The sequence below is a fragment of the Acinetobacter sp. TY1 genome (genome assembly GCF_048551395.1).
GTDB lineage: Bacteria > Pseudomonadota > Gammaproteobacteria > Pseudomonadales > Moraxellaceae > Acinetobacter.
Genome location: NZ_JBLYZK010000002.1, coordinates 115,343 through 173,013 on the forward strand (window position 1 = coordinate 115,343; position 57,671 = coordinate 173,013).

General features: G+C 37.4%; 49 protein-coding genes, 2 tRNA genes and 3 pseudogenes (2 of these 54 running past the window's edge). 27 read left to right on the forward strand and 27 right to left on the reverse strand.

Translation table 11 applies throughout. From position 1 onward, the window contains the following. On the reverse strand, positions 1-277 hold the 5' portion of the coding sequence (gene pyrC, locus ACK2M2_RS01965; RefSeq protein WP_409512177.1) for a dihydroorotase. Its footprint begins 758 nt before the window's first position; only the first 277 of its 1,035 coding nucleotides appear in the window; its start codon is at positions 275-277; the stop codon falls past the left edge of the window. A 601-nt stretch (positions 278-878) separates the two neighbouring features. Between pyrC and ACK2M2_RS01970 the strand changes: the two genes are divergently transcribed. Continuing rightward, the gene (locus tag ACK2M2_RS01970; RefSeq protein ID WP_409512178.1) at positions 879-1,889 is read left to right on the forward strand and encodes a L,D-transpeptidase family protein; all 1,011 of its coding nucleotides are present in this window, start codon (positions 879-881) and stop codon (positions 1,887-1,889) included. Between the two features lie 360 nt (positions 1,890-2,249). Here ACK2M2_RS01970 and argG read toward each other — a convergent pair whose 3' ends face one another. The 9 genes from argG to lipA form a co-directional block, all read right to left on the reverse strand. Then, positions 2,250-3,590: an argininosuccinate synthase gene (gene argG, locus ACK2M2_RS01975; RefSeq protein WP_409512142.1), complete on the reverse strand. Its 1,341-nt coding sequence runs from the start codon at positions 3,588-3,590 to the stop codon at positions 2,250-2,252. A 256-nt stretch (positions 3,591-3,846) separates the two neighbouring features. Beyond that, positions 3,847-4,200, reverse strand: coding sequence for a hypothetical protein (locus ACK2M2_RS01980; protein ID WP_409512143.1), 354 nt, complete (start codon positions 4,198-4,200; stop codon positions 3,847-3,849). A 358-nt stretch (positions 4,201-4,558) separates the two neighbouring features. Beyond that, positions 4,559-5,074, reverse strand: coding sequence for a tetratricopeptide repeat protein (locus ACK2M2_RS01985; RefSeq protein ID WP_409512144.1), 516 nt, complete (start codon positions 5,072-5,074; stop codon positions 4,559-4,561). 122 nt (positions 5,075-5,196) lie between these two features. After that, positions 5,197-5,550, reverse strand: coding sequence for a DUF3325 domain-containing protein (locus tag ACK2M2_RS01990; RefSeq protein WP_409512145.1), 354 nt, complete (start codon positions 5,548-5,550; stop codon positions 5,197-5,199). Next, a complete protein-coding gene (locus tag ACK2M2_RS01995) occupies positions 5,547-7,259 on the reverse strand; it encodes a PepSY-associated TM helix domain-containing protein (protein ID WP_419345949.1) in 1,713 nt (570 codons plus the stop codon). Before ACK2M2_RS01995 ends, ACK2M2_RS01990 begins: the two co-directional genes overlap by 4 nt. Before the next feature lies 1 nt (position 7,260). Then, positions 7,261-7,599, reverse strand: a complete 339-nt coding sequence (locus tag ACK2M2_RS02000) for a hypothetical protein (RefSeq protein WP_419345950.1) — start codon at positions 7,597-7,599, stop codon at positions 7,261-7,263. Between the two features lie 220 nt (positions 7,600-7,819). Continuing rightward, entirely contained in the window at positions 7,820-9,070 is a 1,251-nt protein-coding gene (locus ACK2M2_RS02005; protein WP_419345951.1) for an acetamidase/formamidase family protein, read from the reverse strand. Between the two features lie 273 nt (positions 9,071-9,343). Continuing rightward, entirely contained in the window at positions 9,344-9,730 is a 387-nt protein-coding gene (locus tag ACK2M2_RS02010) for a carboxymuconolactone decarboxylase family protein (RefSeq protein ID WP_419345952.1), read from the reverse strand. Positions 9,731-9,925: 195 nt separating this feature from the next. Then, entirely contained in the window at positions 9,926-10,939 is a 1,014-nt protein-coding gene (lipA, locus tag ACK2M2_RS02015; RefSeq protein WP_409512150.1) for a lipoyl synthase, read from the reverse strand. Positions 10,940-11,139: 200 nt separating this feature from the next. Between lipA and sthA the strand changes: the two genes are divergently transcribed. Beyond that, on the forward strand, positions 11,140-12,555 hold the full coding sequence (gene sthA, locus ACK2M2_RS02020; RefSeq protein ID WP_409512151.1) for a Si-specific NAD(P)(+) transhydrogenase: 1,416 nt from the start codon (positions 11,140-11,142) through the stop codon (positions 12,553-12,555). 112 nt (positions 12,556-12,667) lie between these two features. Here the strand turns inward: sthA and ACK2M2_RS02025 are convergent, their stop codons facing one another. The 3 genes from ACK2M2_RS02025 to map form a co-directional block, all read right to left on the reverse strand. Continuing rightward, entirely contained in the window at positions 12,668-12,802 is a 135-nt protein-coding gene (locus ACK2M2_RS02025; RefSeq protein ID WP_419345953.1) for a hypothetical protein, read from the reverse strand. After that, positions 12,795-14,021 carry an MFS transporter gene (locus tag ACK2M2_RS02030; RefSeq protein WP_419345954.1) on the reverse strand — a complete coding sequence of 409 codons (1,227 nt, stop codon included), beginning with the start codon at positions 14,019-14,021 and terminating at the stop codon, positions 12,795-12,797. Before ACK2M2_RS02030 ends, ACK2M2_RS02025 begins: the two co-directional genes overlap by 8 nt. Before the next feature lie 237 nt (positions 14,022-14,258). Next, positions 14,259-15,086, reverse strand: coding sequence for a type I methionyl aminopeptidase (map, locus tag ACK2M2_RS02035; protein WP_409512154.1), 828 nt, complete (start codon positions 15,084-15,086; stop codon positions 14,259-14,261). Positions 15,087-15,309: 223 nt separating this feature from the next. Between map and rpsB the strand changes: the two genes are divergently transcribed. The 6 genes from rpsB to ACK2M2_RS02065 all read left to right on the forward strand — a co-directional run bounded on the left by rpsB (position 15,310) and on the right by ACK2M2_RS02065 (position 20,027). Beyond that, the gene (gene rpsB / locus ACK2M2_RS02040; protein WP_409512155.1) at positions 15,310-16,062 is read left to right on the forward strand and encodes a 30S ribosomal protein S2; all 753 of its coding nucleotides are present in this window, start codon (positions 15,310-15,312) and stop codon (positions 16,060-16,062) included. A 142-nt stretch (positions 16,063-16,204) separates the two neighbouring features. Continuing rightward, a complete protein-coding gene (gene tsf, locus ACK2M2_RS02045) occupies positions 16,205-17,083 on the forward strand; it encodes a translation elongation factor Ts (protein ID WP_409512156.1) in 879 nt (292 codons plus the stop codon). 149 nt (positions 17,084-17,232) lie between these two features. Beyond that, entirely contained in the window at positions 17,233-17,832 is a 600-nt protein-coding gene (locus ACK2M2_RS02050; protein ID WP_419345955.1) for a DUF3465 domain-containing protein, read from the forward strand. Between the two features lie 118 nt (positions 17,833-17,950). Next, complete coding sequence (locus ACK2M2_RS02055) at positions 17,951-18,781, forward strand: helix-turn-helix domain-containing protein (RefSeq protein WP_419345956.1); 831 nt, start codon at positions 17,951-17,953, stop codon at positions 18,779-18,781. A gap of 149 nt (positions 18,782-18,930) precedes the next feature. After that, on the forward strand, positions 18,931-19,719 hold the full coding sequence (locus tag ACK2M2_RS02060) for an AzlC family ABC transporter permease (RefSeq protein WP_419345957.1): 789 nt from the start codon (positions 18,931-18,933) through the stop codon (positions 19,717-19,719). Then, positions 19,716-20,027 carry an AzlD domain-containing protein gene (locus ACK2M2_RS02065; RefSeq protein ID WP_419345958.1) on the forward strand — a complete coding sequence of 104 codons (312 nt, stop codon included), beginning with the start codon at positions 19,716-19,718 and terminating at the stop codon, positions 20,025-20,027. The genes ACK2M2_RS02060 and ACK2M2_RS02065 overlap by 4 nt, the downstream gene beginning before the upstream one ends. 53 nt (positions 20,028-20,080) lie before the next feature. Here ACK2M2_RS02065 and ACK2M2_RS02070 read toward each other — a convergent pair whose 3' ends face one another. The 10 genes and pseudogenes from ACK2M2_RS02070 to ACK2M2_RS02115 all read right to left on the reverse strand — a co-directional run bounded on the left by ACK2M2_RS02070 (position 20,081) and on the right by ACK2M2_RS02115 (position 29,019). After that, the gene (locus tag ACK2M2_RS02070) at positions 20,081-20,527 is read right to left on the reverse strand and encodes a DUF962 domain-containing protein (protein WP_409512161.1); all 447 of its coding nucleotides are present in this window, start codon (positions 20,525-20,527) and stop codon (positions 20,081-20,083) included. A gap of 99 nt (positions 20,528-20,626) precedes the next feature. Continuing rightward, a complete protein-coding gene (locus ACK2M2_RS02075) occupies positions 20,627-22,432 on the reverse strand; it encodes an amidohydrolase (RefSeq protein WP_419345959.1) in 1,806 nt (601 codons plus the stop codon). A 149-nt stretch (positions 22,433-22,581) separates the two neighbouring features. Then, positions 22,582-22,785 (reverse strand): hypothetical protein, encoded by a 204-nt coding sequence (locus ACK2M2_RS02080; protein WP_419345960.1) that lies wholly within the window; start codon positions 22,783-22,785, stop codon positions 22,582-22,584. 489 nt (positions 22,786-23,274) lie between these two features. Further along, on the reverse strand, positions 23,275-23,886 hold the full coding sequence (locus ACK2M2_RS02085) for a septal ring lytic transglycosylase RlpA family protein (RefSeq protein ID WP_409512163.1): 612 nt from the start codon (positions 23,884-23,886) through the stop codon (positions 23,275-23,277). Between the two features lie 284 nt (positions 23,887-24,170). Further along, positions 24,171-25,172: a lytic murein transglycosylase B gene (gene mltB, locus ACK2M2_RS02090; protein ID WP_419345961.1), complete on the reverse strand. Its 1,002-nt coding sequence runs from the start codon at positions 25,170-25,172 to the stop codon at positions 24,171-24,173. A gap of 65 nt (positions 25,173-25,237) precedes the next feature. After that, positions 25,238-25,475: pseudogene (locus ACK2M2_RS02095) on the reverse strand (FtsW/RodA/SpoVE family cell cycle protein); the annotation flags it as partial. Positions 25,476-25,814: 339 nt separating this feature from the next. Beyond that, positions 25,815-26,465 (reverse strand): hypothetical protein, encoded by a 651-nt coding sequence (locus ACK2M2_RS02100; protein ID WP_409512165.1) that lies wholly within the window; start codon positions 26,463-26,465, stop codon positions 25,815-25,817. Positions 26,466-26,483: 18 nt separating this feature from the next. Then, the gene (gene queF, locus ACK2M2_RS02105) at positions 26,484-27,314 is read right to left on the reverse strand and encodes an NADPH-dependent 7-cyano-7-deazaguanine reductase QueF (RefSeq protein WP_419345962.1); all 831 of its coding nucleotides are present in this window, start codon (positions 27,312-27,314) and stop codon (positions 26,484-26,486) included. Next, on the reverse strand, positions 27,314-28,087 hold the full coding sequence (locus tag ACK2M2_RS02110) for an ABC transporter permease (protein WP_419345963.1): 774 nt from the start codon (positions 28,085-28,087) through the stop codon (positions 27,314-27,316). The genes queF and ACK2M2_RS02110 overlap by 1 nt, the downstream gene beginning before the upstream one ends. Next, on the reverse strand, positions 28,084-29,019 hold the full coding sequence (locus tag ACK2M2_RS02115) for an ABC transporter ATP-binding protein (RefSeq protein ID WP_409512168.1): 936 nt from the start codon (positions 29,017-29,019) through the stop codon (positions 28,084-28,086). The genes ACK2M2_RS02110 and ACK2M2_RS02115 overlap by 4 nt, the downstream gene beginning before the upstream one ends. 197 nt (positions 29,020-29,216) lie before the next feature. Here ACK2M2_RS02115 and ACK2M2_RS02120 point away from each other — a divergent pair. Together ACK2M2_RS02120 and ACK2M2_RS02125 are read left to right on the forward strand one after the other, a co-directional pair. Further along, a tRNA-Arg gene (locus ACK2M2_RS02120) sits at positions 29,217-29,292 on the forward strand. A 199-nt stretch (positions 29,293-29,491) separates the two neighbouring features. After that, entirely contained in the window at positions 29,492-29,614 is a 123-nt protein-coding gene (locus ACK2M2_RS02125) for a hypothetical protein (protein ID WP_419345964.1), read from the forward strand. A gap of 846 nt (positions 29,615-30,460) precedes the next feature. On the opposite strand, the gene ACK2M2_RS02130 is transcribed toward ACK2M2_RS02125, so the two are convergent. After that, positions 30,461-31,942 (reverse strand): MFS transporter, encoded by a 1,482-nt coding sequence (locus ACK2M2_RS02130; RefSeq protein ID WP_419345965.1) that lies wholly within the window; start codon positions 31,940-31,942, stop codon positions 30,461-30,463. Positions 31,943-32,054: 112 nt separating this feature from the next. On the opposite strand from ACK2M2_RS02130, the gene ACK2M2_RS02135 reads away from it, so the two are divergent. The 9 genes from ACK2M2_RS02135 (at position 32,055) to ACK2M2_RS02175 (ending at position 43,536) form a co-directional block, all read left to right on the forward strand. Continuing rightward, positions 32,055-32,633, forward strand: a complete 579-nt coding sequence (locus tag ACK2M2_RS02135) for a TetR family transcriptional regulator (protein WP_419345966.1) — start codon at positions 32,055-32,057, stop codon at positions 32,631-32,633. A gap of 74 nt (positions 32,634-32,707) precedes the next feature. Beyond that, on the forward strand, positions 32,708-34,027 hold the full coding sequence (locus tag ACK2M2_RS02140; protein ID WP_419345967.1) for an NAD(P)/FAD-dependent oxidoreductase: 1,320 nt from the start codon (positions 32,708-32,710) through the stop codon (positions 34,025-34,027). Between the two features lie 115 nt (positions 34,028-34,142). Then, positions 34,143-34,604, forward strand: a complete 462-nt coding sequence (locus ACK2M2_RS02145) for a hypothetical protein (RefSeq protein ID WP_419345968.1) — start codon at positions 34,143-34,145, stop codon at positions 34,602-34,604. A 648-nt stretch (positions 34,605-35,252) separates the two neighbouring features. Further along, positions 35,253-36,923, forward strand: a complete 1,671-nt coding sequence (gene lldP, locus ACK2M2_RS02150; RefSeq protein WP_419345969.1) for an L-lactate permease — start codon at positions 35,253-35,255, stop codon at positions 36,921-36,923. A 59-nt stretch (positions 36,924-36,982) separates the two neighbouring features. Continuing rightward, positions 36,983-37,726: a transcriptional regulator LldR gene (lldR, locus tag ACK2M2_RS02155; protein ID WP_409511688.1), complete on the forward strand. Its 744-nt coding sequence runs from the start codon at positions 36,983-36,985 to the stop codon at positions 37,724-37,726. 3 nt (positions 37,727-37,729) lie between these two features. Then, complete coding sequence (gene lldD / locus ACK2M2_RS02160) at positions 37,730-38,884, forward strand: FMN-dependent L-lactate dehydrogenase LldD (protein ID WP_409511689.1); 1,155 nt, start codon at positions 37,730-37,732, stop codon at positions 38,882-38,884. Between the two features lie 209 nt (positions 38,885-39,093). Further along, a complete protein-coding gene (gene dld, locus ACK2M2_RS02165) occupies positions 39,094-40,785 on the forward strand; it encodes a D-lactate dehydrogenase (protein WP_419345970.1) in 1,692 nt (563 codons plus the stop codon). Positions 40,786-41,313: 528 nt separating this feature from the next. Then, positions 41,314-43,350 (forward strand): FAD-dependent oxidoreductase, encoded by a 2,037-nt coding sequence (locus ACK2M2_RS02170; protein WP_419345971.1) that lies wholly within the window; start codon positions 41,314-41,316, stop codon positions 43,348-43,350. 96 nt (positions 43,351-43,446) lie between these two features. Beyond that, positions 43,447-43,536: transfer RNA gene (locus tag ACK2M2_RS02175), tRNA-Ser, on the forward strand. Positions 43,537-44,300: 764 nt separating this feature from the next. Here ACK2M2_RS02175 and ACK2M2_RS02180 read toward each other — a convergent pair. Continuing rightward, a pseudogene (locus ACK2M2_RS02180) lies at positions 44,301-44,544 on the reverse strand (IS1 family transposase); the annotation flags it as partial. A gap of 16 nt (positions 44,545-44,560) precedes the next feature. Here ACK2M2_RS02180 and ACK2M2_RS02185 point away from each other — a divergent pair. After that, a pseudogene (locus ACK2M2_RS02185) lies at positions 44,561-44,737 on the forward strand (IS5/IS1182 family transposase); the annotation flags it as partial. An 83-nt stretch (positions 44,738-44,820) separates the two neighbouring features. Here ACK2M2_RS02185 and ACK2M2_RS02190 read toward each other — a convergent pair. Together ACK2M2_RS02190 and ACK2M2_RS02195 are read right to left on the reverse strand one after the other, a co-directional pair. Continuing rightward, entirely contained in the window at positions 44,821-45,819 is a 999-nt protein-coding gene (locus ACK2M2_RS02190; protein WP_419345972.1) for an ABC transporter substrate-binding protein, read from the reverse strand. 3 nt (positions 45,820-45,822) lie between these two features. Beyond that, positions 45,823-46,410 (reverse strand): ANTAR domain-containing response regulator, encoded by a 588-nt coding sequence (locus ACK2M2_RS02195; RefSeq protein ID WP_419345973.1) that lies wholly within the window; start codon positions 46,408-46,410, stop codon positions 45,823-45,825. Positions 46,411-46,932: 522 nt separating this feature from the next. Between ACK2M2_RS02195 and ACK2M2_RS02200 the strand changes: the two genes are divergently transcribed. The 7 genes from ACK2M2_RS02200 to ACK2M2_RS02230 form a co-directional block, all read left to right on the forward strand. After that, positions 46,933-48,312, forward strand: a complete 1,380-nt coding sequence (locus ACK2M2_RS02200; protein WP_419345974.1) for an MFS transporter — start codon at positions 46,933-46,935, stop codon at positions 48,310-48,312. Positions 48,313-48,349: 37 nt separating this feature from the next. Then, entirely contained in the window at positions 48,350-50,896 is a 2,547-nt protein-coding gene (nirB, locus tag ACK2M2_RS02205; RefSeq protein WP_419345975.1) for a nitrite reductase large subunit NirB, read from the forward strand. A gap of 50 nt (positions 50,897-50,946) precedes the next feature. Next, positions 50,947-52,581 carry a nitrite reductase small subunit NirD gene (gene nirD / locus ACK2M2_RS02210; RefSeq protein ID WP_419345976.1) on the forward strand — a complete coding sequence of 545 codons (1,635 nt, stop codon included), beginning with the start codon at positions 50,947-50,949 and terminating at the stop codon, positions 52,579-52,581. Positions 52,582-52,854: 273 nt separating this feature from the next. Continuing rightward, a complete protein-coding gene (locus ACK2M2_RS02215) occupies positions 52,855-55,647 on the forward strand; it encodes a molybdopterin-dependent oxidoreductase (protein WP_419345977.1) in 2,793 nt (930 codons plus the stop codon). A gap of 47 nt (positions 55,648-55,694) precedes the next feature. Continuing rightward, the gene (gene mobA, locus ACK2M2_RS02220; protein WP_419345978.1) at positions 55,695-56,375 is read left to right on the forward strand and encodes a molybdenum cofactor guanylyltransferase; all 681 of its coding nucleotides are present in this window, start codon (positions 55,695-55,697) and stop codon (positions 56,373-56,375) included. A gap of 146 nt (positions 56,376-56,521) precedes the next feature. Then, positions 56,522-57,619, forward strand: a complete 1,098-nt coding sequence (gene moaA / locus ACK2M2_RS02225; RefSeq protein ID WP_419345979.1) for a GTP 3',8-cyclase MoaA — start codon at positions 56,522-56,524, stop codon at positions 57,617-57,619. A 2-nt stretch (positions 57,620-57,621) separates the two neighbouring features. Continuing rightward, on the forward strand, positions 57,622-57,671 hold the 5' end (the start) of the coding sequence (locus tag ACK2M2_RS02230; RefSeq protein WP_409511700.1) for a MoaD/ThiS family protein. The gene runs 202 nt beyond the window's last position; 50 of the gene's 252 nt are visible here — the first part of the coding sequence; it begins with the start codon at positions 57,622-57,624; the stop codon falls past the right edge of the window.

Below are 57,671 nucleotides of genomic sequence, written 5' to 3' on the forward strand. Positions count from 1 at the left end.
CAGACTCTTTGATTTTTTTGACTTCATCAGGTGTTGTGTGGTCTGTAAAATACAACACCATACGTGGGTCAAAGTGAACGCCTTCAGGGACATGCGCCATGATTCGTTCACGATAGGCATTTGCTTCTTCAACAGTTTTTACAGGAGGAACTGTATTTGGCATACAGATAGCACGGGAGAATTGACGCGCTAAGTCAGGAACAGTACGTTGCAAAGCAAGTCCATCACGGAGGTGAGCATGCCAGTCATCTGGCTGAAGCAGAGTAATCGTGTTCAAGGCAATTATTACATCAAAAAATAAAATAGATAATAATCGATTCAACACAAAAAGATAACCGCAATTTGTATTATTCGAGCCGTTTTTTTAATTTTAACCAACTGTTTTATTATGGATAATGCTTCTAATATTTATTTAGATATAAAGTATTTTATGGTTGGAAAAATTTCATATTAAAGTACGAATAATATTTGTAAAATCAATGAAATTCAGGCAGATTGAGCAAAATGTGAGTTTTATAGGATAAAAACCACTAATTATCTAAAATAATATTAAAAAAGTGTGAAATTATTCATGTTTGTGACTATAATTTTGTCAAAGGACAAGGAATGTTCTCTTGTTTAATATAAATAGCCAGCTGAAATAATATCAGCCTATTCATGTGTTTTGGTATTTGAAATGCTGAATTTCTATGTTTGAGGAAAATCATCTTCTGTATAGGTGAGACAGATTTTTGAAGTCATATTGAATAAATTGTGAATGTAGGTATTTAATTTTTTAAAATTTAATTTAAGAGATACGTATTCTTTTAAATCATTAGAGAAGTTTTATGGGTATTTTTGAGTCAAAGATTAAACGATTAACAATGTGCATTATTTTTATGGCATTGCCTGTACATTCTTTTGCAAGTGTGAAAAATGAAGTAACGAAAACAGTTGTGCAAAGTATAACAACACAAAGTGCTGAAAAAGTTGCTCCGCCTGTTGCAAAGGTCAATTGGACGTTAGAGAGTATAAATAACGCTACTTGGGGTAATTTGGGGCGTGGTCAATTTCCAACCTATGCACGTGCACAAGTAATGTTGAATAATTTACATGCTTCACCTGGTGCAATCGATGCAAAAAGCGGTAAGAATTTTCTAAAAGCACTTTCAGCTTATCAGCAGATGAATGGTTTTCCTGTAACGGGCGAGTTAACTAAACAAACATGGGATAGTTTAGTTTCAAAACAAAAGACTGCGGCGTATGGAACATACACGATTACAGCACAGGATTTGAAAGGCCCTTATGCGAAAAGTATTCCACGTAATTATGCATTACAAGCCAAAATGCCAGGTTTGTATTACACCCGTGTCACCGAAATGTTAGGTGAAAAATTTCATATTGATGAAGAGTTTTTACGTCATTTAAACCCGAAAGTAAGTTTTAAAACTGTCGGTGAAAAAATTATTGTCCCGAATGTACGCAATGATTTACCTGCCGATGTGAGCCTCATTGTTGCGCATAAAGGGGCAAGACAACTTTATTTATTTAATACTCAAAACCATTTGATCGCATCATTTCCAGCGACCATTGGTGGATCAGATACGCCATCGCCAAAAGGAACGCATAAAGTCGTAAAAGTTGCACCGAATCCTTATTATGGTTATTCGCCGAAAAACTTTGTGCAAGGTGGCAATAAAAAACCGCTGACTTTACCACCGGGACCAAATGGACCTGTTGGAAATATTTGGATTGCACTGAGCAAACCCTCTTTTGGTATTCATGGTACTCCCAATCCATCATTAATTTCAAAAACAGCATCGCATGGTTGTATTCGCTTGACCAATTGGGATGCAAATGATCTTGGTCGTAAAGTACAGTCGGGCGTTGTGGTTAAATTTCTTGAGTAATTCATATGTAAAGGCATCTTCTGTTGCGGCACCCTTGATATGGTGGAACATACTTGTTTTTAAAAGATTTTAAAATAATTGGAAATATCTGATACAGAATCCTAAATGAGTCATATTTATTTTTGATATTTAAAAAAAACAGCACCAGAATTATGAGGGTGTTTTAAATCAGATTCTCATCTTGATTAGAACGATCAGTCTGAGTTACTTGTATTTTGGAAAAATAAGTTAGTCAAAGGTTATGGAGTGCACGAGTTTGATGATGTGGCTTAATTAATTTTTAACGTATTATTATAAAAATGAGACATCAAAAAACCGCCATTTTGGCGGTTTTTTGTTTAATCAATTAGATTAAATGTATTAGTTTTTATCTTTAAGTTGTGGTACAGCAGAACCTGAACCAACAGCCAATAGACCAGTATTTGTATAAATACCTAATTTTGCACGAGTATCTGTAATATCCAAGTTGCGCATAGTCAATTGACCAATACGATCCATAGGAGAGAACATAGAATCGCCTTTTTCCATCGTCAAACGCTCAGCTTCATAAGTAAGGTTTTCAGACTCAGTGTTCATAATCGTATAGTCATTACCACGACGAAGTTCTAAAGTCACAGTACCAGAGATTGCTTTTGCAACCCAACGCTGTGCAGTTTCACGAAGCATAAGCGCTTGAGAATCGAACCAACGACCTTGATAAAGTAGGCGACCTAAACGTAAACCGTTGATACGGTATTGTTCAATAGTATCTTCGTTATGAATACCTGTTACAAGACGTTCATAAGCAATATGAAGAAGCGCCATACCTGGAGCTTCATAAATACCACGAGATTTTGCTTCGATGATACGGTTTTCGATTTGATCCGACATACCTAGACCATGACGGCCACCAATACGGTTGGCTTCAAGAATGAATTCAACTGGATCTTCAATGCGTTTGCCATTTAATGCAACAGGGAAGCCTTCTTCGAAAGTGATTGAAACTTCTTCAGCTTCAATTTTTACATCTTCTTTCCAAAATGCAACGCCCATGATTGGATCAACGATTTTGATACCAGCATCGAGGTATTCTAGATCTTTTGCTTCATGTGTTGCACCCAACATGTTTGAATCTGTTGAGTAGGCTTTTTCTTTTGACATTTTATAGTCAAAGCCATTATCGATAAGGAATTGTGACATTTCCGCACGACCGCCAAGCTCATCAATAAAGGTCTGGTCTAACCAAGGCTTATAGATTTTAAGCGCAGGGTTGGTCAATAAACCGTAACGGTAGAAACGCTCAATATCGTTACCTTTATAAGTAGAACCGTCACCCCAAATGTTAACGTCATCTTCTTTCATTGCAGTTACAAGCATAGTACCTGTAACAGCACGACCCAATGGAGTCGTATTGAAATAAGGTACGCCACCTGTAGAGATGTGGAATGCGCCACATTGAATTGCAGCAATACCTTCTAATGCAAGTTGTAAACGGCAATCGACTAAACGTGCAAGAACAGCACCATAAGCCTCTGCTTTACGTGGAATTGCATCATAGTCATCTTCATCAGGTTGACCTAAATTTGCTGTATAAGCATAAGGTTCTGCGCCTTTTTGTTTCATCCACAATAAAGCTGCTGAAGTATCTAGACCACCAGAAAAGGCGATACCGACTTTTTTGCCTACTGGTACATTCTGCAAAATCGTTGCATTATCAGTCATTGCTAATCCTAACTATTTCGAAATAGGCACCACACATGGGAGCCGGAGAGAATTTTATATATTCGGTATTGTAGCACTTTTAAAAGTAGATGTTTTCTTAAAAAGCTAGCGAAAACTTAAAAAATGATATTTTTGACGACCGATAAAAACGATAAATCGTGTTTTTTTGATAGCTCATCGGAGAATCTAAGATATAAAAAAACCACCGAGGCGGGTAAGGCGCTTGAACAATTTATTTTTTTAAAAATGCTATGTTTTAACTCAGTAGTTGAATATCAACATCGTAGCGTTTGAATTCGGCGATTATTGTTTCTACAATTTTCAGCATCATGTCGTGTTGGAATTTAATTGTATGAAATTGCTGATTATGACTATTAAAAAAAGCTGCATTTTCAACATGCCATATGTTTTCATCGTTTGATTGATAGATTTCAATAGAGCGTGGTTGAATACTATCTGAGAGTTGAATAGGCAATACTGAGCGAATGCTTAATCGGATGGGTTGAGTTGTATTTTGTTCGACTGAATTTAAAAAAGTGATCACCCAATTGCCGACTTTTTTCAGGTACATAGGGTTGTCAAAAGTATCAAATTGAAGAGACAAAGACATAGCTTTCAGATGAGTAAAAGAGGTATAGAGATAGATATAAAGTGTTCTTTGTCTCTTGTGGATACATCCAAAGTCGCAAAAGATTTTTAGGTAAATCAAACTTGATTTAGAATAAAATTGTAAGATTTTGAATTTTAATTAATTTTTACTTTATGATTGATTTGATCATGCGTTCTTTAAGTTTTTAAAACGCTAAAAACCAATAAAATTACTCTAAATTTGGCAGCATATTTTAGAAAGTCAGTTAGGGATATTTACATCAGGATCAACTTTTTTACGATTTTAAATCAGCCTTTTGTCTCACGGTAGTGCTTTGAGATAGATTTGGAGAGAGAAGGCTGATTGTATTAGGCAGAATTTATTGCAGATCAGCTTGTTGAGCTTGGTCTGCCCAAAAATCAGCTTTTTCATCATCAATATCGACACCTAAACCATGTTCATAAATCGCAACAAGATCACGCATGGCTTGCACTTCACCGAGTTTTGCAGCTTGTTCGAGCATTTCGATTGATTTAGCAATGTCTTTTTCAACCACATCACCACGACGGTAAAAATTGGCTAGCTCAAAAATTGCAGCAGGGTGTTGCTGTTTGACTGCTTGCTCTAGCCAGCGATGTGCATGTTCAAAATAAGTTTTTGCTTCAGCAGGATCTTCTTCTAATAGATCTTTGGCATAGGCTGTATAGCCTTCGCCTAACCAATACATTGCCTCAACATGTCCCAATTGTGCAGCTTTTAGTGCCCATTCTTCAGCTAATTCTATGTGGTCATCATTTTCACTTTGCATATAAATTTCTGCGAGTTCAAATTGAGCTTCACGGTTGCCCGCCATTGCACGGTTATAAAGCTCGGGAGAAATTGGAAGATCAGACATAATAAAATCACAACAATAGAATCGCTATAGCGTAATGCTTTGTATAAAAAAAGCCAATCCGAAGATTGGCTTTAATGCGTAAAAATAAAAATACTTAAAATTTAAGTATTAAAGTTTAAGTATTAAAATAAGGCTGAAATCAGGCAAGCATTGGCGAGTAGAAGGGTAAATAAGCCAATTTTTTTACAAAACTGAGGGTAATAACTCAAACACAAACCACTAAAGAGCGCTGCAAAAGTGAGAGTCCCAATCCAATAACTGATATACGTACTCCAATGTCCTTGTGTCGTACATAAGACAAGGGTAAGAATAAGTAAGACCCAACCTGCAATTTTAAAAATACGAGTATGTAATGGTTTGAGTTCATGGCCAAAAATCTGTTTTTGATGTTTAGACATGCTTGCAGCAATAGAAAGTAAGCCTGCACTATTGATCGACCAAATAAATAGAAACCAAATGAAAGTTGAGTCAATCATGCTGTTCTACTCTCCTGAGTTTGGCGAGTGGGAGCTTTTACTTTTTTTGGTAGTCCTTGATGCTTTTTGACTTTATAAAAGCTAAATGCAAATAATATTGCCAATAATAAACACATCAAATCAAAAGTCGCAATCATCCATTGTTCATGAGCAATGCTGTTCCATAAAGCCTGACCACCTGTCATAACGTTAATTATTGGTAATAATAGGTAGGCAAGTGTTGCCAGTCCCAATAACTCCAACCAAGCCTGACGATGCGGTCGTAACATGGCATAAATGAGAGTAAGTAACCAAACGATAAAGAAAGTGCGAATTTCCCAATTGAGACGTAGTTCTAAATCGGCAGGAATAAAGCGATTCGCATAAAAATAGGCAGAACACGCAATCGGTAAACCAATAATGGCTGCAATATTAGTGACTTCAACTACGCGATAGCCAAACGATTTATAACCTTGTTTTTGTTGTTGTGGTGCGCGTTTTACACACCATAAGATGAGTCCTGTTGCAATCATTAATGTCCCCAGAATACCTGAGAAAAATAATAACCAACGTAATGCCAAGTCTACACCACGTGCTTCATGAAGTACTGTAATGACATTGTATATACCTGTTGGAATAGATGGATTTTTCAGTTGAGCATCATCATTGGAGATATCTTTACCTGTCACACCATTGTATTTTAAGCTTGCATACACATTACGATGAGCCACACTTTCGCCGTGTAAAGCACGTAGTTCAATCGTGGCTTTATTCGTGTTGGGTGCAACAATATTAATCGATGCAATTGGATTATTTCTCCACTTTGCTTGTGTTGCAGTAATAATGGGTTCTAGTGCTGTTAAAGGTGCAGATTGCTTTTGTTGTTGACCTTTTCCACGCCTTTCACCTCGACCTTGCTGATTTTCATTGTCAGAACGCATGTTCTGAGCATTTTGTGCACGATCAGACGGTGCTTTATTTGAACCTTGTTGAATTAGCCCGGCACGTTGATCTTTTAAAAAGTCTTGGCGACTCTCATAAACTTGATTCACCCCCCAAGGCATAAGTGTAAACATTAGTAATAATAAACCACTTAAGGTGATCATTAAGTGGAAGGGAAGTGCAAATACTGCTGTGGCATTGTGTGCATCGAGCCATGAACGTTGCCCTTTGCCTGAGCGGAAAGTAAAGAAATCTTTAAAGATTTTTTTATGTGTGATGATACCACTGACAATAGCGACTAACATCAGCATGGTTGCAAGACCAACAATCCAGCGTGCCCAAATACGAGGCAACCCATATAATTCAAAGTGGAAGCGATATAAAAAATTTCCACCACGAGTATCACGTGTATCAATTTCAGTACCTGTTGCACTGTCAATTGTCACTCGTTCACCGCCCCGTCTTGCTTGTAAGTCTTCACCTTGTTTTCGAATATTTAGTTCAGTTGTGGTTTGACGATGATTTGGAAGTTGAATAGACCAACTGCCAGCATCTGGATAGTTTTTTTGCAAAAAAGCTAAAGCCACTTCTGTTTGCTTAACTTGGGATGTGTCTGGTACAGATTGATGTGTTTCTGGTTTCATCCAAACAGAGATTTCAGATTGGAAAAAACTCAACGTCCCTGTCAGGAAAATTGCATAGAGTAACCAACCTAAAATTAGACTTGCCCATGTATGTAGCCATGACATTGATTGGCGCGGTCCTTCAACTTTGTCATCTATCCGCATATTAGTTCCCTACAAATATCGTTGTTGCCCATAAAATAAGCGTAGGGAGAACAATGCCTAAAGTTGCTTTTAGTGTTTTTTTCACCATAAACACCCAAATAAATGCAGCACAATAAATACAAAAAGCGAGTAAGGTTGCACTAAGTACAGCATCGGCGCGCTGTTCTGCAAATATTTTTGCAATGACGATTGCAGAATAACTTGCTAAGGCGTAACCACCGACAATAGCGAGTAGAAAACGATAACTGATCATTAGACGATAAGTCAGTAATGGGGAAAGATACTTAAAGCGATCTGTATTAAGTACTGTACCTGCATTTAATTCGGGCTGGCTTTGCATAATGCTATGTAAATTTGTGTAAGTATTAAGGCAAATGATAACAATTATCTTTTAGATTTTAAATAGCACATTGATGTTATTAGAAAAGTAATCAAAAAATATTTAAACATATAGTCTTAAGATTCTGAAAAAAATGAACTTTAAATATTAGGATATAAAGAGTGGGATACAACATAACCAAAAACAAGTGATGTTGTATCTTACAATCTGGATATCGTAATTATTTTAAGATGGATGACTCATTTGCAAACTCTTTAAAATCAGCTTTTCTAATTTTGGCATGAATTCCTTTTGTTTTATCAACAACTTGTGAAACCTCAAAATCAGTGGCAGCGCTGAGGTAAGCATAGGCGATTGCTTCATCAATACCATATTCTTTATTTAAGAAACGGATTGCTTCTCGTGTTGATTTTTTCATGGCTTCATCTAAGTCTTCATCTAAACCAGGTGTGATCCAAAATTCAGCATTTTCTGCCAAAGGTTGTTTAATCTCTTTACCTGGAATTTTATCTTTTCCTGCTTTTAATAAAGTGAATTTAAGCGTTGCACGGGCTGAGGCTTCTAATGCAGTCAATGCAACTTCACCATCACCTTGAGCAAAATGACTATCACCCGTATAAAATAATGCACCTTTGACTTGAATTGGATAATAGGCTGTTGAACCTGCACCGAGTTCATTTATATCAATATTACCACCATACATTGCAGGTGGAACTGAGTGAACTGGTTCAGATGTGTTTGCAGCTACCCCCATGATCCCCATAAATGGATACAGCGGAAACCGAATGGCTTTACCATTTTCAGTTTTTAAAACCCCTTCATATTCACCTTGGGTATTTTTTTCAATCGGTGTAAAAATTGAGACATTACCGAAACGTTCAGGATGTTCAGCGGATGCATTTGCTTGTTGCACTTGTTTCGGAAATTCACCAACTAAAGCTCCTTTGCCGTGCCGGTTGGAAATAACACCATAGGGAACACGTGGTTCTACTTTAATGACTTCTACTTTTAAAATATCACCAGGTTCAGCGCCCGTAATTGCAAGAGGGCCAGTGACAATATGTGGGCCATCTTTGTGAAAGTCATGTTTAAGATCCGATGCGGTAATTTTTTGAGCATCGCTGAGAATTTGCTCAGAATTTACACCCTTTGATTTAAAATATTTTTCTACATTTCGCCCTTGGTCTTCAAGTAATCCCTCATGTGAAATGGTATCAAAGGTCACCGTGCTACCCGACGCGACAGTCAGTACTGGTTTTGCATCACGGTTGGGTAAATATCCCCATTGAATTGTTTTGAGTGTAGAAGGAACATAATAATTTCCTTTATATTCACCATCTTTTAATAAGGTCGGCTGATCAGTAATTTGATTTAAAACTTTAAAATTATCATGAGTGACATTTTTAGCATGTGTAACTGATAAACAGAGTAAAGATAAAATTGAAGCTGAAAAGAGTTTAATTTGAGACATAAAAAAGAACCTGTAAAAAAGTAAATACACTGAGCGGTAATCTTTTTAAGCAATCCTTATGCCAAGATAATTTTTTTTTGAATATTATTTAAAAATAACTCAATGAATTTGTATGGTTAATTTTTAAAAATGTATTTTATATTTTTAATTGAGTGCCTGTTGTTATAAGGCGTATAGTTGAATTGTTCAGTGTTTTAATTCAAAAAATCAGCTATTAAGAAAAGGAAGTAAATAAAGTTTTACTTCCTCGTAAATTTAAAAATAATAACTATTTTATTTAGTTTTTTGATATTCATTAATTACTTCAAGTGCAGCTCGAAAAGCTTCTTGTGTTGCAGGTGCACCACAATACGGCAGGCTGTGTAGCAACACTTCCTGAATTTCTTCAACGGTTGCGCCATTATTTAAAGCACCACGAACATGACCTTTCAGCTCAGTTGGACTTTTTTGCGCAGTTAAGAACGCGATAGTTATGAGTGAGCGATATTTACGAGGAAGTACACCTTCACGTTGCCAAGTTGAACCCCACGCATGCTCATTAATCCAATCTTGTAAAGGTTGTGTGAATGGAACGGTATTATCTTGTGCACGTTTCACAAAACTTTCACCCATGACTTCAGTGCGGACTTTTAAACCATTTTCATAATCTTGTTGTGACATTATTTTTGCTCATTGGAAAATGCTCTAAGCATAAAACGATCATCATTCAAATCCATTGGCGAATGGTCGTACATTTTTAGACGGTAAAGTACATAATTTCAGTTATATTTATTTGGAAAAATAGATTTAAAAAGTAAGAACAAAGCCCTCAACAGGTGAGGGCTTTGTTCTTCAATGTTTGAGGCTTATTGACAATTAAGCTTCAATCGTTTGTACCGCAATTTTTTTAGCAGGATCAACTTTACGACGTACCGCAGGAACAGGTTCACCATAATATTGACGATCTGCAAAGTAACTTGAACGTACCATTGGTGCAGCCCAAATATTACGAAAACCAAGTTTTTGACCATGAGCGGTATAACGCTCAAATTCTTCAGGTGTGACAAAACGATCGATTGGCGCATGTTCTTTCGATGGCTGTAAATATTGACCAATAGTCACATAATCTACGCCGTGTGCATGTAAATCATCCAATAAAGAAATGACTTCTTCTTCAGTTTCACCAATACCGACCATCAAACCGCACTTGGTTGGCACATCAGGGCAGTATTCTTTAAACATTTTTAACAAAGTTAAAGAGTGCTGATAGTCTGAACCTGGACGCATGGCTTTATACAAACGAGGTACAGTTTCAATGTTGTGGTTAAACACATCAGGCGGGCATTCCGTCATTATACGTAAAGCTACATCCATACGACCACGGAAGTCAGGTACCAAAATTTCAAGTAAAGTTTTTGGACTTAAGCTACGAGCTTCTTTAATACAGTCAACGAAATGCTGCGCACCACCATCAAGTAGATCATCACGGTCTACAGAAGTAATGACCGCATATTTCAAACCTAAATTTGAAATGGTTTCGGCCATGTGACGTGGTTCATCTGCATCTAAAGCATTTGGGCGACCATGTGCCACATCGCAGAATGGACAACGACGCGTACAGATATCGCCCATAATCATAAAGGTTGCAGTACCACCACCAAAACATTCAGGAAGGTTCGGGCAAGCTGCTTCTTCACAAACGGTATGAAGTTTTTGCGCGCGCAGTGTTGTTTTAATGCGTTGAACTTCATCAGGCGCAGCCATTTTGACACGAATCCAATCGGGCTTTCGAGGCGTTTCAACCGTTGGAATAACTTTTACAGGTATACGGGAAACTTTTTCGGCACCACGCAGTTTGACACCCTGTTCAGGTCTACGGTTCTCTGACATATTCAACTTTTCCACTGTTTTTGACGGACGGGGGATATTTATTGATATTATAGCTGAATTGAAAAATGATAGGGTAAAAACACTATTCATTTACGAAATGTGGTCATCACATAATATATGCAGGGTAAATACAGCAAAATACATAAACTTAGGTCATAATACTGAAGATATATAGACAGAGTTGTGATAAGGAGCTTTGAATGCCACGTAAGAAAGAAATCGTCAGTGGAAGTTTTGTGAAATACGATGCGGTCGTACTTGGCTCAGGACCTGCTGGTGAAGGCGCGGCAATGAAGCTGGCTAAATCGGGCAAACGTGTTGCTATTATTGATGTACGCGAACAGTTAGGTGGTAACTGTACGCATGTGGGTACAATCCCGAGTAAAGCATTGCGTCAAACGGTATCGAGTATTATTCGCTATCAACGTGATCCGATGTTTAAAAAAGTGGGCGACTGGAAACAGTTCACCATGAAACAAGTGTTACACAATGCACATAAAGTGATTCAGCAACAGGTCAATACGCATTCGCGTTTTTATGATCGTAATAATATAGATGTGTATCATGGTCGTGCTTATATTCAAGATCAGAACACTGTTATTATTTTTAGTGAAGATGGTATTGAAGAAACGATCGTATTTAAACAATTGGTGATTGCGACAGGTAGTCGTCCATATCATCCACAAGGTCTTGATTTTAAACATCCTCGTGTATTTGATTCAGACAAAATTTTGGATCTAGATTTTCCTATACATAAAATCATCATTTATGGTGCGGGTGTTATTGGTTGTGAATATGCCTCTATTTTCATTGGTTTAGATCATAAAGTTGACTTAATAAATACACAACATCAGCTTTTAAGCTATTTAGATGATGAAATTGCCGATGCCTTATCTTATCACTTACGTGAACAAGGCGTATTGATTCGTAACAATGAGCAAATTGATTTCCTTGAAACTTTTGATGATCACGTGGTGATGCATTTACAAAGTGGTAAGAAGATTAAAGCCGATGCAATTTTATGGTGTAATGGTCGTTCAGGAAATACAGATGGTTTAGGTCTTGAAAATGTAGGGATTAAACCGAATAGTCGTGGTCAAATTGCTGTCAATGAAAAATATCAAACCGAAGTAGAGCATATTTATGCTGCAGGTGATGTCATTGGTTGGCCATCATTAGCTTCTGCTGCATATGACCAAGGTCGTTGCGCAGGTGCGAACATGAGCGGTGAGGAAGATGTTAAACCTGTAACGGATATTCCAACAGGGATTTATACCATTCCTGAAATTTCATTCTTTGGTAAAACTGAAAGTCAGTTGACTGAAGAAAAAATTCCGTATGAAGTAGGGCAGGCATCTTTCCGTCATTTGGCACGTGCGCAAATTACTGGTGATACAGTGGGCGAGCTTAAAATCTTGTTCCATCGTGATACTTTAGAATTATTAGGTGTACATTGTTTTGGTAACAATGCCGCTGAAATTATTCACATTGGTCAAGCAGTAATGCAAAGTGGTAACAATACCATTAAGTATTTTGTTGAAACTACATTTAACTATCCAACGATGGCAGAAGCGTATCGTGTAGCGACATTAAATGGTATGAATCGTTTATTTTAATTCTAATTAGTTAATTTGATTTTCTAAGTTATATTACTTAGGTGATTAAAACAAAAACCCATAAGCAAATACTTATGGGTTTTTTAATATTTAAAATTTTATAAAAAATAAATTAATGTGCACAAAAAGCATTATTAAAATATTCAAACAGTTCAGGTGTGTTGAGCCATAAGCCAATAGCCAGACTAAATAAGACTATGATGCCAAACACAATACTTGTTTTTAGCCAAAGTAGTGAATCAGTCATTGACGATCGCCTCCTCATTGACAAAGAAATGTACCATGACACCTAGAGCACTTAATACAATTGAACACATCCAAATCAGGTTATAGTTTCCTGTTATATCGTGGTTTAAGCCACCTAACCATCCACCAAAAAATGATCCAATCTGATGAGTGAAAAATACGATGCCGCTGAGCATAGTGAGATATTTCACACCGAACATATTGGCAACAATACCGTTTGTAAGTGGAACAGTAGATAACCATAATAGTCCCATAATAATACCAAAAGCATAAACTGTATAAAGGCTTAACGGTAATGCAAGAAATGAAATAATGGTAATGCCACGTAAACCATAAAGCCACATAAGTAAATGTGGTTTTGAGTATTTATCACCGAGCCAACCTGCGCTATAGGTACCAATAATATTAAATAGTCCAACTAAAGCTAAAAAGACCGTACCTGTCGAGGCATCAAAACCATGATCAATTAAATAACCTGGTAAATGAATCCCTAGGAAAACGACCTGAAAACCACAGACTAAAAAGCCTAAAGCCAGCCATAAAAATGGTTTGTGATTAAACGCAATTTTTAAAATTTGTTTAAAGGACATATTTGGCTTGTTGGCTTGCTTAATGGCATTGGGTGCTACATAAGCAGGTGCTTTAAGCAGCCAAGCCAGCGGAATAACCAATGCAACTAAAATAGCACTAATCACCAATGCAGATGACCATCCAAAATGCTTAATCAGTAGTAGGGTTGTTGGCAACATGATAAATTGCCCAAATGACCCTGCTGCACTCGCAATCCCCATCGCCATACCTCGTTTAGAGGGATGTGCTGCACGACCAACGGCAGACAATAAAACTGAAAAAGATGTTGCAGATAACGCCATGCCGATAATTAAGCCTGCGCTCAAATCAAGTAGCCACACACTTGAACTGACCGACATCAGTCCTAAACCAATACAATACAGAACACCACCAACAGCTACGACTTTTTTACTTCCGTACTTATCTGCTAACGCTCCAGTGAATGGTTGTACTGCACCCCAAAGTAGATTTTGAAATGCAATTGCCAAGCTAAAAACTTGATGGCTCCATCCAAATTCGTGACTCATTGGCACAAGGTATAAGCCAAAGCCATGTCGAATGCCTAAGGAGAGCGCCAAAATAAATGCACTTCCAATGAGCATATATATGAGGGGCTTGGAGAAGCGAGTTTCATCCTGAGTGACTGACATACATCATTCCGTTGAATCGTAATATGAGAATATTAAAGTATTCACTGGCAAGTAGCGACAGAATAAATATTTATCGATTGATAAATTCTATTTATGGCATATTTTTTTGTATTAATGATTTTATTTTGAAAAAATGAGAGCTAATAAAAAAGGTCATTTTAAAAATGACCTTTTTTGCGCTAAAAAATAAATCTTTTTTTTGCACTATGTTTTTAACAAAATATGACCAAAGATATATTATTGAACAAAACGGGATAAATCCTCTTCAGGACGTGCAGTAAGGATTTCAACACCATTTTTAGTTACAAGCAATGTATGTTCATATTGTGCAGATAAACTATGATCTTTAGTTACAACTGTCCATTTATCACCAAGGAGTTTAGTTTTCCAATCACCACCATTGACCATAGGTTCAATGGTAAAAGTCATGCCTTCTTCAAGTACCATGCCGCTATTGCCTTGACCGTAATGGAGTACTTGTGGTTCATCATGGAAAACCGTACCAATACCGTGACCGCAATATTCACGTACAACACCAAAACGCTCAGACTCTACATATTTTTGAATCGCAGCGCCAATATCACCAATGGTTGAGCCAGGTTTTACCGTTTCAATACCACGGTACATCGCTTCTTGAGCAACTTTACATAAACGCTCAGCCAAAATTGTGGTTTCACCGCCCACGATATACATCATGTTGGTGTCGCCGTGGAAACCATCTTTAATGACAGTGACATCAATATTTAAAATATCGCCTTTTTTCAGAATTTTACTATCTGATGGAATGCCGTGGCAGACCACATGGTTGACAGATGTGCAGATTACATGCTGAAAAGCAGGGCGACCAGGTGCGGCGCCATAACCTAGGCAAGCAGGAATAGCCTCTTGTTTATTGACAATATAGTCATGACAAATCGTATCCAATTCAAGTGTAGAAACACCTGGTTTGATATGCGGTTTGATCATATCCAAAACCTCTGCCGCTAATCGTCCTGCAATACGCATTTTCTCAATTTCATCTGCGGTTTTGATTAAACGACGTGGAGCTTCATAAGTACTGTTCATGATCTTTAAAAACTTTTGGAAATTTGTATGTGACTATGGTATAAATAGCCGCCCAATTTATCAAATGCTTTCTGTTACTTTCTTTCTTTGAGAAAGACGGATGGTTATTTAGATAAGGGGCATTTAAAAATCCGCACATATGTCGTCACATTACTCTGGGTGCCTGAATAAGGTGGAGAATGCGGACATATGGAGGCCTAACCCAAACTTTAAGGTAAAGAAAATGGCAGATTACAACGTAAGCATGCGCGACCTTCTAACAGCTGGCGCACACTTTGGTCACCAAACTCGCTTCTGGAACCCAAAAATGAGTCAATACATTTTTGGTGCGCGTAACAAAATTCACATCATTAACCTTGAGCACACTGTTCCTGCGTTAAACGATGCTTTGAACTTTGTTAACAAACTTGCTAGCAAGAAAAACAAAGTGTTATTCGTTGGTACTAAACGTGCTGCTTCTAACATCATCCGTGAACAAGCTCAACGCGCAGGTCAACCATATGTTGATCACCGCTGGTTGGGTGGTATGTTGACTAACTGGAAAACTCTTCGTCAGTCAATCAACCGTTTAAAAGACCTTCAAACTCAATCACAAGATGGTACTTTTGCTAAACTTACTAAACGTGAAGCATTAGAACGTACTCGTGAAATGGAAAAACTTGAACGTGGTCTTGGTGGTGTTAAGAACATGGGCGGTTTACCTGACGCATTGTTCATCATTGACGTTGATCACGAAGCGATTGCAATTAAAGAAGCTAAGAACCTTGGTATTCCTGTAATTGGTATCGTTGATACAAACTCTAACCCAGATAACGTAGATTTCGTTATTCCTGGTAATGATGATGCGATTCGTGCTGTTACTCTTTATGCTTCTGCTATGGCTGATGCGATTCTTGCTGGTAAAGAATTTGCTCAAACTCAAGCAAATGCACAAGCTAAAGGCGAAGAAGCTGCGAAAGAAGCTCCTGAAGCTTAATGCGTTTTTGATGCAACCTTGTCACTTTTGCGACATGTAAGGGTGGCAATTAAGCGTCAAACAGGCAGAAACGGCTCAGATTTAAGGTTTGGGCCGTTTTTGTTCAACAGATTCATTTTTCTACCGTATTTAGGAGAACAACATGACTGCAGTTACTGCGAGCATGGTAAAAGAATTACGTGACCGTACTGGTCTTGCGATGATGGAATGCAAAAAAGCATTGACAGAAGCAGACGGTGATATTGAATTAGCGATTGATAACCTTCGTAAATCAGGTCAAGCAAAAGCTGCTAAAAAAGCAGGTAATATTGCTGCTGATGGCGCAATTACAATTGTTCAAGATGGCAACAAAGCAATTATTCTTGAAGTAAACTGTCAAACTGACTTCGTTGCTAAAGACGAAAACTTTGCTGGTTTCTCTACTAAAGTTGCTACTGCTGCGCTTGCTGCAAACGAAACTGATGCTGCTAAAATTGTTGAACTTAAACTTGAAGATGGTCTTACTGTAGAAGAAGCGCGTATTGCACTTGTTCAAAAAATCGGTGAAAACATTCAAGTACGTCGTGCAAAAATTGTTGAAGGCGAAAACCTTGCAGTTTATAAACACGGTTTACGTATTGGTGTTGTTGTGTCTTACACAGGTTCTGCGGAAACTGGTAAAGGTGTTGCAATGCACGTTGCTGCGTTCAACCCAGTTGCTGTAACTGCTGAAGATGTTCCTGCTGAGCTTGTTGCTAAAGAGAAAGAAATTGCTGAAGCTAAAGCAATCGAATCTGGTAAGCCTGCAAATATCGTTGAAAAAATGGTTTCTGGTTCAGTTGACAAATACTTGAACGAAGTTGTTCTTGAGCGTCAAATGTACGTAATCGACAACGATAAGAAAGTTGCTGAAATCCTTAAATCAACTGCGACAACAATCGTTGAGTTTGTTCGTTTCGAAGTTGGTGAAGGTATTGAGAAGAAAGCTGAAATGAGCTTTGCTGATGAAGTTGCTGCTGCTCAAGCTGCTGCTGCTCAATAAGTTTTATTGATTCAGTTTTTCTGAATCGGTGAAATAAAAAACCCTCAAATATTTTTGAGGGTTTTTTATTTGTTTAAATTTCAAGACTGATTACATTTATATAAGATGAAACATCTTATAATACTAAAAATTAATTTAAATCTATTGTTATGGCAAATAAAATAAATTTGGGTATTGGTGTGGTTATTATACTGCTTGTTACAGTGTATTTTGGTGTGGATCTTAATCAAAATCAGCGTGAAACAGCAAAGCCTCAAATACTACAGCAATCAAGTGAACGATCACAGTCACAAGAAAAATTACCATCTTCGCTTGAGCAGTTAGATCAACCATTGCATGCAGATCAGCATTCAAATACATCATCGGATGATGAAAAAACACAGCATGGTACATCGAATAGCAGTCAGAATCGTCATGGTTTAGAGGTTATTCGTCAATCATTTGACCGTAAAATTAGTAATGTTCAGGTGCAGTCTGAAGGTCAGGTAAAAGCGATTTTACGAGATGATAATGAGGGTTCACGCCATCAAAAATTTATTTTGTCTTTGAATAATGGTTTGACGATTTTAGTGGCACACAATATAGATTTATCACCACGAATTGAAAATTTGAAAAAAGGCGATGTTGTTGAGTTTTTTGGCGAGTATGAATATAGCCCGCAAGGTGGTGTAATGCACTGGACACATCATGATCCACGAGGTCATCATACCGATGGTTGGTTAAAGCATCAGGGTAAAACTTATAAATAATTTTTGTTAAAAAAATTAGATGTGCTTTTCGTGAAATAATGAATTAAAAATAGCAATTTTGTTCTATATTACACAAAGTATTGATTTTAAAATAAAGCTGTATATGTAGGAATATCATATGAGCATTATAAAGGAACATGCTGATTTTATTCATCTTAAAGAATTTGGTGGTTTAGAATTACTTAAAGCACGTTATCATCACAAGCAGTTTTCGCGTCATGTTCATGAAGGTTATTGTATAGGTGTGATTGAGGAAGGGGCGCAAAGTTTCTTTCGTACAGGTCAGCTACATACAGCACCGAAAGGTGACATTATTTTGGTCAATGCTGATGAGATTCATACAGGCTCTTCTGCTGTGGAATCGGGTTGGGGTTATCGGGCGATTTATCCAACCTATGAAATGTTACATGATGTCAGTCAAGATTTTTTTACTATAAAGAATAGTGTGCCATGGTTTCCTCAGGCTGTAGTGCATGATGTCGGTTTAGCACAACAACTGATTTTACTGTTTGATTTATTAGAACAAAAAGAAAATACGCTATTGAAAGAAAGTATGTATTTATCGACTTTGGCACGCTTATTTCAATTGTATGGTCGTGCCAAATTGAGCCAAGCGGAATTGCCCGAAGCACAGCGTAAAGTGGAGCTAATCAAAGATTTACTGAGTGCATTTCCTGCACATGATTTTTCTTTAACTGAGCTTGCAGCGCATGTTGGTTTAAGTCCATGGCATTTTTTAAGAGAATTTAAAAAACATACAGGATTACCTCCGCACAGTTGGCTGATTCAGATTCGTTTACGTTATGCACGGCAATTGCTCAAACAAGGCGAGAGCATTGCGCAAACAGCACAAAATAGTGGTTTCTCTGATCAAAGCCATTTAAATCGTCATTTTAAAAAAGCGATGGGTGTAACGCCTGCACAATATTTATTAAATTTTAAGCATTAATTTATAGTTGTAGTAGCAAGTGATTGATTTAATTTCAAAATAAGGCTTTATTTATTATTCATTTGCTGCGAATAGCAATTTTGTTCAAGGCAAACTTATTTAATTGGAAGATATTGAAGGGTATTCAAAAAGTAAATTCAGGATGTTGAATGTCGGATTTTAATGAAATAAATGCGGAATCAATACGATCAGAACATATTGCTCAAGCCAATTCAAATCAAATCCATTTAAGTAAAACCCATTTAAGTGAAACAAGTAACACTGCATTATTTCGTCAGGGTGTATTAGATATTTTACCTTTATCGATTGCAGTTTTACCTTGGGGGATTTTGGCGGGCTCAATGGCAATCAATGCAGGATTATCAACTGCACAGGCTTTTGCTATGTCATCAGTGATTTTTGCAGGTGCCGCACAGTTGGTGAGCTTGGGCTTGGTCATGTCAGATGCATCGGCATTGACCATACTACTGACGGTTTTCTTTTTGACATCACAACATTTAATTTATGCATTGAATATGCGTGCAGATATTCAACATTTTTCTTGGCAGAAAAGATTGGTGATGGGCTTTTTGTTGACTGATGAATTATTTGCAGTCAGTCAACGTGAAAAAGCATCTAAAAAGTTTGCGTATTTATTTGGTGCAGGGCTATGTTTTTATTTGAGTTGGTGTGTTTTTAGTGTACTCGGTATGTTGCTTGCACGTTCAATCCCAAATTTGGACAGTTTGCATTTAGATTTTTCTATTGCAGCATTGTTTATCTTAATTATTGTGCCATTAATTAAGAATTTAGCATCTTTGGTTGGTGTATTGGTAACAGTTATTTTCGTGTGCATATTTAAATATTTTGCAATTGAAGCAGGTATTGTTTTGGCAGCCCTTACGGGAATGCTGAGTGCGGTTTGTATGCAAAAAGCTCAAAAAGGAGCGCAAAAATGACTTGGTTGCTCTTATGTAGTTTAGCGTTGATTGTATTTATTAATCGTTATGTTTTTCTTGAACCTAAAGTTGTAATTCGCTTGCCTGTATTTTTCCAACAAATGTTGCAATATTCTGCACCATGTCTATTGGTTGCAATTTGTGCGCCGATTATCTTTTTTCAAGGTGATCAATTGCGAGTGAATATTTTTGATCCCTATATTTTAAGTGCGACTTTGTGTGTGATTTTGGCACTTTTGAATCAACGGATTTTGCTGAATTTGAGTCTTGCTTTAGTGTGTTTTTATACACTCAATTATTTATTATAGCACGCTTAAATGGGTCAGATTTTCTAAAAAATACCGACCCATGCTAATTTGCGCTAAAAAGCCTCTTTTTGGCGTGTTTTCCATTTAGGTGCTACTTTGCCTAAATAGGCATCCATGCACCATAGAGGTCCAATTAGGAGGAATTGGAGGTCTTTAAAGAATGAAGGCTTTTTACCTTCCACTTTGTGACCATAGAATTGTCCAATCCAAGCCACGACAAAGAGCCCGATATAGAATCCTGCTCCGACTGGTAGAATCACAATGAGCCATGCCATGACAAATAATAAGGCTGCCATTGCAACTGCTAAAACAAGATCAAGTCGTGCATAAAAAACCAAAGTTAAAACGAGAATGAGTGCTGTGAGCATTGCACTAAATTGTGCGAGGATGCCAATAATTGAAAACAAGATGGCAGGTACACAGAGCCAGTGAATGACTTTGTTGGTTTTATTTTGGTGGCTTTCGCTATATTCATCTAACCATTCCGTTACGGTTTTCATTGTTGCAATCCTCGCTCAATCATTTGATTTTTTATTGAGAGAAATATAACCTGAAAATTGACATGGGTCAAAATTCAGGTCATCACCACATACAACAATTTATTTTTCAAGTGCTTGATAAACTGATTGTCCTTCTTTGTAGGTCGCTAAAATTTTGATGTTTTTAATCTGTTGTGGCTCAATAGTGATTGGGTTGTCACTGAGGATGACAAAATCGGCGAGTTTACCTGCGGTCAGTGTACCTTTACGATCTTCTTCAAAGTATTGATATGCAGCCCAATCCGTCATACTTTTAAGTCCAATATAAGGACTGACTTTTTGGTCTTGACCTAAAAGCTTACCACTGCGTGTGGTTCGGTTTACCGTTGCATCCAAGGTCATCATGCTGTTTGGTGGAATGACAGGGGCATCATGATGTTCTGTAAATATCATACCACGTCGAAGTGCAGATCCTGTTGGTGAGATACGATCAGCTCGTTCAAGACCTAAAGTCTCTTGAACATGCCAATCTCCCCAATAATACGTATGTAATGAAAAGAACGATGGAATTAGTTTTAATTTCTTCGCTGTATCTAATTGATCTTCTCGCATAGTTTGCGCATGAATAATCACATTACGGCGGTCAGCTTCTGGAAATTTTTGTTCTGATTTTTGAATGACTCTTAGATATTGATCAATTGCTGCATCACCGTTGGCGTGTGCAAGAACCTGCCAGTGGTTTTTAAAAGCTAGATCAATGGCATCTTGAACAGTTTTTCCTTGAGGGTAAGCAGGATAGCCACGATATGATTTTGATTGCCCTTCAGGTGGAATTAGATACGGTTTTGTTAGCCAGGCTGTTTTTCCTTGTGGTGATCCATCTAAGCTGATTTTTACACCACCTATTCGATAATGGTTTTGATACTGCACGCTACTGCCATTTTTCAGCATATAGTCTTTTTCAGAAATGAGGTCAGGATAGACTACAACATCGATTGGTAGTCTTTTCTGTAGAGCCAAGTTTCGCCATAATTCAGCAGTACCTGCATCTGCACGACCCTCTTGAACGGTGGTATAGCCATTTTTTATATACGTTTTCAAGGCAGTCTGTGCCATTTGAAGCATCACATCGGGTGGAACATTTTTAAATGCTTGCAACATAGAACTAAAGACAACGCTTTCTTCAAGTACACCATTTGGAATTTGTGTATTTTTAACACGACGGATGACACCGCCATCAGGATCGGGAGTATTCTGATTAATTTTGAGTAATTCTAGCGCTTTATGATTTGCTGAGGCGAGGTGTCCAGACTGATGCAAAATTAGAATGGGTTGATCTTTGGAAACTTGATCGAGGTCATCTGCCGTGGGATGACGCTTTTCTTTTAGCTGAGCATCATCATAGCCATTGCCTATAATCCAACCCGAAGTTGCACGAATAAATTCAGGATTATCTTTTTGCCATTGTTTAAGTGATGCAATCAGAGAGGGGATATCTGTGACATTGCCATCGGGTGGTGCATATAAATTAGCAACGGTTTGCTGCATACCAACGGAGTTAACGTGGCTATGTGCATCAATTAGTCCGGGAATGGCGGTGCGCTGATGTAAATTAAGCTCTTTCGCATTTGGGGCACGTTTTTTGGCTTCAGCTAAAGAGCCATTGAACTGGATGATGCCATTTTCAATTAGCAGTGCTTCACTGTACTGCGGTGTATCTCCTTGCATGGTTAAAATAGGTCCGCCAAATACAATAAGATTTGAAGATGTTGGGATCTGTTGCTGTTGAGCGAATTGAATGGGTTGTGTACAAGCAATAAGTAATGGCGTGAGAGCAAATAATGTTGAAAAATTGGCGCTTTTTTTGAAAAAATGTCTCAATGTTTTTGAGGACTGGGTGTGAGCTGGTTGTAAGTTATTTGTCATCATCTTCCCCTGAATATCCACTTCATGTGAATTTTTTAAATAGCTGATTCTAAAATAACAAACAAGCATGTATTTAAGCTAGGGACTGATACACAGTTTTCTGAGGAATTTGTTTAAAAATGTATTTGAAACTAATACTTAAAATACCATCAAAAGCATAAAGTAGATAATAATTCTATGCCAAGCTTGTCAAAGGTAGCACCATGACCGATTGGAATTGGAATAGATAATAAACCCACCATGGTAGTTCCTAAAATTGCACCACCATAGTTAAAAATATTAATTCGTGTAAGAATTTTATCACGACGGTTTGGAACAAGCTTTACTGCTACTGAGAAAATGAGTGATGCCAAAGCACCAATAACAATACAAAATTGTTGGCTAGCACTATAGAGTAGGTAGACTAAACGCCAACAAGTGTTATTGATACTGCGGATTTAGCCAGTAATAGAGATGTCAGCAAAATACTCATTTGATAGGTAGCATAGCCTAAGGTTGTGATAGTTACAGATGCTATCAAAGTATCTTCAAGATATATCGTATTTCATGTACGGATGGCAGAATCTACAGTAAAGGTAATTAGAATAATTAAACCGTAGGAAAAAATAATTTTAAAGATGAAATTGTTGTTGTATGCATGGATTGTTTTGCTTTGTATGAATAATTACTTAAAACTGAGTCTACAATTACTACTACGGTAGTTAATGCTACTGTTGAACCAAACCTTGTCGATACAGGAGCAGGGCGTGAAAATTTCACCAAAAAATGCAGTAGCTGTAAAGCAATTAAAAAGCCACTTTTTAAAGTGGCTTCTTATTCATGAGCAATGCAGTGCACATGAATTACGAATTTGGACCATCGACACGTTCGATACTGACACGGCCAGTACCTGAGTTAGTCATACCTAACTGTTTAGCAGCACCGTAGGAAAGATCAAGTACGCGGTTACCATGGAATGGACCACGATCATTCACTTTCACCACAACACTTTTGCCATTATCTTTGTTGGTTACACGGATGTAACAGTTCAAAGGTAGGCTACGGTGAGCTGCAGTTAAGGCATTCATGTTGAATGTATCGCCACTTGCAGTTTTACGACCATGAAACTGACGACCATACCATGACGCAACGCCTGTTTGGCTAAATTTGCGGACAGTGCTAGAAGCAACTGTGTTCAATTTATCAATAACTGAAGGTTCATCTTTTGGGATTTCGATTTTAGCAGCAATCGTTTCACGACGAATCTTATCACCAGAGCGTTCAGTGATTGTTAAACTGTTTAAGTTTGAAAAGTGCGAATTAAAGTTATTCGCGTCTTTGCTGATCACACGGGAAGCAAGACTTGAGCTGTCTGAATCATTGTTTAGGTATGATGACTGAACCATTTCTGAGTTCACCTGAGTCATACTTAAACCCATCGTCAGGGCAGCAATATATTTAAGTGAAGCATGCATCGTTTAACTCCTTGGAACCTCGGATTACTTTCATAAGTCGCTGAAAATTAACCATTGAGGTCTGTAAATTCACTTGTGCAACTGCATTTAGCGGTAGGCGATAATATTCATGCAGTCACAAAGCTGTCTACTAAAAAGTGAAAAACAGTTACAAAAAGGACAAAAACTTACGCAATATGGTTGAAAAATAATCAATATTGTAACAATTTATAAAAAAAGTCTGTTTTGTGCACTATTTTGCATAAATATTTATTGACTTTTTTTAATTGCTAAAATTACAAGTCTTAACGACTTGCAATTTCAGTGCCTAAAAGCCATAACGCTGTTGCGTACATACGGCTCTTATTATAGGTTGTAATGACTTGGAAATTTGGGTAGGTGATGTAGTAAATAGGACCATAATCATCTTGTAGTTGTATGACATTGACCATATCCAAATCGTCAAATTTAACGATTGGATTCATTGGAGAAATTCCTTGTTTCTTCAAAATTCCATATGGTGTTGGTTGGGTTAAATCTTTGGCAATTACTGATTCTGGATTGTTCCCTATGTAGCGTGCTGGAAATGCGATAGGTTGGTTGCGCTGCCACCCATGTTGTGACAGATAATTTGCAATAGAGCCAATTGCATCGACAGCAGAATTTCGAAGGTCTACATGACCATTACCATCATAGTCCACCCCAAATTTTGGAATGTTGCTTGGCATAAACTGGGGGTAGCCCACAGCCCCTGCATAAGATCCAACAACTGAATTGGTCGGTACCCCATCTTTATAAGACCAGGCAATGAGTGCAGACAGTTCATCTTGGAAATATGCAGCACGGCGTTCGTAGCCAAAGCCGAGTGTTGCAAGGGCATCACGGGTAATAAAATTGCCTTTGTTAGAGCCAAAACCAGTTTCTACACCCAAAATACCCAAAATAATGGCTTGAGGTACACCGTATTGTTGTTCCGCACGATTTAGTGTTTCGGCATATTGATTTTTAAAACGCACACCGCGTTGAATTGTACCTTCTGATAAAAAATTAGTCTTATATTCATACCACGGCTTACTTTCACCAGGTCGATTCATAATATTGATAATACTTGGTATGTTTTTTGAACCATTCATTGCCCAGTCGACTTGTTGTTCGCTTAAACCATAGGTTTGCATTGTCTTGGTTTTGAAGTTGTTATAATTTGGATTACTCGCAAAATCATTGGCTTGGCAAAAGCTAGATAGCGGTAAAGCGATAGCACAGAGACTCAGATTTCTTAACTTATGAAAAATCCCAGATTTAAACATGTGTTCTATTTTCCTAATGATTAATATAAAAATATGCATAAAAACATCGATAACGATGTATAAAATTAACGGTGAGTATGAATAGATATCACAATACCAAAAGTTGCCATTAACGTAATAATCACAGTACTGCCATAACGTATAAATGGTAGTGGCACACCGACTACATGTAAAATACCATTGACCATGCTTGTATTTACAAATCTATACACAAAAATGATCATCCAAAGGCATCAATACAAGGCATCCATAATTGCAAAGACAATTCAGGTTGATTTGGAAAGATCTAAAAAGAGTGATGAAATTAAAGGATGATCAATAAACGCATGTAGATGCTAACACAATCAATCTGGAGCAGATGCTCATCAAATGTGTACATGAACTTTAAGGCGTTTGATGCTGTATTAAATGCTGTTAGATTGAACAAATAAGCCGATTTTTAATACTGTATTTAGCGTTGGTTTTTCTATTGAATGTGACTGAATTGAAGTACAGAAAAATGACTATATATAGTAGAAGAGTAATAGCGTTAGTAAATGAAAAAAGCCACGAACAATGAGAACGTGACTTTTATATGAAAGATTAAATATTGAGAATCAAACTTGAGTCTTATGAAACTTAATTTTTAATCAAATTTTTAGATTAATTAAAAAATAATGTGTCGTGATATTCAGCAATTGCACTGATTTCAATTTTATTTAAATTTGGAATCAGTTTATCTACAGCAATATGCACCGCCTTAGTGACTGCTGCTGCACCAATATCAGACGCTTTGCGTTTAATCATACCCAAATCAAGTGTTTTGTTGAAATCACGCATGAAGTGGTTAATGGTGGCATCGGCGAACTGCTTGTACTGTTCAGATAAAACAGCACGATTGATATCACCATTTTCTTTGATTTCAGCAAAACTATTTTTTAAGTTGGTTACGAGTGAAGAACTAAGTTCTACACCAACTACGCTATGTCCCGCAGGCGTTTTAAATAAGCTACGTTCAGAAAATTCAATCGATTGGCGTACCACATCATTATCAGCTTTACTGAGTAATTGTTTGAGAAGTACGGCAACTGTTGACTTTACATAACCTGCTAATTTTTCAGCAGTATCACGCTTATCACTTGCAGGAAAACGACGTACAAGTTCAATTAAAACCGCATCAAGGATTTCGTCATTAATTAATAATGCAGTTTGATCACGTAATGGGTAAAGCGGTTCATTAGAATTTTTTTTCTCAATTCCAGTCTGAATGTTCTTTAACAGTTCTTCAGAAGGAACAAAACCAAAAAAGGGCATTGTAAAAACCTCAATGTTTTATTGTCGCGCCAATCGAATTGGGCTTGGCATCCATGATTCATCCGATACACGTACAGGGTTAATATCCAATCCACCACGACGTGTATATGTTGCATACACCATCAGCTTTTCTGGTTGTAGTATTTGCCAAATATCAGCAAAAATTTGTTCCACACATTGTTCGTGGAAACCATTATGTTGACGGTAAGAAATAATATAAGCTAAAAGATTACGATAACAAGGTTTTTTACCTTGATAACGAATAAAAACTGTTCCCCAATCGGGCTGACCCGTTACAGGGCAATTACTTCGAAGTAGATGTGAATATAGCTCTACTTCGATGGACTCTACATTTTCCTGATTTGTATCAGTTTGCTCAAGACGAAGTAAAGTTGCATCAGGATGATTAGATAAACGTTCAGGTACTTGATCATCAATACAAGTACCAGATGGTTTGGTAATATCTAACTCATCTGCTTGAAATAAAGTTAATGTCACAGGTGCTTGTGCAACATGTGACAAATCTTTTTCAACAGTCGCAATAAAAGCATCTTTAGATTCAAATTGAGTGAAGTTCATACTATTGAAGTAGAGCTTTAATGATTTTGACTCGATCAAGTTTGGCGAGGAAGCAGGTAATGTAATACGCCCAATAGCCACTTGTGGAATTCCATGTACATTCAGCCATGAAATTTCAAAGACATGCCACCAATCCTTGCCTTTGTAGATTCCATCTACATGCGCATATTTTTCACGTGGCTGAGCACGTGAAATTGGGAAAAGAATATCGGGCTGATAAGTAGTCGGGTAGTCGGTTTCTTTACCTAAAAGAGAGAGTTCAACAGTCATTATTCACGCATTCCTGCACCACGAGAAAGTAAATAGTAGGCAATACCATAAAGTAGTCCACAGCATAAGGTCACAACAGTAAGTGATAAAGAGACATTCACATCACTATGACCTAAGATGCCGTAACGGAAGGCATTAACCATATATACAATCGGGTTAATTAAAGAGAGATTTTGCCAAAAAGGGCTGAGAGCACTAATTGAATAGAATACACCACCTAAATAAGTTAGGGGAGTTAGTACAAAGGTAGGGATGATTGAAATATCATCAAAAGATTTTGCATATACAGCGTTAATTAAACCACCCAATGAAAACAATAGAGAGGTGATAACGACTGTATATATAGTCACGAAAATATTATGAATAGCTAAATCGGTGAAAAATAGGCTCATTACTGTGACAATAGCACCGACTAAGATACCTCGACTTAAACCACCAATCACAAAGCCGAGTAAAACCAAATGTAAAGGTACAGGACTCATAATTAGTTCTTCAATGCTTTTTTGAAATTTGGCACTGAAGTAGCTTGAAGAGACATTGGCATAACTATTGGTAATTACAGCCATCATAATAAGACCAGGAACAATGAATTGCATATAGGTGAAACCACCCATTTGTCCAATACGTGAACCGACCAAATTACCAAAAATCACAAAGTACAAACTCATCGTAATTGCGGGTGGTAGTAATGTTTGTGGCCAAATTCGCATAAAACGACGAATTTCTTTAGAGACGAGGGTATAAAGTGCAACTCTCATTTGGTTAAAATTCATTGAGCAGCTCCTTCAAGATTTTTTTCCACCATTTTGACAAATAACTCTTCTAGACGGTTGGATTTGTTACGCATACTTCGTACTTGAATACCTTTTGCTTCAAAAAGTTGGAATAAATCATTCATGGAATGCATTTTATCCATGGTTACTTCTAAAGTTACAGAGTCAATAAAGCTAAATTTGAGCCCAATAATATCAATGTTGAATGGTTCAATCGGATGATCTAAGTCAAAAATAAAAGACTCTTCATTGAGCTGATTTAAAAAGGCTTTCATGGTGGTATCTTCTTTGATTACACCGCGGTCAATAATGGCAATACGACGTGCCAACAATTCGGCTTCTTCTAAATAGTGCGTTGTTAAAATAATAGATGTGCCATTTTCATTCATTTCAGTGAGAAAGTCCCACATTGATCGGCGTAGCTCAATGTCTACACCTGCGGTCGGCTCATCTAAAATAAGTAGTTTAGGTTCATGCATCATGGCACGGGCAATCATGAGGCGACGTTTCATCCCTCCTGAGAGCATACGACCTTGAGTATTGCGTTTTTCCCATAAGCCTAATTTTTCTAAATAATGTTCAGCCCGTTGTTCAGCAGTTTTCTTTGGAATGCCATAATAGCCTGCTTGAGTGACCAAAATATCAAAGGTCTTTTCAAATTGACCAAAGTTAAACTCTTGTGGCACAACACCTAAATTCTGTTTCGCTGCAGATGGATGAGTATCTAAGCTGTGTCCAAAAATTTCAACGGTGCCTGAAGTTTTTTTGGTCAATGAGCTGATGATGCTGATCGTTGTCGATTTACCTGCGCCATTTGGCCCTAATAATGCATAAAATTCACCTTCAGGGACGGTTAAATCGATGCCTTTTAATGCTTGAAAACCATTTTTATAGGTTTTGGATAAATCTCTTAACGTCAATGCATCAGTCATGAAATTCTCATAGATTGAAATAAAGTCATATTGTGAGTGATCTTGTTGAATAAACCAAGCTTGATACATGGAATAGTGCGTTGCGTTTAATGAGTATTGTATAAAGTGTGAACAGCAATGCCTGCTATTTGGGTTAAAGCATTGATATAAGCTTTACCTTGTCATTTTTTTTGTTATGATGTGCGCATTCTACAAAAGCGCTCATAGCTCAACTGGATAGAGTACAGGTCTCCGAAGCCTGTGGCGTGGGTTCGAGTCCCGCTGAGCGCACCAAATACTATGTATAAAGTTGTACAAACCTGTTGTATATAATAGACATAACAATAAAAACCCGTATAAAGTTGTATAGAGTAATTTAAAGCTGTAACGCAAAAAATGCCAAAACAAGTAATTTCGCTTACAGACTCAAAAATAAAAGCATTCTTTTTCAATGCCTTCAAGTTCTGTTATATCTAGCTGTAGTCAATATCCAATGAACGTTAATATTGAATTTATTGCTCGAGAGTTTGATGAAGCAACATTATTGAATATTGCAGTGGCATTTGAAAAAGTAAATCCTGCACGTCAAGTCCCGACCCATACACCGGCACTGTAAGATTACTTTGATCTAAAACTGAAAGAATTTAGAGCTAATTTCTGTCTTATAAATAATAAAAGTCCAACACCATGTTGGGCTTTTTGTATTTGTTATTTTAGGTACCACTCCTGTTATTCCTCCTAATGTTTTATAAGTTTTTAAGTGTAATTTGAAGTTTTAATAATTTTAAAGCTAGCTCAAACTCAGTTTCCTCTCTAGCTTGAGCACTTACTAAAGGTCTCATTGTTGATACATGCAGAAATCAAGTGTAAATCCCATGTTTTAAAGACTTTTAGGCATTTTAAACAGTTGATTTTGATGCAAAGTGATGAGATTTGATGTAAAGAGTAAGGGCATTGAATAATGTGAGATATTTTACTGTTTTTTATGAATCCTAAAATAAAAATCAAATTTAGATTGCCAAGTTTTAAATTTAAATTATTAATGTTTAATAAAATAGTTGGTGGTTTTATAAGATTGCTAAGATATTCATAAATTTAATTAGTTATTAAAAAATCATGATGTTAATGGCTTAATGTTGATAACTCGAAAGTAACTTTTTTATAATCTAAAATATTAGGGTAACAATAGTAATGTATTTAAAATTTTAATAAATAATGATTATTTTTATCTGTTCATGAATGCATGATTGAACAGATAAAGTGGGTTCTATCTGAAAAGTCATGCGTATTGTTTGTGCTCTTTAAAAATGGGATAGGAACCTAAAATAATTATAGTTTAGTGGTTTACTTAGATGTATAGGCTGAATTTTTTATATATAAAACAATGGCTTAAATTGTTAATCTTTTACGCGCTGAGCGCTACAGATACGTTGTATAAAGCTGTTGCATATAATAAGAAAACTTACTTTTTTTCTTTCCAAAAAAAACCAATGACAATACTCAATATAAATAGAATCCATGCAGAAACAACTAATACAGACTCGTGTGACATGAGAAAGGCAGAATTAGCCGATGCTATAACTTGCTCGACATTCTCAGGTTTGATTTCAGACATAATTTGATATGTTTCACCGATAGAACTCTTAGCAATATCAAACTGTTCTGAGGTTAAATATTGCTTAAAATCTATATTTTTCATATAGAAATATGATGCCAATAGACCAAATATAGTGACGCCTAAACCTGTACCTAGTTCATACGACATCCCTTCAATTGCTCCTGCAGAAGCGGCTTGCTCTATTGGTGCTCCTGATAAAATTGCAGATGTAGCAGCTAAAAAAGCACATAATATACTTAGCCCTAACAATACCATCCAAAATACGACATTTAGATATGTTGAATTCAGACTAATATTCGATAGGAAGTACATTGATATCGCGCTTAGTAATAAACTTACAACGGCAACTTTTTTCGGCCCAAATTTATTTAATAATGGTGAGCTAACCAATGCTCCAACGCTGACCGAAATCATAAATGGGAAAATATACAGCCCTGCCTGAAGAGGACTATATTGATAAACATATTGAAGTTTTTGAGAAATTAATAATTCAAATCCTACTAATGCGATCATTGCAACAACAGAGATCGTGAAGCCAAATTTCACCGAATCTGAAGCAAATAACTTAATATCAAATAAAGGATAAGAACTATTTATTTGTCTTTTGGTAAATACTATTCCAAGAACAACCCCTATAAATCCTAACAATAGATGGTATATTTCAAAATCTCTTAACCCAGATTTTAAGCTATAAATCACAAACAGAATTGACGATATTAATATTGCTGCATCCATTAAATTCAATGGATTCTTAGCTATTGGTTGTTGTTTAGGTATTAGATATAAAATACTGACTATAACAACTAAAATAATGGGTAAGTTAATTAGAAAAACTGAACCCCAGAAGAAATATTCTAATAATAATCCTCCAACTAAAGGACCAAATGCAGCACCAGCGCTGCCAGCCATTACCCACATACCTAGTGCAAAATTACGTTCTTTTTCATCAACAAAGGTATAGCGTAAACAAGCTAAAGTACCTGGTAAAATCATCGATGCACCCAGAGCTAATAAGGCTCTAGCAAGAATAAGAATTTCAGCATTTGGAGCGAATGCAGCAAATGCCGACGCTATACCAAAAATAATGCTTCCTATTAGCATTAACTTACGATAGCCAATTCTATCTCCTAGTGCACCCATTACTAAAATTAAACCCGCCATAAGTAATGGATATATATCGATAATCCATAATAATTCCGACATATTGGCTTGCAGCTCATTACTCAAGGTCGGTACAGCAATATGTAAAACTGTTGCATCAATAGCGATAGGTAAATACAACCCTACCACTACAGCCAATATTAGCCACTTAGGATGAAAAGTCATAATAAAAGTAAAAATACAATAGAATTGAACGGATGTTCAATTCTATTGTATTTTTACTTTTATTGGCAACTCCTATATTCTTTGTCGTGTTGTAAAAGGGTATATTTAGTAAATGAGTTATTTAAGTAAGTCCGAGAGAAGAAATCTGATTTTACAGGTTGCCAAGTCAATAGCTCTTGAAGAGGGACTAAGTACACTGACTGTTCGTAATATTGCAAAAAAAGCTTGTTTATCAGTAGGTTTAATTCATCATCACTATGCATCAATTCAAGAGTTAAAGTCAGAAGTATTTATTCAGCTTGCTTACGAAAATTTAGATACTAGTACGCTTTCAGAAGATATATGTTGGGAAAGTAGATTGCTAGATATTTTGGGATTTTCAGAAAGCAATAATGAACTTGCTTATATACGTCTTTGGAACGAGGCAGAGCAAATTAGTTGCTCAAACCCTGAATTTTCCAAAGTTTATTGGGCGGCAATCGAAGCTTGGAAAAACAAAATTATAGAAGTATTAAAGCTAAAAAAATTCATAAATCCTAATGAAAATATGGAAGATTTAGCATGGCAATTCATAGGAATAACTTTAGGTTTTGAACGATTAATTCAATTTAAAGGTGAGAAGCTTTGTTTGAAATATCTGAATTTTTTAGTTCTACAACTTATTGAATGTAAGATATCTCACGACAAATAGTTGTTATCTAAAATGACAGCCTATTATGTTAATTTTAGGTCGTCTTAACTTTAATGAGGAATCATCGAAAATTTATGCAAAATAATAGCGATATTAATTTACCCATTCTTATTATTGGCGCAGGGATAGCAGGAATAGCATGTGCTAAAAAACTACAAGAAAAGGGTGAAAAAGTTATCGTATTAGAAGCTAAACCACATATTGGCGGACGTATAAATTCTAAAAAGATTGATTCGGATATCTTTGATTTGGGTGCATCATGGATTCATGGAATTGATGATAATCCTATATGGGCTATTACCCAAGAAAATGATATAGAAACTACGATATTCAATTATGATAACTCACAATTTTTTCATGAAAATGGACAATTATTTTCAGATAAAGAAGTTGAAGAATTTGAGTTTTATATAGATAAAATAGAAAAATTACTTAATCAGACACAAAAAGTATCTGCTCTTGATGCGATTAAAGAAATAATATTTTCTTTACCTTATTTAGGTAATACATTTTCAGAAAATTATCTTAAAAAATTATTATTGAGCTTTTTTGAACGAATAGCCAATGATCCATTTGCTACAAGTCTAGATCAACTTTCTTCAAATTATCAAAATTATGAGGGATACTTTCAAGGGAATGAAGTTGTATTTCCAAAAGGGTATTATCAGGTTGTTGAAAGTATTGCCAAAAATATAGAAATTAAATTAAATATAGATATTAAAAAAATTACTTACCAGAATGATTGTGTTCAACTTATCGATTCCGATGATAATGTTTACATAGGTTCTCGCGTAGTGGTTACCGTACCACTTGGTATTCTAAAAAAAAATCACATTGAGTTTCACCCGCCAATATCTAGTGATTATATTGATTCTATTCAAGCGCTTGGATTTGGATCTTTCAATAAAGTATTTTTTGAATTAAAGCAACCTCTTCTTTTTCGCTTGAAAAGTTCAGGAGAGAAAATTAGTGATTTTTATTGGAACGATACCGATTGTTTTAACATTTTAGATTTATCTCAAATCTATCAAAAACCAACTTATTTAATGCTCTTTGGAGGAGATAAATCAAATTTTATAGACAATTCAACGGATAGAGAAGTATCTGATTTTGTCTTTAGTAGCTTACAAAAACAATTTGCTGGAATTCCCGATAAACCAGAAAAAATAATAGTTACACGTTGGGGAGCAGACCCTTATAGTTACGGTTCTTTTAGTTTTCCGTCACTAAATCACACTGATAATCTTGTTAAGGTATTACACAAGCCAATCAGGCAACTTATTTTCTTCGCTGGTGAACATTGTAGCTTGAAATATGCTGGTACTGTTCATGGCGCATACCTAAGTGGCTGTGAAGTAGCTGAAAAAATCTTAAAGGAAATACCCACGATTTAATATTTTGAATCTTATGAAATTTTTAAATTTGTTTTAATTATCAATATGATAGCTTGATTTTTAAAATTTAGTATAACATGTATTATATTAGTTTTAGGAAATATGAAGAATAAAAATGAATGATACAGAAAAGTTTCGGTTTAAATTAGAATTAATATTAAATTTAAAATCGGCTAAAGATATTCAAGATTGGGCTACAAACAGAATAGAGCAAGACATTATAGATTCAGAGGCTTTGGAAATATGTTTTTTTTCTAAAGAAAAACAAGTATTAGATTATTTTCATAACATTAAATTTGAATGGCTAAACTTGGTACCTGCTGTAAAGAGGAAAACTTTTAGAGAGATTTTAAAAAAATATATTGAACCTCCACCAATTATTGAATATTCAGAACAATTAATTAGAAACCTCTTTAGAATGATGCTGGGACTTTCAAAAATTGCTGAGGATGAAGATTTATATGATTTCATAGATCATTATCATGATGAGTTTTATTTAGGTTTAGATGGTTTTTATAATTTAGTGCCAGAAGATGTATGGCCCTCATTTCTTAATGATCTTAAAAGTTGGCTTTGATTAAACTTCTCTTATTTACTTACCATAATGAGCGATATAAGAAATTAAATTGTGATCCCAATTTCAAGTTTCTAAATTTTCACCAATAAAAATGTCTAGTTTATGATGATTTTCAGCATCATGGGCTAGATATATAGTGAGCCAATAAAATAGATCGATTTAAGATACTTTAGATAGAGTATTTAAATTTATGTAGCTTATATTTTACATCTAGCTATACCGCTAAAAATAAGAACAAAGTAAAGCATCATTGTGAACATATATAAATTGAATAGGCTAGATTTAGTTAAAACAACAATTTTATCGTTCTGAAATGCTGTTAAGGTTGTATGAAAATTGATTTCTTTGTATTCACCTAAGACTAAAGTCTTATAAATTTTTCAAATTTTAATAAAAATCAATAAAAACAGTTTTTTATGAATTAGAAATTATTTGAAAGTTTTAAAATAGGTGATTGATTAGACAAAATAGTGGATATTATTGGTCATACCAATTTAAAATTTAAAATCACTTATTGATCTTTAATTCAGCAGAAATTATTATTATTGGTAAATATATGTATTTTTTTTATTTTAAATTAATATTGGTCATACCAATTACACGTAAATGCAATGTTCTGTTTATCCATTAAGCTAGCATTTCAAGGAGATGACAATGCTACAACATTGGCAACAAATTTATGATCCGATGGGAAATATTTGGATATCAAGTGCGATCGCTCTTATTCCAATCATATTTTTCTTTTTAGCATTAGCTGTATTCCGCATGAAGGGAAGTGTTGCGGGTACGATCACAGTGGTATTGGCATTACTTGTTTCATTATTTGCCTATCAAATGCCTGCGACAATGGCATTTGCATCGATGATTTATGGTTTTTTGTATGGCTTATGGCCCATTGCATGGATCATTATCGGGGCAGTGTTCCTGTATAAAATTTCTGTGAAAACAGGGCAGTTCGATATTATTCGTTCTTCAATTTTATCCATTACTGAAGATCAGCGTTTACAAATGCTTTTCGTTGGTTTTGCCTTTGGTACCTTCCTTGAAGGTGCTGCAGGTTTTGGTGCACCCGTTGCAATTACAGCTGCATTACTTGTAGGTCTTGGCTTTAAGCCACTTTATGCTGCAGGTCTGTGTTTGATTGTAAATACTGCACCTGTTGCTTTTGGTGCGATGGGTATTCCAATCATTGTGGCGGGTCAGGTTTCGGGTGTAGAAACCATGGAAATCAGTCAGATGGTGGGTCGTCAGTTACCATTTATGGTGATCATCGTGCTGTTCTGGATCATGGCGATTATGGACGGTTGGCGTGGTGTGAAAGAAACATGGCCTGCGGTCATTGTGGGTGGTGGTTCTTTTGCGATTGCACAATATTTGACATCGAACTTCGTCGGTCCTGAATTACCTGATATTACAGCGGCGATTGCAGCGTTAGTGTCACTTACAATTTTATTGAAATACTGGCAGCCAAAACATATTTTCCGCTTTGAAAATGAAGAAGGCGTTCAAAATATTGATTTAGCAGCAGAGCGTAAGAAGAAATACACGATTGCCCAAATTGCTAAAGCATGGTCACCATTTGCAATTTTAACGGCAATGGTCACCATTTGGAGTGTCAAACCTTTCAAGGATTTATTTACGAAAGATGGCGCACTGCATGACATGGTTTTTTCAATCAAAGTGCCTTTTTTGCATCAAATGATTCAAAAAATGCCACCTGTCGTTCCTGAAATTAAGGACTATGATGCCATTTATAAGTTTGATTGGTTCTCTGCAACGGGTACTGCAATTATGTTCGCTGCGATTATTACCATCATTTACTTAAAAATGAAGCCGAAAGATGCAATTATGACTTTTGCTGAAACGGTGAATGAATTGAAAATTCCAATTTATTCAATTGGTATGGTGTTGGCTTTCGCATTTATTGCGAACTATTCAGGAATGTCAGCAACTTTAGCATTGGCACTTGCGCATACAGGTCAAGCCTTCACATTCTTCTCACCATTCTTGGGTTGGTTAGGGGTATTCCTCACAGGTTCAGATACTTCTGCAAATGCCTTGTTTGCAGCACTTCAAGCGACTACTGCACAGCAAATTGGTGTGCCTGAAGTATTATTGGTTGCTGCGAATACGAGTGGTGGCGTAACAGGAAAAATGATTTCTCCGCAATCGATTGCGATTGCTTGTGCTGCGGTAGGTTTAGTGGGTAAAGAGTCTGATTTATTCCGTTTTACGGTGAAACACAGTATCTCATTTACTGTGATGATTGGTATTATCATTACACTACAAGCCTATGTGTTCCCTTGGATGATTCCATGATTATAACGATCACATATCATTTTAGGGATACTCAACCGATGCACGTCTAAGGAAAGCAGATGAAAGTCTCCGACAAAGTGGTACAAAACCTACGCATGTTAATTGAACAAAATAATATGCAAGTCGGAGCTCGTCTGCCTGCTGAACGTAAGTTGTGTGAACAACTCGGTGTATCTCGCTCCACTTTGAGAGAGGCCATTTCGCAACTGAGCAGTATGGGCATGCTGGTCAGCAAAGTTGGAGCGGGGACTTTTTTGCAACAGTTACCAGTCAATTGGTCGCACAATCAGATTGTTGAACCTTTAAGTAATTTAATCGATGAAGATCCTGCCTATCGTTTTGATGTGCAGGAAGCTCGAATGGTACTTGAGGGAGGAACAGCATGGTATGCAGCCAAGCGGGCAACTGAGCAAGATCTTGAGAAAATTCGTTATTGTTATGATCAAATCACCCATTTTCAAGAGTTGGGAGATGATCATCTTGCTGCCAGAGCAGATTCTGAATTTCACTTGGCGATTGCAGAGGCATCGCACAATTTGGTGTTGATTCAGATGATGCGTGGTTTAGTAGATTTGTTGCAATACAACGTGGTTTTGGGTAGGCGTAAAGTGTATACCGAAGCCCATCGTTATGATCAATTGCGTGATCAACACTTTCAGGTGATGGATGCAATTGAACGTCGTGATCCAGAGGCTGCCCGAGAGGCAGTCTGTGGACATATCGAATTTGTGGTACAGCAAGTGCGTATGATTGATGAGGAAGAAGCCCGTCGTCAGCGTTCAAGCCGATTAAATAGGACATAAAATATGATTATTTCTTCTGCAAATGACTATCGTGAAGCCGCGCGTCGTCGTTTACCGCCATTTTTGTTTCACTACATTGATGGTGGGGCAAATGCGGAATATACCTTAAAACGTAATGTGGAAGATTTATCAAAGATTGCGTTAAGACAGCGTGTGTTAAATGACATGTCGCAACTTAGCCTTGAAACAAAACTGTTTAATGAAACCTTGTCGATGCCAGTTGCATTATCACCTGTGGGTTTAACAGGTATGTATGCACGTCGTGGTGAAGTTCAAGCGGCTGTTGCTGCCGATAAAAAGGGTATTCCTTTTACTTTATCTACCGTGTCAGTGTGTCCGATTGAAGAAGTTGTACCTGCTATTAACCGTCCAATGTGGTTTCAGTTATATGTACTTCGTGACCGTGGCTTTATGAAAGATGCTTTGGAACGTGCCAAAGCTGCAGGCTGTTCAACCTTAGTATTTACAGTAGACATGCCTGTTCCAGGTGCACGTTACCGTGATGCCCATTCAGGTATGAGCGGGCCAAATGCAGCAATGCGTCGTTATATGCAATCATGTTTCCATCCGCATTGGGCATGGAATGTCGGCATGATGGGTCGCCCGCATGATTTGGGTAACATCTCAAAATATTTAGGTAAACCGACAGGTCTAGAAGATTATATTGGTTGGTTAGGCAATAACTTCGATCCATCTATTTCTTGGAAAGACCTTGAGTGGATTCGTGAATTTTGGGATGGTCCAATGGTCATCAAAGGTATTCTCGATCCTGAAGATGCTAAAGATGCAGTACGTTTCGGTGCAGATGGTATCGTGGTATCAAATCATGGTGGTCGTCAGTTGGATGGCGTATTGTCTTCTGCTCGTGCTTTACCACCAATTGCAGATGCTGTGAAAGGTGATATTAAAATCCTAGCCGATTCGGGTATTCGTAATGGTTTAGATGTCGTGCGTATGCTTGCGCTTGGTGCAGATACTTGTATGCTAGGACGTGCTTTTATCTATGCATTGGGTGCGGCAGGTGGAGCAGGTGTTTCTAATCTTCTTGATTTAATTGATAAAGAAATGCGTGTGGCGATGACATTGACGGGTGCAAACACGATTGCTGATATTACTTCAGATTGTTTGGTGAGATTAGAAAAAGAGCTGGCAGGGTGATTTAATTATCACTCATTATGATTATTCAAATCGTATAAATCTCCCCTAACCCCTCTTTGAAAAGAGGGGAGTTTTTCTCAAACTCAATCAAATTTAGTGGACAGAAGGCCCCTCCTTTGGAAAAGGAGCGGTGGGGGAGGATTTAAAGAATCCTTAACTGACTGGTCTTAGGGATTTAGAGGGGATTCTTATAACTGGAAATAACAAATATGCAAACTCAATCATTACAAACCATCCAAGACCTCATTCATATCGTTGGTAAACAACACGTATTAACCGATGCCAATGACACACGCCTTTATCGTCAAGGTCGTCGTTATGGTGCAGGTCAAGTCTTGGCGGTTGTTGTGCCAGGAACTTTACTTGAACAATGGCAAGTATTAAAAGTGGCTGTGAACGCCGATTGCATTGTGATTATGCAAGCTGCCAACACAGGTTTGACAGGTGGTTCAACGCCATTTGGTGATGATTATGATCGTCCTGTAATTTTAATGAGTACGCGTCGTTTAGCAGGTATTCAAGTAATTAATGATGGTCAGCAAGTCATTTGTTTGCCAGGTGCAACGCTTGATCGTTTAGAAAAAGATTTAGCGCCATTTAATCGTGAACCACATTCAGTGATTGGTTCTTCATGTATTGGTGCATCAGTTTTAGGTGGTGTGTGCAATAACTCAGGTGGTGCATTAGTTCGTCGTGGGCCTGCCTATACAGAGTTAGCACTTTATGCACGAGTCAATGAGTCTGGTGAATTAGAACTGGTCAATCATTTGGGTGTGAATTTAGGGCGAACACCTGAAGAAATCCTCACGAAACTTGAAAATAAAAACTATCAAATTGATGACATCATTAACAATTCAAGTTGCTGTGCTTCTGATCAACACTATTCACATGATGTAAAACAGGTCGATGAAAATACGCCTGCACGTTTTAATGCCGATCCAAGTCGTTTATTTGAAGCTTCAGGTTCAGCAGGTAAAGTTTGTGTTTTTGCAGTACGTTTAGATACCTTTGAAAAAATTCCAAGTCAGGTGTTTTATGTAGGTACAAATTCACATGATGACTTGACTGAAATTCGCCGTTTTTTGTTGAAAGATTTGCCACGTTTGCCAATTGCAGGTGAATACATTCACCGTGTTGCCTATGATATTGGTGCGGAATACGGCAAAGACAGTTTCATGTTTATTGAAAAATTTGGTACAGCAAAAGTGCCTGCTGCATTTGCAATGAAAGATAAAGTGGATGGTTATTTAGAAAAAGTTGGCTTGCGTGGTTTGTCGGATAAAGTTCTGCAACTCGTGACCAAACTCATGCCAAACCATTTACCTAAACGAATGAATGAATTTCGTGATTTATATGAACATCACTTAATGATTCGTATTGAAAATCAGGATGTTGCTCGGGTTCATGACTTTTTAAAAGATTACTTTAGTCATCAAACATCAGGTAATTATTTTAAATGTACCGATGAAGAAGGGCGTAAAGCATTTTTACATCGTTTTGCTGTGGCAGGTGCTGCGATTCGTTACCGTGATACGCATCGTTCAGAAGTGGAAGATATTGTGGCACTGGATATTGCGCTACGTCGTAATGACCGTGAATGGGTAGAAACTTTACCACAAGAAATGAATGAAAAAATCATTCATAAATTGTATTACGGACATTTCCTTTGCCATGTTTTTCATCAAGATTATATTGTTAAAAAAGGCGTAGATCCTTTGGCAATGGAACATGAAATGTGGCATTTACTTGATGATCGTGGGGCAGAATATCCTGCTGAACATAATGTGGGGCATTTATATGTGGCAAAGCCTGCTTTGAAAAACCATTATCAAAAGCTTGATCCAAGTAATAGCTTTAACGTCGGTATTGGGCAAACAAGTAAATTAAAATATTGGAAATAAATATTTAAAATATTTATGAATAAATCAGTCATTCTTAAGAGTGGCTGATTTTTTTGGTCTTTTCAGTGTAAGTGTAAAAGGAGAAGTCTGTTCCGAAAATTGTTGAAATAATATCGCTTATAAATATGAGTTTATGTGCAAGTTAAATCAAAATTATCAATCTATCTTGCTTGTTAAATATTATTCTAGTTAAACAAAAGATTTCAAAATAAAGGAAACGTATTTTCAAAAATAAAATTTTGTGCCTAATTTAAATCTTATACTTATTGTAAGGGTGTTATTGGGCATATGATCATAAGCATAGTTACCCAAACATATATGTATACTTATTTTTATTAAACTTTTTGGTTTATTTTATGCTGCTTATTTGACTGATATCGCAAAGCTAGGCTAAATGAAGCTAATAAACGGAATTGGCTGAATTGACATTATTAACATAGAAAAACCAAAAAGAAGTCATCCTAAAAAATTAAAAAATCGCTACAGTAGTATGCAACAAGTTGCAAAGCCAAAGATAAAAGGATCAACATGACAACGAATAGCTATGCACATATTTTACAGCCATTAAATTTAGGTTTTACGACACTAAAAAACCGTGTCGTTATGGGCTCTATGCACACAGGTTTAGAAGATCGTTTTTATAATTATCCAAAGCTTGCGGCTTATTTTGGTGAGCGAGCGAAAGGCGGTGTGGGACTACTGATTACTGGTGGAATTTCGCCGAATCGTCAGGGGTGGTTATTGCCTGCTGGCGGAACCATGAATACGCTTGGTGATATTGCACCACATCGTTTAGTAACGCATGCTGTGCATAAGCATGGTGCAAAAATTTTGATGCAGATTCTACATTCTGGACGTTATGGTTATCAGCCTTTTGTAGTATCTGCAAGCCCGATCAAATCACCTATTTCTATGTTTAAACCACGTCAAATGAGTGAAAAAAATATTCTCAGCACGATTGACGATTTTGCTCATACCGCAAGCCTTGCGAAAAAGGCAGGTTATGATGGCGTGGAAGTGATGGGCTCAGAGGGTTATTTACTCAATCAATTTTTAAGTCGCCATGTCAATCAACGTGAAGACCAATGGGGGGGAGCAATTGAAAATCGTATGCGTTTTGCGGTTGAAATTGTCAAAGCCATTCGTGCGAAGGTCGGTGAAAAATTTATTATTTGTTTCCGTTTGTCTATGCTCGATCTTGTGCATGATGGCAATACTATGGATGAAGTGATTACCGTTGCCAAAGCTTTAGAAAAAGCAGGGATAACGTTGTTGAATACGGGAATTGGTTGGCATGAAGCACGTGTTCCAACGATTGTCACTTCTGTACCGCGTGCAGCTTTTGTTGACTATACAGCGGAAGTAAAAAAGCATGTTGCAGTGCCTGTTATAGCATCGAATCGTATTAATATGCCTGAAACTGCAGAAGAAATTTTGGCGGCAGGTAAAGCAGATATGGTGCAAATGGCTCGTCCATTACTTGCTGATGCTTTTTGGGTGAATAAAGTTGCAACCAATCGTGTTGATGAAATTAATACTTGTATTGCATGTAACCAAGCCTGTTTAGATCATAGTTTTCAAAATAAACGTGCAAGTTGTCTAGTGAATCCTCGTGCGGCACATGAAACAGAATTGGTCTATTTAAAAACCAAAAAAGCCAAAAAAATTGCAGTTGTGGGTGGTGGTGTTGCAGGAATGTCTGCGGCAACGGTTGCTGCTGAACGTGGTCACAATGTCACGTTATTTGAAGCAGCAAAAGAAGTCGGTGGTCAGTTCAACCTTGCTAAAGTAGTACCAGGAAAAGAAGAATTTCATGAAACTATCCGTTACTTTAAAGTTCAGCTTGAAAAGACTGGTGTTGAGGTACGCTTAAATACCAAAGTGAACCGTGAGCAACTTGAACGTGAAGGCTTTGATGATGTGATTATTGCCACAGGTGTTGTGCCTCGTGGTCTTAAAATTGAAGGTAGTGATGCACCAAATGTACTATCTTATGCTGAAGTGTTACGTGGTGCGCAAGTAGGCGATAAAGTTGCGGTGATTGGTGCAGGCGGTATTGGTTTTGATGTTTCAGAGTATTTGTTGAAACCTGAGCATCAGCCACAACCACAGCCTTTGGCAGAATGGCAACGTGAATGGGGTGTTGATCCAAATCCAAATTATATGACTGAAGGGGGTCATGTGCCTGCTGAAGTTGAAGCGCCCATTCGCCAGATTTATCTGATGCAACGTAAAACTACACCACTCGGAATTGGCTTGGGTAAAACTTCGGGTTGGGTACATCGTGCGCAATTGAAAAAGCATGCTGTACGTATGATGCGTGGTGTGCAATATAAATCTGTATCAAATGAAGGTTTGTGGGTTGAAGTGAATGGTCATGATCAGCTCTTACGTGTTGATACCATTGTGGTTTGTGCAGGGCAAGAATCTGTTAAAGAATTGATGCCGAAAGAAGGTGAATCGACGTTAGCAAGTTACCATATTATTGGTGGTGCAAAACTTGCAGGCGAGCTTGATGCGAAGCGTGCGATTCGTGAAGGTGCTGAAATCGCTGCAATATTGTGATTTTTTATAGTATTTGGTGAAAGTATATGCACTTGTATGCTTTGACTGTATTTTTCACTTGTCAGATGTATAAAAGCTCCGTATGATGGCGCACATGGAAGCGTGGCAGAGCGGTTGAATGCACCGGTCTTGAAAACCGACGAGGGTGTGAGTCCTCCGTGAGTTCGAATCTCACCGCTTCCGCCAAATATCTAAAAAGCCCTTGTTATTACAAGGGCTTTTTTCTTGCTCGTGTTTTATCCCACATTGCAACCCACATAAAATTTTGGCTTCAATTAATCTTAATGAGCGTTTATAGAGTGTGTTAGGAACCTCATCAGAATTTCTAAGCGAATTATTAAACAGAATTGTTGCTACTCTAGATCGCAAATGATGATGTTAAATTTATTTTTCAACTCTATAAATATAAAATAGCATGATTAAAGTCATGCTATTTATTTAAAGGTTTTAACTACCAATGATATTGATTTTGAACTCGGTCAATATTCAAAGTACATGAATCATCACCAATTCTAAACAAGCTGTTTGGAATCGAGAGTTAAGCTTTTAATATATTTAAACGGTTGTCTACATAAATCTGTTTTAATTCATAACAATTTTGCTCTTGCCCTGAAATAGAGATGCAATTCTAAAATTAATTGTATCGACATTACCTAAAGTAATACGTTCGTGGTTGAGTTCAATGAAATGCGTTCGAGTATTTCGTAAATCCACCAAGTGGAGGAACTAGTTGGTTATGTTATTGACATATTATAGTGCTGAAACTTCATCAAAATATTTTGTAAAAAATAAAGGTTATTAAATATGAGAAAAGTTCATTTAAATAATACTGATTTTCTTAAAGTATTATTTTAAACGTATATAAAATAAGTTTTAGAAGAATTTTTTATGAAAAAAATATAATGCATACATATTGTAACTTTGGTGGCATTTCAGAAAGCATGCTGGTATTAAATAAATCTATTATTAATATAGAAGAAAGTTAAATCAAAAGTTTTGAAATGATTTTTAAGCTTTTTTGAAAAGTTGCAACCTCTCCTTAATCCACATCTGATCCGATGCCGAATGCTACAATTATTTCCCTTCAATTCCTTCTGTGAAAACTTACGAATTAATTTTTTACAGCACTTAAAAGCATAAATAAAACTATCTCAATAAATCACTCGAAATTCGTGCATAGTGAAAACCAATTTCCTAAAGTCTAGCCTTAAAGTGGTCTGAGTACCATCATCAAAGCTTGATAGAAACCAAAACGTATTGCATCAAATTATATGACGATAAACTTAGTGCAAGGGCGTCTAGGTCAAGTTAATAAGATTCATACACCTTGCGCAGTGCTACTCAAGTGTTAAATAAATTTACAGAGTTAGGTCAACCCCATACTTGAGTTGCATGTTAAATTTGAGTGACTTAGAGGATTTTTATCTTTAAAAGGCTTTATGCAACAAAGTTGTAATTAATGCTCAAAGTTTATGTTTTATATAACGGAAAGTAACAACTTTCAGCAATTCGTGCTATATCAGCAGGTTTTAGTGTAATTTTATCCCATTTGATCATTTGTTCAATGAGCCAATAAAAATCATCTATTTTAGGTGTTGTAGTGTCTTTGACTAAATGACGAATGATATTTTGAATGGAATAATATTTCTCTACATGGAGACTTTCTGAGCATTGAAATTGAATAATATTAAATTCAATTAATAGTTCCCAGACTTCATCAAAATTAACCATATCTTTTAACTCTTGTTGAGCTTTAACAATTGCTTGAGTAATCGCTTTAAGCGTATTGGGATGTTGTATAGCCCAGTCTTGAGTGAAAGCTAAAACTTTATCTGCGATGTCAGGGATAATCTCCTGACTTGAAATGACGGGTTGGCTGATACCTGCTAATTCTCCTTGAGTGTTCCAAGGTTCTCCAACACAGAAACCATCAATTAAGTTTTTAGAAATGGCTTCGACCATATAGGGTGGGGGAAGTGTTAGAAGATTGCATTGTTGAGCGGTTTCATGATCTGCAAGTGCGAGCCATTGTCGTAGACAATAGTGGTGTATAGATTGCTTAAATACATTTGCCAAACGTATTTTCTGCCCATTTTTTAGGGCGAGAACAATTTTTTGAGCAGATTGTTCAGCAGAATCTTGGTGATAAATATTGAGTTGATGGCAAAGTTTTTGGCTGAGTGAAATAAAAGCACGATTTTGGCTCAAGACCAAATTGGTTTGTAGCGGAATACCGATCTGATCCTCACCTAAAGCTGCTGCAGGAAGCATGGCTGATAGGCAATGAGCAACATCTAAAACACCAAAAGCCAAACGATCTCTTAGGCTCGCCCAAGAGGCTTCTTTGATTAAATTAACGTCTAGACCTTGTTCATCAAAAAAACCACGCTGTTTTGCCCAAAGTATTGCAACGCAATCGAGTAAAGGAATATAGCCAATTTGGATTTTAGTTTTTTCTAAATCTGTCATCATCTAATCCTTCAATTGATTTTGTAAAAGTTGTTGAGCGTCTAGTAACCGACGAGCCATTTCACCAATGGTCATACGGTGGCTCATGGCATTTTTACGCAATAGCTGAAAAGCATGTTCTTCTTTTAAACCATGTAATTGCATCAGTAAAACTTTGGCTTTTTCTACATCTTTGCGGTCAGCTAGTTTATTTTTAGTATCTTTAAGATCAGTCATTAATTTTTTATGTTTTTTAAATTGTTCGATGGAAATTTCTAAAATACTTTCCAGTTTACTTGGATCAATACCATCCACAATATACGCCGTGACTCCTGCATCTATAGCATTTTTAATTGTATCTTTATGGCTATTCTTAGTGAATAAGACAGTAGGTAAATCAAATTGCCTGACACAGCTTTCAATGATGTCTCGATGTGGATGATCCATGTCCAGTAAAATCACATCTGCATGTAATTGTTGCAGATCGAACATAGTTAAATGATCAATCATCAGGCATGCCACGACTTCGAAGTCATGTTCGATCAGTGATTTTTTGATGTACTGCGCCCGATCCAAATCGTCATCAATTAAGGCTATTTTTAGTTTTGGCATTTGAAAATGGCTGAAACTTAAAAAGTTATAGTGATAAATAAGCAAATAAGATGCCAGTAATACTATTTTTTATGACCTTATACATTTATTTTTGATAAAGACATTATTCGTTATATATTTCAATCATGTAAAGCCTAAATAAAAAGATTTTTATACAAAATTTATAAATAGATAAAGTTATGAAAAATAATGGCTTATGGGGTATGCATCATCATGATGCACTTGATTAGCGCAAGATGAACATTAACAAAGCATTTTAAAAGTCATCATTATTTTAATTTAAGTATATTAAATAACTGTAGAATAGCGTTTAAGAAAATAAAAAATTAATAAATATATAAAAATCAATTGATTATAATTTATTTTAAAGCATTGGCACACTAAGTGCATTATCCATTTCGAGTCAAAGACGACTCTCATAAAAAATTTGTAAGACGGCCAACGATGTCCGCTCTGATCGCTCTGAGATGCAATGCCTGCATCACAGAAAACCCACACGTTCAGTTCAGGTAGGAAAAGGTTATGTCTTCAAATTTAGATGCTAAGAAAGCCACAAGAATAAGTCTTTTAAACTTTAACAGCGCAGCGATGCGAGCCTTCCACATGAGTTGGCTCGCTTTTTTTGTCTGTTTCTTTGCGTGGTTTGCCTGTGCACCACTCATGCCTGTGATTGCAGGTGAATTTCATCTGACTAAAGATCAAATTGCCAATATTAATATTGCAGCAGTTGCTATTACCATTTTAGTTCGTCTGATTGTTGGCCCACTTTGTGACAAATACGGGCCACGTAAAACTTATACCGCACTATTAATCATCGGCAGTATTCCTGTGTTTGGTGTGGCATCTGCCAACAGTTATGAATCCTTCTTATTTTTTCGCTTACTCATTGGTGCAATTGGTGCCAGTTTTGTGATCACGCAATATCACACCAGTATTATGTTTGCACCGAATGTCGTAGGAACAGCAAATGCAACCACAGCAGGTTGGGGAAATGCAGGTGGTGGTGCGACACAGGCTTTAATGCCCTTAATGTTAGCGGCTTTAGTGATGTTTGGTGTTGAACAGGCAGAGGGTTGGAGAATTGCGCTGATTGTGCCGGGCGTATTGATGCTAATTGTTGGTGTGATGTATTGGAAATTTACGCAAGATTGCCCACAAGGCGATTTTAAAGAATTACGTGCACAAGGTATTCAAGTCGGCAGTGATAAAAAAGGTGGCATTGCGATTTTAATGCACGCTGCACGTAACTACCGCGTTTGGATTCTCTTTGGGGCGTATGCGGCATGTTTTGGTATTGAAATTTTTATTCATAACATTATTGCGCTGTACTACGTCGATAATTTTCAGTTTGGTTTAAAAGAAGCAGGATTGGCAGCAGGAATTTTCGGTTTACTTGCTTTATTTGCTCGTGCTTTAGGTGGCATTGTTTCAGATAAAGTCGCAACAAAAAAAGGTTTGGATGGTCGTACCAAAGTACTTTTCCTGATGATCTTGATGGAAGGTGTATTTTTGGTGGTCTTCTCTCAAATGAATACTGCTGTTTTTGCCGTCCTCGCAATGACAATATTTGCTTTATTCACTCACATGGCATGTGGTGCAACTTATGCACTGGTACCTTTCATAGATCGTGATGCTCTAGGTGGTGTGGCAGGCATTATTGGTGCAGGCGGGAACGTCGGAGCAGTAGCAGCAGGTTTCTTATTGAAAGGTATGCTTGATATTCAAACTACACTGATGGTGTTGGGTGGTTTGGTGGTGATCGCTGCAAGTTGTGTCTTAATGATTCGTTTTTCGGTTGAACATAAAGAAAAAGAACAAAAATTGTTTGAAGCCGCTGTTCTTGAGCGCCACGATCTTGAACAAAGCCTTGCACAAAGCACTAAACAAAATCACGCAGCTTAATCGCAAAAAAAAATAAGAAAATTTGAGGAGAATTGAAATGAAATTAGTCATGATTGGTCACGGTATGGTGGGTCACAAATTTATCGAATCGGTGCTTGAGCATGCAGGCGATGAAGTGGAAATCACCATCCTTGCTGAAGAATCTCGTTTAGCCTATGACCGCGTGCATTTAACTGAATATTTCTCAGGAAAATCTGTCAAAGATTTAACCTTATGCCGTAGTGATTTTGCAGATGCTTATGGAATAGATTTGCGTTTAAGCACCAAAGCGGTTGCCATTGATCGTATTAATAAAAGCATTACGACCAATCTTGGTGATGTGATTGCCTATGATAAATTGATTCTAGCAACAGGTTCTTATGCTTTTGTTCCACCGATTCCGGGCAATGAACGTAAAAATTGCTTTGTGTATCGTACAATTGATGACCTTGATGCCATTCGTGCTGCAAGTTTAAATGCTAAAACAGGTGTGGTCATCGGTGGTGGTCTGCTTGGATTAGAAGCAGCCAAAGCATTAAGAGATTTAGATTTAGACACCCATGTGGTGGAATTTGCGCCCCGTTTAATGGCGGTACAAATTGATGATTTGGGCGGTAAAGTTTTACGTTCAAAAATTGAAAATTTAGGCGTGAAAGTCCATACCCAAAAAGCAACATCATCCATTGAAGACGGTACATCAACCACACATGTGATGAAGTTTGGTGATGGTTCAGAGCTTGAAACAGACATCATTCTCTTCTCAGCAGGCATTCGCCCACGTGATGAATTGGCGCGTCAAAGTGGTTTGAACATGGGTGAGCGTGGCGGGATTAGTATTAATAATTATTGCCAAACCTCAGATGAAGACATTTACGCCATTGGTGAATGTGCATTATGGCAAAATAAAATTTATGGTTTAGTTGCACCTGGCTATGACATGGCACGTATTGCAGCCAAGCACGTGATGTCACAAACAAGCACTGCATTTTTAGGTGCAGACATGAGCACCAAGCTGAAACTAATGGGTGTTGATGTGGCATCAGTCGGTGATGCACACGCCATGACACCGAATGCACTCAGTTATTTTTATGCAGATGAAAATGCCATGGTTTATAAAAAAATCGTGGTGAATGCAGAAAAAACTAAACTTTTAGGTGCTGTATTGGTTGGTTGTGCCAAAGAATACAACGACCTTTTGCAAATGATGTTGAATGGCTTAGCAGTTCCTGAAAGTCCTGAAAGTTTGATTATGCCGGGTTATGCCAATGCACCATCTAAAAGTGGGGGCAGTGGTGTTGATTTACTGCCCGACAGTGCAACGATTTGTTCATGTAATAATGTGTCTAAAGCAGATATTTGTTCGGCAATTGCAGAGGGTTCAACCTCATTGGGTGCACTAAAAAAATGCACTAAAGCCGCAACGGCATGTGGCGGTTGTTCAGCCTTGGTAACACAGGTTTTAAAATCTGAATTACAGCGTCAGGGGGTGACGGTTAATAATCATCTATGTGAGCATTTTGCCTATTCACGTCAAGAGCTGTATCACTTGGTGCGAGTCAATGAAATTAAAACCTTTGATGATTTAATCCATCAACATGGGCATGGTTTAGGTTGTGATATTTGTAAACCAACAGTCGCGAATATTTTAGCATCTTGTTGGAACGATTTTGTTTTAAAACCCACTCATGCAGGTCTACAGGACAGTAATGATTATTACTTGGGCAATATTCAAAAGGATGGTTCTTATTCGGTTGTGCCACGAATTGCTGGAGGTGAAATTACCCCCGAAGGATTAATTACCATTGGGCAAGTGGCTAAAGATTATGGTTTGTATACCAAAATCACAGGTGGGCAACGCATTGATTTATTTGGGGCGCAAGTGCATCAATTGCCTGATATTTGGGAAAAACTCATCAATGCAGGCTTTGAATCAGGTCATGCCTACGGTAAATCACTACGTACTGTTAAATCTTGCGTGGGTCGTACATGGTGTCGTTATGGTGTAGATGATTCTATGGGCTTAGCGATATTTTTAGAGAATCGCTATAAGGGCTTACGTTCACCGCATAAACTTAAAATGGCGGTTTCAGGCTGTACCCGTGAGTGTGCTGAAGCACAAAGTAAAGATGTCGGTGTGATTGCTACAGAACGAGGTTGGAATTTATACGTCTGTGGTAATGGTGGAATGAAACCTCGTCATGCAGAATTACTGGCTTCAGACTTGGATACAGAAACTTTAATTCGCTATATCGACCGTTTCTTTATGTTCTATGTGCAAACAGCAGACCGTTTACAACGAACTTCAGTATGGCGTGACAACATGGAAGGGGGCTTGGATTATCTAAAAGCCGTCGTGATTGATGATTCTTTAGACATAGCGGATGAATTGGAACGCCGTATGTCGCACGTGGTTGGCACTTATCAGGATGAATGGCGTACTGCGATTGAAGACCCTGAAGTACGTAAACGCTTTATTACCTTTATTAATGCAAAAGCTGAACAACAAAATGATCCACATATTCAGTTTGCCTCTGAACGTGGGCAAATCCGTCCAAAAACCACAGCAGAACGTGATGTGAGTCGTATTGTGATGGTTGAAGCTTAAGCGGTTGAAAGTTTAAGTATTTGCACTGAATAAGATCAAGGAGAATTTGCATGACTATTTTAAAAAGCGTTAATACAACTGATAAGATGGAATGGGTTGAAGTGTGTCAATTTGCCGATATCACGCCAAATACAGGTGTGGGTGCAATCATCCATCTACAACAAATTGCATTGTTCCGTGTCGGGAATGAAAAACGGGTCTATGCCTTAAGCAATCAAGATCCATTTAGTCAGGCTTTTGTGATGTCACGGGGGATTGTTGGGGATCTACAGGGCGAACGTGTGGTCGCATCCCCTATTTATAAACAACATTTCAGCCTTGCGACCGGGCGTTGCTTAGAAGATAAAGAACAAAAACTCTTGGTTTTTCCAAGCAAGATTGAAAATGGTTGTGTTTTTGTCTGCCCGATAGCACAAAAAACCTATATTACCAACAATTCATCTTCACAGGAAAAAACCAAACTTGTTTTGGTTGGTAATGGTTTGGCAGGTATGCGTTGCTTGGAAGATTTATTGGATATGGCACCTGACCGCTATGATATTACCGTGATTGGTGAAGAGCCATGGGGTAACTATAACCGCATTATGTTGTCGCCTGTTTTGTCAGGTGAAAAAACCATTGAAGATATTATGTTGCATCCACATTCATGGTATCAGTCGAAAAATATCAATTTTATTGCTGATGATCCTGCTGTGAAAATTGATCGCCCACGGAAGCAAGTCTATACCCAAAAAGGTCTGGTAATGGATTATGACCGTTTGATTTTAGCTACAGGTTCAAAACCCTTTATTCCGCCTATTTCAGGTGCAGATTTAACAGGCGTGATTAGCTTTCGTGATATTTACGATGTGAATATCATGCTTGATTATTGCAAAAACAAAAAAAATGCGGTGGTGATTGGTGGTGGATTGTTAGGGCTTGAAGCAGCCTATGGCTTAAAGCAACGAGGAATGAATGTCACCGTATTGCATTTGATGGATCGAATTATGGAGCGTCAGCTTGACAGTAGAGCAAGTGTAATGTTGCGTCACAGTATTGAAGCGAAAGGTATTTCCATCATCACCGAAGCCAATACCCAAGAATTGATTGGTCAGGATGGGCATGTTAGTCAGATTAAACTGAAAGATGGCACAATCCTCGATGCAGATTTAGTCGTATTTGCTGTTGGTATCCGCCCTAACATTACTTTGGCACAAAGTGCAGGCTTGCGTTGCAATCGTGGTGTGATGGTAAATGACACCATGCAGACTTTTGATCCAAGTATTTATGCGGTCGGTGAATGTATTGAACATCGTAATCAAACTTTTGGATTAGTTGAGCCATTGTGGGGGCAAGCTTTTATTTGTGCGACTCATTTGGCAGAGCATGGCAGTTTAACTTTTAAAGCGCCAACCGTACCCACGCAGTTAAAAGTCAGTGGCTGTGATGTGTTTTCCGCAGGTCGAATTGATTTAGAAAATAGTGAATCAGCCGAAGATTATGAAGACATCATCCTGAATGATGAAAAACGTCAGATTTACAAACGCATCATTATTCAAAAAGACAAAATGATTGGTGCTGTGTTGTTTGGTGACACCGAAGACGGTGCTTGGTATGCAGAATTGATTGCAGATCAAAGCTCAATTTCAAGTATTCGCAATAAATTACTGTTTGGTCGAGATTTTGCATTAAAACAAGCAGGGTGATTCATTGCTTATCAGGAAAATAGAAGCCACGACCTCATATTTTCATTTTAAGTTAAATTTTATTTGCGTAGGTGTAGCCTCACTTTTGAGAGATCAAAAGTGACAAAAATCCTTTGTTGTGCGAGGAGTACGCCCTGTACCCCCGTCCAACGATGGCATCCATGCCACTACACGATAGTTTATATCATCGTGAATTTAGATATTTGGGTTGATTCTAGAAAATGAAAGCAACGCCCAAATAAGTTTGATTGGGAATAAGGAGCACAGCAGGAAATGAAGAGTATCCCTATGATGGAACTGCATGGCTCCACAGAAAGTCATACAGACAATAATATTAAAACTACAGATTCTACGTGCCCATACTGTGGTGTGGGTTGTGGCGTGACGGCTAAGGTACTAACGGGAACTTTGGGGCAAAAAGTAACGATCACAGGAAATATTCATCATCCTGCCAATTTTGGAAAATTGTGTATTAAAGGCAGTAATTTAGCCGATACGCTTGGTTTGGAAAGTCGTGTTTTACAGCCGATGCTTGGACGTAAGGCACAACGTAAAATAAGTGATTGGGGCACGGTCACAACAAAAATTGCAGAGCAATTTCAACATTGTATTGATCAGTATGGGCGTGAAAGTGTTGCTTTTTATGTGTCGGGGCAATTGCTGACGGAAGATTATTATGTCGTCAATAAATTTGTGAAAGGTTATTTGGGCACAGCTAATATCGACACCAATTCACGACTTTGCATGTCTTCCGCCGTAGCAGCGCATAAACGGGCTTTTGGTGAAGATATTGTTCCTGCAAGTTATGAAGATTTTGAACATACCAATATGGTGGTTTTGGTTGGCTCAAATACCGCATGGTGTCATCCTGTTTTATATCAACGGATTATGAAAGCCAAAGAAGAGCGAGATTTATTCGTGGTGGTGATAGACCCACGTTTTACGGCAACCTGTGAAGCCGCAGACTTACACCTACCAATTTTACCCGGACAGGATGTCGCGCTGTTTAATGGTCTATTGCAATATTTGCATCAAAATGGCGCAGTCGATGCTGATTTCGTTACAGCACATACTGAATGCTTAACAGTGGCTTTGGACAGTAGCCACAGTGAATCCTCCATTTACGATGTGGCACAAAAAACAGGAATCTCTCTCGAGAAATTAGAATTGTTTTATCAAAAGTTTACTCATACTGAAAAAGTTATGAGTTTATTTTCGATGGGGGTTAATCAATCTTCACAAGGGGTGAATAAAGCCAACAGTATTATCAACTGTCATCTATTAACTGGCAAAATTGGCAAACTTGGTGCTGCGCCATTTTCTATGACAGGACAGCCGAATGCGATGGGTGGGCGTGAAGTCGGTGGACTAGCCAATATGTTGGCAGCACATATGGAAATTGAAAATCCTCAACATCAAAAATTGGTACAGGAATTTTGGAAAAGCCCACACATTGCGCAAAAATCAGGTTTAAAAGCTGTTGATCTATTTGAAGCTGTAGAAAGTGGGCAAATCAAAGCCATTTGGATTATGGCGACCAATCCCGTGGTGAGTTTACCCAATGCTGATCAGGTTAAACGTGCTTTGGAAAAATGTGAATTCGTAGTGGTGTCTGATATTTGTCTTGATACAGATACTACACAGTACGCTGATGTACTTTTACCTGCGCTTGCATGGGGTGAAAAAGAAGGAACCGTCACTAATTCGGAGCGACGGATTTCCCGTCAGAATGCTTTTTTAGCCGTACCTGAACAATGTAAAGCCGATTGGTGGTCAATTTCACAAGTCGCAAAAAAGATGGGTTTTGATGGGTTTGAATTTGCTAATAGTCATGAGATTTTTACAGAACATGCGCAATTATCTGCCTATCAAAATGTACAAACTATAGATCGAACAGATGATTCTATTTTCCGTTATTTTAATTTAAGTGGTTTAACCGATTTAAGCATTACCGATTATCAAAATTTAGCTCCCATTCAATGGCCTGTATGGTCAAGCGAACAAAAAGAAGATGCTGTGGCGCGTTTGTATGCCGATGGTCATTTTAGCCATACCGATGGGAAAGCCAAATTTATTGCCACATCCGTCGTTAATCCTGTACATCAAACCGACAGTGAATACCCCTTGATTTTAAATACAGGTCGAATTCGGGACCAATGGCATACCATGACTCGTACAGGTCTTTCTGCCAATTTGAGTACCCATAAAGCTGAACCCTATTGCGAAGTTCATCCTCAAGATGCTTTGAAATTTGGTCTAAAAGATACTGAATTGGTTGATGTGAAGTCAGCATGGGGAAGTTGTGTCTTACGTGTCGTGCTAAGCGATAAAATCCGCCGTGGTCAGGTTTTTGCCCCTATCCATTGGACAGAAAAAACAGCATCCGATGCGAGAATTGGTAAAGTGGTCAATCCTGTGGTGGATGCAATTTCGGGCGAGCCTGAATTTAAACATACACCTGTCATGATTCAGCCTTTTTATACGCAGTGGCAAGGCGTGTTATATGTTCGTCAAGGTTTTGAACATTATACAAAAAATGCAGTGGATAAAATGGTGTGGTGGACCAAAATTACCACAGCAAAAGCCACCCGTTATGAGTTGGCAGATCGTCGAAAAATGTCTGCGACCACTGAAAAACTCAAAGAACTTTTAGCTTTTGAGGATGAAAGTTTTGAGTGGCTGAATGTAGAAGATCCATCGGCATATATCAGTCATAACATTGTGCTTAGAAATGGCATTTTAATTGCAAGTTTATATATTGCACCTAAAGCTTTATTGCCTGATCGGGATTGGGTTGCAAGTTTGTTTAAGCGGGAACGCTTGAGTGCGATGCATCGTAAAGCCTTACTTGCAGGGCAACCGATGTCGATGGGGAACAGTGAGGGGGCTTTAGTTTGTAGTTGTTTTAAAGTCGGGAAAAACCGCATGATTGAAACCATCAAAGCCAAAAATATCACCGATGAAAAACAAGTCACAGCGTGTTTAAAAGCGGGTGGAAATTGTGGTTCATGTCTACCTGAAATTCGTGGTTTGATTAAAATTTGTCAGATGGAGGCACAGTTATGAACATGAAAATAAAGGCGTTTAATCTAAAATCAATGAATATAAAAGCTATGAAAGAAGACACATTTAAAAAAATAGACTTGCGTAACACAGTAAAAAGAATCTATCGGAAAGTGAGTTTGAAGGTGGATTATCCTGCCACTGATTTGGTCATTCTTGCAGGTGGTCAGGCTCGGCGTATGAATGGCATGAATAAACTTTTGCAGAAATTTGATGATCAAATTCAACTCATTAAAATCCATCAACAACTTAAATCTACTGTAACGACTGTGTGGATTAACAGCCATCGGGATGATTCAATTTATCAGAAAATTATTCCGAGTTTGCATTGTTATCAGGATGATGAACGTGGCTTTTTAGGCCCCTTGATGGGAATGAAAAGTGCATGGTCGCATGTGCAATCTGATTATGTGCTGTTTGTACCTTGTGATGTAACTTATATTCCGTCCAATGTCGTGGCAATGTTGCATCAGACTTTGGCTAAAAATCCGAAGGCAGAAGTGGCTTATGTGGAAATCAATCAAACTGCTTTATATCCATTTTGTTTGTTAAAGCGCGGCAGTTTTCCCACATTAGTGGCACAGCTTGAGCAAAAACAGCGCAGTTTAAAGCAATGTTTTGAATCTTTGCACGCTCAGGTGGCATGTTTTAAAAATCATGCACTCTTTTTCCACAGTATTAATTCATTGGATGAGTTGCAACAATATCAACAACTGAAATTCCTCCATTAATTCAGGCAAATTGCTACTTTGGCACAAAGTTGGAACACTTATTGCTACCTCTCATAACAATAAGTCATCAGGATGGATTGGGCCTTTTTAAGTTGAAGCATAAATAGAGTGCAAAATTTAAATACCCAAAGAGGTGAGTGCTCAGAATGAATGCGATGATGCCATTGGAAACACAGGCTGTATTTGCTGATCAATTTGGTCGTCAAAAGCGCAAACTCAGAATTTCAGTGACTGATCGCTGTAATTTTAAATGTGCTTATTGTATGCCTGAACATCCTGAGTGGGTAAAAAAACACGATTTACTCAGTTTTGAAGAACTTTATCAATTTTGCCATTTTATGGTGCAACAAGGTATCGAACATATTCGCATTACAGGTGGTGAACCTTTAATGCGCCAAGGAGTGGTACATTTTATTGAACAATTACAACAACTCAAAAAAATCGGTCTAAAACGTATTTCGATGACCACCAATGCGCATTATTTAAAAAAATATGCTGAAGCACTGAAGAATGCAGGTTTGGATGATCTGAATATAAGTTTGGATAGTTTGGATGCAGAACAATTTAAGCAACTGACCCAAAAAGAGTTGGCACCTGTATTGGCAGGGATTTCTGCGGCACTAGAAGTTGGATTGCCGATTAAAATTAATACGGTTTTAATGCAAGGTCTGAATGATGATCAGATTTTACCTTTGGCAAAATGGTCGATTCAGCAGGATATTGTGCTACGTTTTATTGAGTTTATGCCACTTGATGGTGATCAAAAATGGTCGGTTGCGGATGTGGTGAGTGAGCAACAGATTCTAGCGACATTGGCGACTGAATTTGATATACAAATTCAGGTACAACCATCGGATAAATTTCGAGCCAATCCTGCACGGCAATATTTAATCAACAGTCATCTCACCAAAAAACATACGATTGGTATTATTTCCACTATCAGTCATTCATTTTGCGGTGATTGTGATCGTATTCGTTTAACGGCACAAGGCGAATTGTATAACTGTTTGTTTGCGCCAAAAGGCTTAGCACTGAAAACAGAAATTAAAGCGCTATTGTTAGCTTCACGACAAGTTGCATTATCAACCGTTGAAAAAATGCCTGAAAAGAACCCTGATAAGTTAGCATTATTGCAAAAAGTTGGTGCTTATATTTGGAAAAAAGAACAAGGGTATGATGCTATTCAAGCCCGAACAGTACAGCAGACATCCCGAAAAATCAGTATGCATATGCTTGGAGGTTAAAGATGTCAAATATTCTAGTTAAAATTGAAGCCTTTGGTGCAATTGAACGGCA

Coding starts and splice junctions, on each gene's coding strand:
- ACK2M2_RS02100 (WP_409512165.1), bottom strand. CDS start 26,465: ATGCCCTTTTTTGGTTTTGTTCCTTCTGAAGAACTGTTAAAGAACATT.
- ACK2M2_RS02145 (WP_419345968.1), top strand. CDS start 34,143: ATGAATGATACAGAAAAGTTTCGGTTTAAATTAGAATTAATATTAAAT.
- moaA (WP_419345979.1), top strand. CDS start 56,522: ATGAATGCGATGATGCCATTGGAAACACAGGCTGTATTTGCTGATCAA.
- ACK2M2_RS02025 (WP_419345953.1), bottom strand. CDS start 12,802: ATGACTGATTCACTACTTTGGCTAAAAACAAGTATTGTGTTTGGCATC.
- ACK2M2_RS02075 (WP_419345959.1), bottom strand. CDS start 22,432: ATGACAAATAACTTACAACCAGCTCACACCCAGTCCTCAAAAACATTG.
- ACK2M2_RS02190 (WP_419345972.1), bottom strand. CDS start 45,819: ATGACAGATTTAGAAAAAACTAAAATCCAAATTGGCTATATTCCTTTA.
- lldR (WP_409511688.1), top strand. CDS start 36,983: ATGAAAGTCTCCGACAAAGTGGTACAAAACCTACGCATGTTAATTGAA.
- ACK2M2_RS01985 (WP_409512144.1), bottom strand. CDS start 5,074: ATGTCTGATCTTCCAATTTCTCCCGAGCTTTATAACCGTGCAATGGCG.
- ACK2M2_RS02010 (WP_419345952.1), bottom strand. CDS start 9,730: ATGTCACAACAAGATTATGAAAATGGTTTAAAAGTCCGCACTGAAGTC.
- lipA (WP_409512150.1), bottom strand. CDS start 10,939: ATGTCAGAGAACCGTAGACCTGAACAGGGTGTCAAACTGCGTGGTGCC.
- ACK2M2_RS02085 (WP_409512163.1), bottom strand. CDS start 23,886: ATGCATGCTTCACTTAAATATATTGCTGCCCTGACGATGGGTTTAAGT.
- sthA (WP_409512151.1), top strand. CDS start 11,140: ATGCCACGTAAGAAAGAAATCGTCAGTGGAAGTTTTGTGAAATACGAT.
- map (WP_409512154.1), bottom strand. CDS start 15,086: ATGAACAGTACTTATGAAGCTCCACGTCGTTTAATCAAAACCGCAGAT.
- ACK2M2_RS02030 (WP_419345954.1), bottom strand. CDS start 14,021: ATGTCAGTCACTCAGGATGAAACTCGCTTCTCCAAGCCCCTCATATAT.
- ACK2M2_RS02055 (WP_419345956.1), top strand. CDS start 17,951: ATGAGCATTATAAAGGAACATGCTGATTTTATTCATCTTAAAGAATTT.
- ACK2M2_RS02115 (WP_409512168.1), bottom strand. CDS start 29,019: ATGACTGATGCATTGACGTTAAGAGATTTATCCAAAACCTATAAAAAT.
- ACK2M2_RS02065 (WP_419345958.1), top strand. CDS start 19,716: ATGACTTGGTTGCTCTTATGTAGTTTAGCGTTGATTGTATTTATTAAT.
- dld (WP_419345970.1), top strand. CDS start 39,094: ATGCAAACTCAATCATTACAAACCATCCAAGACCTCATTCATATCGTT.
- ACK2M2_RS01970 (WP_409512178.1), top strand. CDS start 879: ATGGCATTGCCTGTACATTCTTTTGCAAGTGTGAAAAATGAAGTAACG.
- ACK2M2_RS02110 (WP_419345963.1), bottom strand. CDS start 28,087: ATGAATTTTAACCAAATGAGAGTTGCACTTTATACCCTCGTCTCTAAA.
- ACK2M2_RS02140 (WP_419345967.1), top strand. CDS start 32,708: ATGCAAAATAATAGCGATATTAATTTACCCATTCTTATTATTGGCGCA.
- ACK2M2_RS01990 (WP_409512145.1), bottom strand. CDS start 5,550: ATGATTGACTCAACTTTCATTTGGTTTCTATTTATTTGGTCGATCAAT.
- lldP (WP_419345969.1), top strand. CDS start 35,253: ATGACAATGCTACAACATTGGCAACAAATTTATGATCCGATGGGAAAT.
- ACK2M2_RS01995 (WP_419345949.1), bottom strand. CDS start 7,259: ATGCGGATAGATGACAAAGTTGAAGGACCGCGCCAATCAATGTCATGG.
- argG (WP_409512142.1), bottom strand. CDS start 3,590: ATGACTGATAATGCAACGATTTTGCAGAATGTACCAGTAGGCAAAAAA.
- ACK2M2_RS02125 (WP_419345964.1), top strand. CDS start 29,492: ATGAACGTTAATATTGAATTTATTGCTCGAGAGTTTGATGAAGCAACA.
- ACK2M2_RS02215 (WP_419345977.1), top strand. CDS start 52,855: ATGAAGAGTATCCCTATGATGGAACTGCATGGCTCCACAGAAAGTCAT.
- rpsB (WP_409512155.1), top strand. CDS start 15,310: ATGGCAGATTACAACGTAAGCATGCGCGACCTTCTAACAGCTGGCGCA.
- ACK2M2_RS02135 (WP_419345966.1), top strand. CDS start 32,055: ATGAGTTATTTAAGTAAGTCCGAGAGAAGAAATCTGATTTTACAGGTT.
- ACK2M2_RS02000 (WP_419345950.1), bottom strand. CDS start 7,599: ATGCAAAGCCAGCCCGAATTAAATGCAGGTACAGTACTTAATACAGAT.
- mltB (WP_419345961.1), bottom strand. CDS start 25,172: ATGTTTAAATCTGGGATTTTTCATAAGTTAAGAAATCTGAGTCTCTGT.
- ACK2M2_RS02050 (WP_419345955.1), top strand. CDS start 17,233: ATGGCAAATAAAATAAATTTGGGTATTGGTGTGGTTATTATACTGCTT.
- ACK2M2_RS02060 (WP_419345957.1), top strand. CDS start 18,931: ATGTCGGATTTTAATGAAATAAATGCGGAATCAATACGATCAGAACAT.
- tsf (WP_409512156.1), top strand. CDS start 16,205: ATGACTGCAGTTACTGCGAGCATGGTAAAAGAATTACGTGACCGTACT.
- nirB (WP_419345975.1), top strand. CDS start 48,350: ATGAAATTAGTCATGATTGGTCACGGTATGGTGGGTCACAAATTTATC.
- ACK2M2_RS01980 (WP_409512143.1), bottom strand. CDS start 4,200: ATGTCTTTGTCTCTTCAATTTGATACTTTTGACAACCCTATGTACCTG.
- ACK2M2_RS02170 (WP_419345971.1), top strand. CDS start 41,314: ATGACAACGAATAGCTATGCACATATTTTACAGCCATTAAATTTAGGT.
- ACK2M2_RS02070 (WP_409512161.1), bottom strand. CDS start 20,527: ATGAAAACCGTAACGGAATGGTTAGATGAATATAGCGAAAGCCACCAA.
- ACK2M2_RS02130 (WP_419345965.1), bottom strand. CDS start 31,942: ATGACTTTTCATCCTAAGTGGCTAATATTGGCTGTAGTGGTAGGGTTG.
- mobA (WP_419345978.1), top strand. CDS start 55,695: ATGAAAGAAGACACATTTAAAAAAATAGACTTGCGTAACACAGTAAAA.
- queF (WP_419345962.1), bottom strand. CDS start 27,314: ATGACTGTTGAACTCTCTCTTTTAGGTAAAGAAACCGACTACCCGACT.
- ACK2M2_RS02200 (WP_419345974.1), top strand. CDS start 46,933: ATGTCTTCAAATTTAGATGCTAAGAAAGCCACAAGAATAAGTCTTTTA.
- ACK2M2_RS02195 (WP_419345973.1), bottom strand. CDS start 46,410: ATGCCAAAACTAAAAATAGCCTTAATTGATGACGATTTGGATCGGGCG.
- nirD (WP_419345976.1), top strand. CDS start 50,947: ATGACTATTTTAAAAAGCGTTAATACAACTGATAAGATGGAATGGGTT.
- lldD (WP_409511689.1), top strand. CDS start 37,730: ATGATTATTTCTTCTGCAAATGACTATCGTGAAGCCGCGCGTCGTCGT.
- ACK2M2_RS02005 (WP_419345951.1), bottom strand. CDS start 9,070: ATGTCTCAAATTAAACTCTTTTCAGCTTCAATTTTATCTTTACTCTGT.